Origin of the sequence: Streptomyces sp. NPDC014676 (genome assembly GCF_043084105.1) — a bacterium.
Lineage (GTDB): Bacteria > Actinomycetota > Actinomycetes > Streptomycetales > Streptomycetaceae > Streptomyces.
Map to the genome: position 1 here is coordinate 394,988 of NZ_JBIBZI010000006.1, position 53,829 is coordinate 448,816.

Below are 53,829 nucleotides of genomic sequence, written 5' to 3' on the forward strand. Positions count from 1 at the left end.
CGTTGCACTTGTCCCCGCCGGCGCAGGAGACCGAGATGGTGTTGGAGCCCTTGTTGAGGGTCGGCCAGGCGTAGGTCTGGGTCCAGCCCTTGGAGAAGTCGCCGTCCTTGGCACGGGCGAAGTTGTCCATGTTGAGCTTGGAGCCGAACTCCTTGCCGTTGACGGTGAGCGTCATCGACTGGGGGTCGTCGGTGGTGCTGTAGCGCACGAAGACGGTGTAAGTACCGGCCTCCGGGATGTCGTTGACGGTCCAGGTGACCGAGTTCCCCGGCTGGTTGAGGTTGGCGACGTAGATGCCGCCGTCGGACTGCGCGCCCTCGACGTCCGACGCGAGGGCGGCCGTACCGCCCAGCCGCATCGCCTTCGCGTCGGCGGTGGGCAGCTCCGCCTTCTCTTCCTCGCCCGCGCTCCTGCTCGCCGACGGGGTCGGTTCGCCGCTGTCCTGGGACTGGGTCGGCGTGGAGTCGGCCTGGCTGTCGCCGCCGTCCTCGTCGTCGCCGCCGATCATGGCCACGCTGATGCCGATCACGACCGCGGCGACCACCGCGATCGCGCCGATGAGCAGGCCCTTGGTGTTCGGGCCGCGGCCCCGGCCGCCCCCGCCGTGCGACGGCTGGTGCGACTGGACGGTGGTGGCGCCGCCGGGCAGCGTCTCCGGGGCGGCGTAGTGGGCGTTCGCCTGGCCGTACGCGCCCTGCTGCTGCGGAGCGGGCTGCGCCTGCTGCCCGTACTGGCGGGTCCCGACCGGCCGCACCCGGTTGACCGAGTTCGGGTAGCCGTAGCCCCCGGACGGCGGCTGGGCCCCGTTGGCCTGCCCGTCGGCGTAGAGGTAGCCGAACGGGTCGTCGTCCTCCGGCGTGCTCGCGCCGTTGTTGCCGGCCGTCATCCCTTGGTGCTCCTAGCTGCGGATCGGGTGCGGTACGAGTGTGGAGAGAACGAGCCTACCCGCTTCCCATGGCCCGAACGGGTGACCCGCACCGCATCAACCCACTGACCTGCGCTTCATCCCGCACGTCTGTGCTGTTTGGGACGAGATCGTTTCTCGACGTACATCCGCTCGTCGGCCGACTTCAGCACTTCGTCCGCCGTCATCCCGCACTGCGCCCACCCGATGCCGAAGCTGGCGCCGACCCGCACGGCCCGCCCCTCGGCCCGGATGGGCTGGATGATCTCGTTGCGCAGCCGGACGGCGAGGTCCTGGGCGTCGGCCCGGCCGAGCCCGTCGGCGAGGATCACGAACTCGTCGCCGCCGAGCCGGGCGACGGTGTCGCCGTCGCGCACGCCGTTGCCGAGCCGGCGGGCGACCTCGATGAGCACCGCGTCACCCGCGTTGTGCCCGAACCGGTCGTTGATCGACTTGAAGCCGTCGAGGTCGCAGAAGAGCACCGCGAGCCCCTTGGCGCCGTCGTCGAACTCGGTGGCGGGCGCGACGGTGTGCACGTGGTGGTCGTAGCCGTCGTACGTCTCGGCGCCCGGCGGGAAGTCGAAGTCGTGGCCCCGGTCGAAGGCGGGCGGGCCGTAGGCGGCGTCGAAGGAGTCCGCGGAGTCGAAGGACTCGAAGGGTTCCATGGAGTCGACGGAGGCGGGCAGCACGCCCTGCGGCTGCTGCCGGCACAGCCGGGCGGACAGCCGCGCCCGCAGCTCGGCGGAGTTCGGCAGTCCGGTGAGCGAGTCGTGGGAGGCGCGGTGGGCGAGCTGGAGCTCGCGGCGCTTGCGCTCCTCGATGTCCTCGACGTGGGTGAGCAGGAAGCGGGGGCCGTCGGCGGCGTCGGCGACGACGCTGTTGCGCAGGGACACCCAGACGTACGTGCCGTCACGGCGGCCCAGGCGCAGCTCGGCCCGGCCGCCCTCGGCGGAGGTGCGCAGCAGGGTGCCTATGTCCTCGGGGTGGACGAGGTCGGAGAAGGAGTAGCGGCGCATCGCGGAGGCGGGGCGGCCCAGCAGGCGGCACAGGGCGTCGTTGGTGCGCAGGATGCGGCCGTGCTGGTCGCCGCCCATCTCGGCGATGGCCATGCCGGAGGGGGCGTACTCGAAGGCCTGGCGGAAGCTTTCCTCGCTGGCCCGCAGCGCCTGCTGGTCGCGCTCCAGGCGGACCAGGGCGCGCTGCATGTTGGCACGCAGACGCGCGTTGCTGATCGCGATGGCGGCCTGGAAGGCGTACATCTGGAGCGCCTCGCGGCCCCAGGCGCCGGGCCGGCGGCCGTTGCGCGGGCGGTCCACGGAGAGGACGCCGACCAGTTCCCCGGAGGTGCCGCCGCCCTGCGGGCCGGGGGCGTACATCGGGGCGAAGAGCCGGTCGGAGGGGTGCCACTCGTCCTCGAAGCGGGGCGCGGGCCCGTCGGTGTACCACTGCGGGACGTCGTCGTCGTCGAGGACCCAGCCCTCGGTGTGCGGGATGAAGACCAGATCGCCCCAGCGTTCACCCATGCCGAGGCGGCGGTCCCAGGACTCGCGGGAGCCGGTCCGGCCGGTGATGAGGGCCTCGGCGGCGGAGTTCCCGGCGAGGGCGGCGACCACGAGATCACCGTCGGGGCGTACGAGATTGACGCACGCCAGTTCGTAACCGAGGGCGTCCACGACACCGTCGGCGACCGTCTGCAGCGTGTCCGCCAGACTGCGGGCCGTGTTCATGTCGGCCATGGCCTGGTGGAGTTGCCGCAGCGACGCAAGGCGGACGTAGGGTTCCGACTCGGTCTCCATCCTCGCCCTCCCCCCGAGACCTCGCAGCGAATCAAGGGTTGTCTTCGGCGTATCGTCCCAGCAGCTTCCCCGCCACTGAATCACAGCGCGCTGCCCACTCGGTACACAGGGTCAACAATTATTGCCCCTTGTGACTCAAGTCACAGGCAAACGTGAACAATTGCGTGGGCTTTCCGCGGTTTCCCCTCGCTTTTGACGAACGCAGTTTTTGTGGTGTTTGTGCAGGGACTGTGTCCGACTCGGGCGTTGGTCCTAGGTCCCGGCTCGGGCCGGGGCCCGATGCGGTGCCCGTGGAGCGGAGATTAGCGTTTCCGGCGTGCCGAACACTTCCGCCCCGTCCACGATCACCGCTGCGCCCGCCGCCCTGCATGCTGAGGGGGTGAGCAACGACGAGTTCCGAGCCGCCCTGTCCCGGCTGGCCGCCGGCGTGGTCCTGGTGACCGCGCAGGAGCCGCCCCTGGACCCCGACGACCCCTCGGCGCCGGCCGGCGAGGACGTCGGCATGACGGCCACCGCGTTCCTGTCGGTCTCCCTGGACCCGCCGCTGGTGCTGGTCAGCCTGCGCAACGGCTCCCGCATGGACGAACTCCTCGACGAGCAGCCCCTGTGGGCGGTGTCCGTGCTCTCCGAGAGCCAGCGGCACATCGCGGGCCGCTTCGCGATGAAGGGCCGGGTCAGCGACCGCCTGCTCTTCGCGGACATCCCGTACCTGCGCGGCGAGCACAGCGGGGCGCCCCTGGTGGGCGGCGCGCTGGCGACCCTGGAGTGCCGCACCGAGCAGCGGGTCCCGGCCGGGGACCACACCCTGGTGATCGGCCGCGTCCTGACCGCCCGGGTACCGAGCGCGGAGGGCGGCCCGCTGACGTATTTCCGGGGCCGTTACCGGCAGTTGGGCTGAACGATTTGCCGCCGTCGCCGAAATCCCTTTCACCGGACGGGATTTACCTGATTAGGGTGCCCGGATGACGACGCCCACCACACTCCGCCTCGAAGAGATCACCCCGAAGAACCTCGAGACCGCCCTCGGGATACGGGTCCGCCCCGACCAGGAATTCGCGGTCGCGCCGGTGGTGAAGTCCCTCGCCGAGGCCTACGTGCATCCCGGTAGGGCCTGGCCCCGCCTGATCATGGACGGCGACCGCGCGGTCGGCTTCCTGATGGCCTTCCTCGACATCGACTGGCACGAGGACGGCGGCAGCGCCCTCCGCTCCGGCCTGTGGCGCCTGAACATCGCGGCGGAGGAACAGGGCAAGGGCTACGGCCGCTTCGCCGTCCGGTCAGTGGCCGGGGAACTCCGCCGCCGGGGCACACACGAGCTCTACGTCACCTGGCACCCCGGCGACAACGGCCCCGAGGACTTCTACCTGAACCTGGGCTTCCACAAGACCGGCGAACTCGCCGGGAACGAGATGGTGGGCGTACTGAAGCTGCGCTGACCGGACTGAACGGTGCGCGAGACCCCACATCGGCCACCGGATGGAAACTCGCGGTGGACGCGCCCCAAAGGGGCGCGGGGCTGTACCCGATACGCGACTACCGCCGCACGGGCGCGCCCCGACAGGGGCGCGGGGCTGTACCCGATACGCGACTACCGCCGCACAGGCGCGCCCCAATAGGGGCGCGGGGAAATGCGCGACCAGCCACAACGGACCCGCAGGGACACTGATCCCCGGCCGGGAGGCCACACCTCGGGGGCCGGAGGCCACACCCGGGGGCCGGGGCCACGCCCAAGGGGAACTGGGAGGTCACCCCCAGTCCCGCGAGGAGCGCCCCCTCTTCGTCTCGGCCCGCTGCTTCTTCTCCCGCAACCGCCGCTCATTGATCCCCCGCGGAATACGCGTGGGCCTGCGCGGCTTCGGCGGCGGCGCGCTCGCCTCCGCGAGCAGCGCCGCCAGCCGCACCGCCGCCGTCTCCCGGTTACGCCACTGCGAACGGTGCTCCGAAGCGCGAACGGTGATCACACCACCGGTCAGCCGCCCGGCCAGCCGCTCCAGCGCCCGCTGCTTCCACACCTCGGGCAGCGCCTCGGTACGAGCGAGGTCGAAACGCAGCTCGACCTGGGAGTCACTGGTGTTCACATGCTGCCCACCGGGCCCGGACGACCGCGAGAAACGCCACATGAGCTCCGCCTCGGGCAGGACGACGGAACCGCGGATGAGATAGGGACCGGACATGCCCTACAGGTTCCCGCGCCTGACCGGGCCACGTCACCCGAATATCCGGATCGCGGGACACCGATCCCGGGACACGGGTAAAGAAAGTAAAGAGACCTGGAACCTCTCGCACCCCTCTTCGCGTTCAATGGGGTAGCTGTAGCTTCTAGCCGTACGCAAACGAGGGAAGGGACTCCCAACAATGGCTGTAAGCCTGTCCAAGGGTGGCAACGTCTCGCTCACCAAGGAGGCTCCGGGCCTGACCGCCGTCACCGTGGGCCTCGGCTGGGACGTCCGCACCACCACCGGCACGGACTTCGACCTCGACGCCTCGGCGATCGCGGTCAACACGCAGGGCAAGGTCTACTCCGACGCCCACTTCGTGTTCTTCAACAACAAGCAGACCCCGGACAACACCATCGTCCACACCGGCGACAACCGCACCGGCGAGGGCGCCGGCGACGACGAGGCGATCAACGTCAACCTCGCCGCCCTCCCGGCCGACATCGACAAGATCGTCTTCCCGGTGTCGATCTACGACGCCGAGAACCGCAGCCAGAACTTCGGCCAGGTGCGCAACGCCTACATCCGCATCATCAACCAGGCCGGCGGCACCGAGATCGCCCGCTACGACCTGTCGGAGGACGCCGCCACCGAGACCGCCATGGTCTTCGGCGAGCTGTACCGCAACGGCGCGGAGTGGAAGTTCCGCGCCGTCGGCCAGGGCTACGCCTCGGGCCTCGTGGGCATCGCCCAGGACTTCGGCGTGAACGTCTGACCGACACCCCGCTCACGACGCGGTCCCCGGCCGGGCGGCAACCACCCGGCCGGGGACTCCGGCACACCCTCAGGGCCGCTCCGGCCGCCCCTCCCCGTACAGCCAGTCCTCCCAGATCCCGGTGAAATCCTCGCCCGGGGCCGACCTCTCCACATACGCCGTGAAGTCACCGGTGCCCGCGTTACCGTGACGGTGCTCCCGCGCCCAGCCCCGGAGCAGGGCGAAGAAGGAATCGTCACCGACCGTCTGCCGGATCCTGTGCAGCACCATCGCACCACGCCAGTACACGGAAGTGGCCGAGATGTCCGCCGCGCCCGGCGGCTCGGCCGGCGGGAAGGACCACAACGCCTCGTTCGTCCCCGCGTCCGGGAAATACGAACCGGCATACAGCAGGTCGAAGATCCGCTGCGCGCTGTCACCCCCGTGCTCCTCCTGCCACAGCCACTGCGCGTACGTCGCGAAACCCTCGTTGAGCCACATGTCCCGCCAACTGCGCGGGGACACGGAGTCGCCGTACCACTGATGGGCGATCTCGTGCACCAGCAGCACGATGTCCGGGGCACCGGGAAAGACCGGCCGGTTCTGGGTCTCCAAGGCATACCCGGCGTCCTCGGGACGCTCGACGACCGCACCCGCGGAGGAGAAGGGATACGGCCCGAAGGTCCGCTCCGCCCACTCCAGCACCTCGGGAATCCGCGCCAGAACCGCGCGGCCCGCCCCCGCCTGCTCCGGATCGACAGCCGTGTACACGGGCAGCCCGCCGGCCGTCACCGTGCGACGGACCTCAAACCTCCCGATGGCCAGCATCGCGAGATAGCTCGCCATCGGCTCACCGGTACGCCACCGGTACGTCGTACGGCTCCCCTTCCTCTCCTCACCGGCCGGCTCCCCGTTGGACACCACCCGCAACCCGCTCGGCACCGTCACCGCGACGGCATACGTCGCCTTGTCGGAAGGATGGTGACTGCCCGGGAACCACGCCATCGACCCCACCGGCTCCCCCAACGCCAACGCACCGTCGGCGGTACGCAGCCAGCCCTCCTGCGAACCGTCCGGGTCCGTGACGGTCACCGGGGCGCCGGCATAGCGGACGGCCACCCGGAAGGTGCCCTCCACCGCCTCGCGCGGCCGGACGGTCAGCTCCCGCCCCGCCCGGCTCCAGCGGGCGGCCACACCGTCCACGGTGACCTCCTCGACCTCCAGACCCTCGAGGTCGAGGGTCAGCGCGGAGAGATCCTCCCTCGCACGGGCGGTGATCGTCGCAGTGCCGCTGAGGCGGTGCGCACGCGGGTCGTAGGCGAGGTCGAGGGCGTAGTGGCCGACGTCGTAACCACTGTTACCGGCCTCCGGAAAGTACGGATCACCCACACCGGAACCGCCGGCGGAAGCCCCGGAACCACCCCCACAAGCCACCACGGACACCATGAGCAGGGCGGCGACGACACTGCGGGAACCGGAGCCGTGAAAGCGCACCCCGGGATCCTATGAGGGCCGCCCCACCACGACGTGACACCATCACCCCCGTGCTCGACATCGGCTACGCCCTCTCCAACCGCTTCCCCGACCCCCCACAGACCGACTACCGCCGCGCGGACGTCCACACCCTGCGGCACGATCTGTTCTGCGGAGACGTCTACCTCGCCGACACCAGGACGGACCGCGAGCTCTCCACAGCCTGGGGATGGGTACCGGTACTCGACTTCGCATGGGCCCTGTGCGACATCGTCGAACACATCGACCGGGACCCGGCCGGCTCCCGCGCCTCCCGCCCCCAGCACGCGGAACTGGACTTCACCGAATCCACCGACCGCCTGCTCTTCGAACGCCGCTTCGGCTGGGTGGACATCGAAGCGGAATGGCTGCCCGCCTCCGAACCCCCACTGACCTTCTCCCACACCGAACTCCGCCGCGAAGCCCGCGACTTCCTCCACGACCTCCTCGCCGACCTGACCGACCTCCACGAAGACCTCGGCGAAAACCCGGCCATCTGGACCCTTCAGGCCCGCTTCCCGAGAATCCCCTGACCACTGCCGATCACCACGATGAGAACATCACCCCGACGGCGGCAGCGCGGCGGAGAGGGAGACGAGTGGCGCAGGAACGCGTGACCTACACGCTGGACCACAGGGTGTTCCCACCGGCCGTCGTCCGTGACGGAACACCGGACATCCTCGGCCCGGCCGTCCGGCTCTCCCGCGACATCGACAGCCCCGCCCCCGACCGGCTCCGCTCCCTGCGCGCCTTCCACCTCCTCACCGAGGACCGGACCCCGGCCGCCCGCATCATCACCGAGCAGCCCCTCGGCTCACGGCTGAGCGGACGCCCCGCCGTCTACCAGGTCCTCGACCCGTCCGGCACACCGATCGGACGGATCACCCTGCGACGCCGCCGGGCCTTCCGGCCCGGCCGCCGGCACTGGACCGTGGAACCGGCCACCGGACCCACTCTCCACGGATATCAAGGCCGCCTCATGTGGTGGGCATTGTGGTGGCCCCTAGGACTGCCCATCAGCCTGGTATGGCTGGTCACCACCCTCCTGGGCGAGGGCGACGGCGGATTCCGCCCGCCCCGGCGCATCATCTGGCGGGACAGCTCACGCCGCGCACACCTCGTCTTCCGCGCGGTGGCCGAGGACTACCGGCTCCTGACCGCCGGCATCGATCCGCGCCTCGTCAACGCCCTCATCGCACTGCACCAGTCCTTCGACCCGTCCGAAGGAGCAGGCGCATGGGGCTGGTACGGGGAGTAAGCCCCCTCACCACCGCTCACCCCTCCACCCGGATCCCCAGCTCCCCCGCCAGCACCGGCGCCAGATCCAGCAACTGACCCGCACTGATCACCGCCCCCGACAACCGGTCCACCCCCCGCGCGATCCCCAACGACACGGCACCCCGCAGATCCACGTCCTTCAACGTGGCCCCCGAAAGATCCGCGTCCTTCAGCGCGCAGTCCACGAACTCCACACGCTCCAGCCGCGCCCCACCGAAGTCCGGCTCGACCAGGACACACCCCTCGAAGACGACGTCCTTGAGCCGGGCCGAACGCAGATTCAGGAAGTCGATCTTCCCGCCCCGGACCAGTACCCGCTCCAGCACCGCCCCGTGCAACTGCGTCCCCCCGAGCCGCGCGTCCGCCAGCTCCACATCACGCAGGGTCGCCTCCGCAAGGTCGGTACCCACACCCCGGACACCGGCGAGCACCGAATCCAGCACCCGCACCCGGGACAACCGCGCCCCGTCCAGCGCGCACCCCGTCAGCGCACAGTCCATGAAACGCGCCCCGCCACCGTCCTGCCCGGCGAAGTCCGCCTCCCGGAACTCCAGCCCGTCGTAATCCCCGTCCGGCTCCAGCCCGCCCCCCTCATAACGCTCCAACGCGGGCAGCCGCAGCTCAGGTCGCCTCACCCCCTTCACTCCCGTACCACCCACTGCTCTCCTCGCCATGGCCCCATGCTGCACCCCACCACTGACAATCCACCCGACCTGCGAAAACCCCGCGCATGTCACATTCCCGCGCCCTCACTCCGTCGTACACGCAAAGCCGGAAGGCGACCCCGACCAAGGGAGACCCCCAGCCATGCACCACATCACCGTCATCGGCGGCGGATTCGCCGGACTCACCGCGGCCATCACCGCCGCGGAGGCAGGCGCCAAGGTCACCGTCCACGAAGCCCACCACACCCTCGGCGGCCGGGCCCGCACCGCCGAAGGCCCCTACCGGACCAACGACGGACCCCACGCCCTCTACAACGGCGGCCCCCACTGGACCTGGCTCCGACAGCGCAACCTCATCGGCCCCCTCGCCCCGCTCCCGCCCCTGGAGGCCGCCCGGCTGCGACTCCGCCACCGGGGCACCCTGCGCCGCACCCCACCCTTCGCCCTGCTGAAACTCCTGCGCCGCGGCATCGCACAGGCACCCGTCGACACCGACTTCCTCACCTGGGCCACCACAATCGCCGGCGAGGAAGGCGCACGGGCCGCCGCCCACTACACCGCGGTCGCACTGTTCCACCACGACCCCGGCTCCCTGTCCGCCGCGTTCGTGCAGGAACGCCTGCGCCGCGCCACCAAACTCCCCCCGGAGGCCCACTACCCGCGCGGCGGCTGGGGCGGCCTCATCGACCGGATGGCCGCCCACGCGTGGAACCTCGGCGTGCGCATGGAGACACTGTCCCGCGTCGGCACCCCGCCCACCGACACCCCCGTCGTCGTCGCCACCTCACTCGACTCCGCCCGCCGCCTCCTCGACGACCCCACCCTCACCTGGCCGAGCGGCCGCACCGTCCTGATCGACCTCGCCCTGCGCACCCGACGCGGCGACGCGTTCGCCGTGTCCGACCTCGACGCACCCGGCTGGCTGGAACGCTTCACCGCCCAGGACCGCACCCTCGCCCCCACCGGCGAACAACTCATCCAGGGCCAGATCCCCATCGCCCCCCACGAGACCAAGGCGGACGGCACCGCCCGCGCGGAAGAACTGCTGGACCTCGCCTTCCCCGACTGGCGGGAACGGGTCACCTGGCGGCGGGACGCGATCGCGAACGGCCGCACCGGCGCCGTCGACCCGCCCGGCACCACCTGGCGCGACCGCCCCGCCGTCGACCGCGGCGACGGCGTCTACCTCGCCGGCGACCAGGTCGCCGCACCCGGCGTGCTCTCCGAGGTCTCCTTCAACAGCGCCCTGACGGCCGTCTCCCTCGCCCTCGGCCGGAACACCCTTGACCTCAAGCACGCTTGAGGTCACACCGTGGGAGCCGCAACGGCACACGACCCGACCCCTGAGGGAATCCCCCATGCACGCCATCCGTCTGCACACCTTCGGCCCGGCCGAGAACCTCACCTACGAGGAGGTCGAGGACCCGCTGCCCGGTCCGGGCCAGGTCCGTATCGCCGTCCGCGCGGCCGGTGTCCACCTCCTGGACACAGCCCTGCGAGAGGGCGCCAAAGGCCCCGGCCCGGCCCCCGCCACCCTGCCGACCATCCCCGGCCGCGAGATCGCCGGAGTCGTCGACGCACTCGGCGAAGGCGCCCCCGAAGACCTGCTCGGCCGCCGCGTCGTCGCCCACCTCGGCTTCGCACCCGGCGGCTACGCCGAACTCGCCGTCACCGACACCGACCGGCTCCACGACATCCCCGAACGCCTCGACTTCGCCGAAGCCGTCGCCATGATCGGCACGGGCCGCACGACGATGGGAATCGTGCAGTTCGCCGAACCCGGCCCCGCAGACGTGGTCCTCGTCCCGGCGGCGGCAGGCGGCATCGGCACCCTCCTCGTGCAGTACGCCAAGAACGCCGGCGCCACCGTCATCGGCCTCGCCGGCGGCCCCACGAAAACCGCCCAGGTGACAGCCAACGGCGCCGACCTCGCCATCGACTACACGAACCCCGACTGGCCCGAACAGCTCCACGCCCACCGCGGCAAGATCACCATCGTCTACGACGGCGTGGGCGGCGACACCGCCCGCACGGCAGTCGACCTCCTCGCCCCCGACGGCCGCCACATCGTGTTCGGCTGGTCCTCCCAAGGCATCCACAGCGACAACCCCTACTTCGTCGAAGGCGTCTCCCACAACGTCCTCGGCCCCGGGATGATGCGCAGAGCCGGCGGCCCCGACCCCCTGCGCACCCTCGAACTCCGCGCCCTCGCCCAAGCCGCCGAAGGCAGACTCACCCCCGCCGTACACCGCTTCCCCCTCACCGAAGCCGCCGCCGCCCACCGCGCCCTGGAGAACAGGGAGACAACCGGAAAAGTCGTCCTGGAGCCGTAGCGGACACCATTACCGTGCGAAAGATGATCGACATCCCCGCGGAACTCGCCGCCACGCAGGAGAAGTACAACAAGGAAGCGGGCCGCGCCTTCATCGCCGCCCTCCCCGACCTCACCGCCACCTTCCTGGACCGCTGGGACCTGCGCGTCACCGGAACACCCATGCACGGCGTGAGCGCCCTCGTCCTCCCCGTCATCCGCACCGACGACACACACGCGGTACTCAAACTCCAGATCCGCGACCACGAAACCGACGGCGAACCGATCGCCCTACGCCTCTGGAACGGCGACGGGGCGGTCCGCCTCCTCGACCACGACGAACCCACCGGCACGATGCTCCTGGAACGTCTCGACGCCACCCGCATGCTCGCCCACCAGGAAGACGTCCACGAGGCCGTCCTGGTCATCGCCCACCTCCTCGCCCACCTCCACACCACCCCGGCCCCCGAAGGCATGCGCCACCTCCGCGACATCGCACCCGCCATGCTGGAACGGACCCCCGCCGTCCTGAACCGCATCACGGACCCGGCCGCCCGCCGCCTCGTCGCCGACTGCGCCGCCGCCGTGCGCGAGGTCACCGACGAACCCGGCGACCGCCTCCTCCACTGGGACCTGCACGACGAGAACGTCCTCGCCTCCGACCGCGCCCCCTGGCTCGCCATCGACCCCAAACCCCTGGCCGGCGACCCCGGCTTCGACCTCTGGCCCGCCCTGGCCAACCGCTTCGACCCCGACGACATCGACTGGCGCCTCGACGCCATGACCGACGTCCTCGGCCTGGACCGCGCGCGGGCACGCGCGTGGACGTACGGGCGACTGCTGCAGAACTGCCTGTGGGAGGTCGAGGAGGGCCGTCCGCTGGACGAGGCGGACCTGGAGATCGCGCGCCGGCTGCACGGTCTTACGGCATGAAAAACCCCAGGTCAGGAGTGACCTGGGGTTTCACCGAGCCCCCTGTCGGATTCGAACCGACGACCTACGCATTACAAGTGCGTTGCTCTGGCCAGCTGAGCTAAGGAGGCGCCGCGCGGCGCGCGCGAAGGCTGGTCCACTGTACACAGAGCCGGTTTCGCCGGGCCACGCACTTGTGGGACGAGGTCCCGCCCGTTCACCCCAAGTCGTACTCGAAGGTGTACGCCACCTCCGTCTCCCCGTGCCGGTAGGTGAACCCGCCCGTGCCGCGCAGCCCCGTCAGCTCCTCGGTGCCCGAACCCTCGACGACCTCGAAGGTGCAGTGGACGGTGCCGTCGGGCTCGAAGCGGCCGCGCTCCTCCAGGACGAAGGTGCCGGCCCGGCCGTCGACCCGGCCGCCGACGAGCTCCATGCCCGTGAAGGTGCCCGTTCCGCCGGTCAGGTAGGTGATCGCGTAGTCGCAGGCCGTGGCCTCGGTCTCGATGCCACCCGAGAATGCGTTGGTGACCGTGGCGTGCGCGAGGCGGGGGAGACTGCCCTCCTCGGTGACGGGGCTCTCCTTCCAGTCGGCGAAGGTGAAGTGACCGGTGGTCTCGGTGGTGGGCATGGGCGTTTCCTTCCGGGGTGGACGACGGTGTGCCCCACCCTTCCCGCCGTACCTGACATCCTCTGTCAGGTACGGCGGGACAATGGCTCCCATGCGCGCCGACCGGCTCCTCTCCCTGCTCCTGCTGCTGCAGAACCGCGGCCGGATGACCGCCCCCGAACTGGCGGCCGAGCTGGAGGTGTCGGTGCGCACCGTGTACCGGGACATCGAGGCGCTCGGCGCCTCCGGGGTGCCGGTGCGGGCCGAACGCGGGCCGGAGGGCGGCTACCGCCTGATGGAGGGCTACCGCACGCGGCTCACCGGGCTGACGGACGCGGAGGCCGGTTCGCTGGTCCTCGCGGGACTGCCGGGACCGGCCCGGGACCTGGGTCTGGGTGCCGTACTGGCGAGCGCCCAGCTGAAGGTGGAGGCCTCCCTGCCGGGCGAACTGGCGGACCAGGCGCGGCGGGTGCGCGAGCGGTTCCACCTGGACGCGCCGGCCTGGTTCCGGGACGCCGACCCCGTGCCGTACCTCGAACCCGTCGCGCGGGCGGTCTGGGGGCGCAGGGTGCTGGAGACCCGCTACCGGCGCTGGCGTGGCGAGGTGCACCGGGAGGTGCGTCCGCTGGGACTCGTGCTGAAGGGCGGCATCTGGTATCTGGTGGCGCTGGCGGACGACGCGGTGCGCACCTACCGGGTGTCGCGGTTCCAGGCGGTGGCGGAGACGGGCGAGGAGTTCATCCGGCCCACGGGCTTCGACCTGGCCGCGTACTGGACGGAGTCGTCCCGGCGGATGGAGGCGGCGATGCGGCAGGGCACGGCCCGGGTGCGGCTCTCACCGCGCGGACAGAAGCTGCTGCCGATGCAGTTCGGGGCGACGGGGGCGCGGGCGCTCGCGAACGCGGGGCCGGCGGACGGGCGGGGCTGGGTGGAGGTGGAGCTGATCGTCGAGTCGGAGGCGGTCGCGACCGGCGACCTGCTGCGGCTCGGCGTCGAGGCGGAGGTGCTCGGCCCGGCGGGGCTGCGGGAGGCGGTCACGAGGGCGGTGGGGGTGCTGGCGGACCGCTACGCGAGCGAGCGGTGATCACGTACGAAACGTGACAGTCACCCCCGTGGTCGAAAGTTTCCGTGAAATTCACAGCCCTGGAACTACTGACAACCAGGTGAACGCCGGGTACCGTCCTGTGCCAGTTCACTCGTGTGGACCACACCACAGCGGAGTATCCGTCGTGGCATCACCTTCCTACTCGGATCGTCCGGCACGTTCCTGCCGGTAGAAGGGGACCATTCACCATGGCCACTGTCACGTTCGACAAGGCGACCCGGATCTACCCCGGTTCCACCAAGCCCGCCGTCGACGCGCTGGAGATCGACATCGCGGACGGCGAGTTCCTCGTCCTGGTCGGTCCGTCCGGTTGCGGCAAGTCCACCTCGCTCCGCATGCTCGCGGGGCTCGAGGACGTCAACGGCGGTGCGATCCGCATCGGTGACCGTGATGTCACGCATCTGCCGCCGAAGGACCGGGACATCGCCATGGTGTTCCAGAACTACGCGCTCTACCCGCACATGACGGTCGCGGACAACATGGGCTTCGCGCTCAAGATCGCGGGTGTCAACAAGGCGGAGATCCGGCAGAAGGTCGAGGAGGCGGCGAAGATCCTCGACCTGACCGAGTACCTGGACCGCAAGCCGAAGGCGCTCTCGGGTGGTCAGCGTCAGCGCGTCGCGATGGGCCGTGCGATCGTGCGTGAGCCGCAGGTGTTCCTCATGGACGAGCCGCTGTCCAACCTGGACGCCAAGCTCCGTGTGTCCACCCGTACGCAGATCGCGTCGCTGCAGCGCCGCCTGGGCATCACCACGGTCTACGTCACGCACGACCAGGTCGAGGCCCTCACCATGGGTGACCGTGTCGCGGTTCTCAAGGACGGCCTGCTGCAGCAGGTGGACACCCCGCGGAACATGTACGACAAGCCCGCGAACCTGTTCGTCGCCGGCTTCATCGGTTCGCCGGCCATGAACCTGGTCGAGGTTCCGATCGCCGACGGTGGTGTGAAGTTCGGCAACTCGGTGGTGCCGGTGCAGCGTGACGCGCTCTCCGCGACCAGCGACAAGACCGTCACCGTGGGTGTGCGTCCCGAGCACTTCGACGTGGCCGGTGCCGACGCCGACAAGGGTCTCGCGGTCACCGTGAACGTCGTCGAGGAGCTGGGCTCCGACGCGTTCGTGTACGGCACGGCGCAGGTGGGTGGCGAGGCCAAGGACATCGTGGTCCGTGTCGGTGGCCGTGAGGTTCCGGAGAAGGGCAGCGAGCTGCACGTCGTGCCGCGCGCGGGTGAGACCCACGTGTTCTCGACGTCGACCGGTGCGCGCCTGTCCGACTGACGTCATCGCGTGGAAGGGCCCCGCGGCTTGCTGCGGGGCCCTTCGCGTTGTCGACAAATACCCCGGCATACCGGTCATTTCGACCTCGTACGTCAACACGCCGCACTGAGTACGGAGTTCCGTGTCCCCCGTAACGGTGACGGAATGTTTTCTTGTCGCTACCGGGCGCTACCCTCACACGCGTGAAGCACTCCACTAACCGTCAGACGCGTCGCGGCCGGGGCCCCGCCCGCCGGATCGGCCGCTCCCTCGCCCTCGTCCTGCCCGTCGTCCTGGTGCTCTCCGGGACTTTCGCGGTCGCGCGGGTCAATTGGTCGGGGGCTTCCTCGAGCCCTGTGCTCGCGGCCGCCTCCGGTGCCTCCTCCGGTGCCGGCGCCCAGGCGCCGCAGCACGCGCTGCGGGACAAGCTGCTGGTCGAGTTGCAGGAGGAGAACCCGGGTGTGGCGCTCACCCACCTCCAGCAGGCCGTGAACGACCGCCCGTCGCTGGCGAAGCACTGTGCGTCCATCGCGCGTGCCCTCGGCAAGGCGGCGGTCCGTGTCTACGGTCCCACCAAGGCCCAGTCCTACGCCCGCCCGGTCTGCGACACCTCCTTCGCCTCGGGCGTCACCACAGCCAACCGCTGACACGGCTGCCCCGCTCCCGCGGGCAGCCGCATACCGCGTTTCCGCGGGCAGTCGTGCCTCCCTCAGTGCCTCAAGGGCCTGGGAGGTACCCCCAGCGGCACGGGTGGGCGCGACGGCACCCCCGCAAACGCCGGACTGCGTGACCACTCCCCCGGCCCACACCGACACGGGGCACCCCGCAAAGCACCGGCACCAGCACAGGGCACCTGTAAAACCCCGAACGCCGCGCCGCGTAAAGTGCGGGCATGACCGATCCGCGAGCCGTCGCCCGCCCCGTACAAGCCGTAGTCCTGGCCGGAGGCCAGGGATCCCGGCTCCGGCCGTACACCGACGACCGCCCCAAGCCGATGGTCGAGATCCCGGGCACGGGAACCCCGATCATCGGCCACCAGCTCTCCTGGCTCGCCGAGGAGGGTGTGACGGACGTGGTGGTCTCCTGCGGTCACCTCGCCGAGGTCCTGCAGAAGTGGCTGGACACCGCCGACCTGCCCCTCTCCGTCACCACCGTCGTGGAGACGGAACCCCTCGGCCGCGGCGGCGGCCTGAAGTACGCCGCCGCCCGCCTCCCGCACCCGGACCGGCCCTGGTACGCCACCAACGGCGACATCTGGACCCGTTTCTCGCTGCGCGACATGGCCGACTTCCACACCGAGCGCGACGCCGTCGCGACCCTGGCCCTGGCCCGTCCGCGTATCCCGTGGGGCGCGGTGCGCACGGACGGCTTCGGGCACATCACCGACTTCATCGAGGCGCCGCCGTCGACCTTCGAGATCAACGCGGGTGTGTACGTCTTCTCCCCGGAGTTCGCCGGTCTGCTCCCGGAGCGCGGTGACCACGAGCGCACCACGTTCCCGCATCTGGCGCGTGAGCGCCGTCTGGCCGGTTTCCCCATCCCCCAGGGCTCCTACTGGCGGGCGATCGACACCGCGAAGGACCTGACGGAGGCGGCGAAGGAGCTCTCGGCGCAGGGTCGCTGAAGTCTTTTCCCTTCCGCCCGTCACACCGTGGGGCCGGCGTCGTGTGCGTGAGGTCGGCCGTAGCCACCGCTTCCCTACGGCAGTGGGGTCCCGCACGTCGTCCGTGCGGGACCCCACTGCCGTGTGCGGGCTATCCCAGAAGGCCGCCCACGAGTCCCGGCCTCCCGGAGGAACCGCCACTGCCGCCGCTCGGTACGCCGTTGCCGCCGGAGGTGCCGGTGCCGCCCGAGGTGGGGCCGGAGCTGGTGCTGGGTGCCTGGCCGGCCGGGGAGGACTGCTGGGGCGGGGCCTGGCCGGCGCTGCCCTGGGTCTGGCTGGGGGTGCCGGTGGCCGCGCCGGCGCCCTGGGTCGCGCCCGGGGTGGTGGTACCGGCGGACGGGCTCGCCGCGTCCGAGGTGGCGTCCCGGGTGGGTGAGGTGGAGGTGGCCGGGGTCCGTTCCTTCTTCCGGTGTTGGCCGGACTCCTCCGGCAGCGGGGAGCCGGGCAGTTCGTTGCGCGGGGCTTCGCCGGGCCCGGGGACGACCACCCGGTCGGCGTCCCGCACGGCGCCGCCGAGCAGTGAGCCGACGAGCATGCTGAACCCGCAGACCACGAAGGTGACCAGGGCGCCCCGGCGCAGTACGTACCGGCGCAGGTCCCAGATGTCGGCGCGGGGACCGAGCCGGCGCCAGGCCCGGCTCGCGAGGCGGCCGTCGACGGAGTAGACGGGGGCACCCGCGATGATCAGCGGTGACCAGGCGGCGAGGTAGATGATGTCGGGGGTCTCGTAGGCGGGGACGCTCTTCCAGCTGACGGTGACCAGCAGGGCCGCCGAGAGCGCCGCCCCGACGACGGCGGCCAGGCGCTGCCAGCAGCCGAGGGCGGTCAGGACGCCGACGACGATCTGTGCGAAGGCGATGGCGAGCCCGGAGCCGATGGGGTGTTCGAGGGCGAACTGGCGCAGTGGCTCGGCGACTTCCCAGGGGTGCAGGGTGTGCAGCCACTTGACCATGGAGCCGCGCTTGCCGCCCTCGAAGTAGAGGGGGTCGCACAGCTTGCTCATCCCGGCGTAGACGGAGATGCCGCCGAGGAAGACGCGCAGCGGGAGCAGGACGACGCCGAGGTTCATCCGGCGGCCGGGGTAGTAGGCGTGCCGGGCCGGGTCGTCGCCGTGCCGCCTGGTGCGGCGGCCGGTGTCCTCATACCCGTCGTCGTGGGCGGGTTCGTCGTAGGCGGGTTCGTCGTAGGCGGGTTCGTCGTAGGCGCTGCCGACCGTGCGCATCGGGGGCAGCAGGGGCCTGTCGGCCGGGCGGCGCTGGGCGCCGACGAACGGGGTTTCGAGGGTCTGGGTGACCGGGTCGTCGGCGTGGTCGTACCCGGTGCCGGTGTGCGGGATGACCTGGGTGGCGCCGGCGTGGGTGAGCGGCTCGTCGGTGTGGCGGACGCCTTCGTGCCGTACGGCCTGGAGCAGTCGGTGGGCGCCGGTGTCGTCGGGTGCGGACCGGCCGCTCCAGACGACGGGCCGGCGGCGGGTGCCGGTCTGGCCCGGTGTGCCCACGGTGGTGACGACGGGGATGCGGGCGGTGTCCTCGGCGGCGCTCACGTGCCGTGCGATCCGCGGCGACTGGGCGCGTCGCGCCGAGCCGCCCAGCTGCACGCGGAAGCTGGCGTGATTGACGATGACCTGCGCCGGATCGCTCGGCACCTTCACCATGCTCAGCGCGGGAGCGTCGTCGAGTCCCGACGAGCGGTCCCCCGTGGGTGTGCGGGGTGTTCTCGTGTCCACACTCATCTAACCGAGTGACACGGCGTTAGGACACTGCCTTGACCCGCCGGAAGTGTCCGGACCGCGTCAAGCCTGCCCGGACCGCCCGGAACACCCCGCATGGGCGACCCAGCCGAACATCCGTCCAGCCCCGCCCGCTGCACTCGTCCGGCCGCGAAGGCCCCCGGCCGGCGGCCTTCGCCGCCCTCCGGAATCAGCCCCGCCGACGCGCCGCCTCGTACAGCACGATCCCCGCCGCCACACCGGCGTTGAGCGACTCCGCGCCGCCCGGCATCGGGATCCGGACCCGGAAGTCGCAGGTCTCGCCGACCAGTCGGGAGAGGCCCTTGCCCTCGCTGCCGACGACGATGACGACCGGTCCGTCCAGCGCGGCGAGGTCTCCGAGCTCGGCCTCGCCGTCGGCGGCCAGGCCGACGACCGCGATGCCGGCCTTCTTGTAGGCCTCCAGCGCGCGCGTCAGGTTGGTGGCGCGGGCGACGGGCGTACGGGCGGCCGTACCGGCGGACGTCTTCCAGGCGCCGGCGGTCATGCCGGCGGCGCGCCGCTCGGGCACGACGACGCCGTGGCCGCCGAACGCGGAGACGGACCGGACGACCGCGCCGAGGTTGCGCGGGTCGGTGACCCCGTCGAGGGCGACGATCAGCGGGTCCTGCCCCTCGTCGTGGGCGTTCGCGACGAGATCCTCGGGGTGTGCGTACTCGTACGGCGGGACCTGGAGCACCAGGCCCTGGTGGTTCAGGCCGTTGGTCATGCGGTCGAGCTCGGGACGCGGCGCCTCCATGAGGTTGATGCCGCCGCGCTCGGCCGCGAGCTGGAGCGCCTCACGCACCCGCTCGTCGTTGTCGATGAACTGCTGGACGTAGAGCGTGGACGCGGGCACGCCCTCGCGCAGCGCCTCGACGACCGGGTTGCGGCCGACGACGAGTTCGGAGGCCGAGCGGCCCCCGCCGCGCCGCTGCTGCGGGCGGCCGCCCTGGGCGCGGCGGACCTTCGCCTGGGCGGCGCGCTGCTTGGCGTGCCCCTTGCGCATCTCGGCGGGCGGCGTGGGTCCCTTGCCTTCCAGGCCCCGGCGCCGCTGGCCGCCGCTGCCGACCTGCGCGCCCTTCTTGCCGGACATGCGGCGGTTGTTCGCGGCCATGAGGTATCCGTCTCCGTGAAGTCGTGGGTGGTACTGCTTGTGTGCGTACGTCTGTGACGTGTGCCTATGAAGTGTGCCGCCCGGAGGCCCGGACGGCACAGTCGATCTTCGGATGCCGAGGTCGGAGCCGGTCGGGGCCCGGCTCCTCAGCGCGGGCCGAGGCTCCAGCGCGGCCCCTGCGGGCTGTCCTCGATCACCAGGCCGGACTGGCCCAGCTGGTCGCGGATGGCGTCCGCGGTGGGCCAGTCCTTGCGGGCGCGGGCGGCCTCGCGCTGGTCGAGGACCATGCGGACGAGGGTGTCGACCACGCCGTGGAGGTCCTCGCCGCGGCCGGTCTCGCCGGCCCAGTGCGGGTCGAGCGGGTCGAGGCCGAGCACGCCGAGCATGGCGCGGACCTCGGCGAGGCGGGCGACGGCCTCCTCCTTGTCGTCGGCGGCCAGCGCGCTGTTGCCCTGCCGGACGGTGGTGTGCACGACGGCGAGCGCCTGCGGGACGCCCAGGTCGTCGTCCATCGCCTCGGCGAACGCGGGCGGCACCTCGGTGGCGGGTTCGACGACGCCCCCGGCCTTCTCCACCACGCGCTGGACGAAGCCCTCGATCCGCGCGAACGCGGACTCGGCCTCGCGCAGGGCCTCCTCGCTGTACTCGATCATGGACCGGTAGTGCGGGGTGCCGAGGTAGTAGCGCAGCACGATGGGCCGCCAGCGCTTGACCATCTCGGAGACCAGGACGCTGTTGCCGAGCGATTTCGACATCTTCTCGCCGCTCATGGTGACCCAGGCGTTGTGCACCCAGTAGCGGGCGAACTCGTCGCCGTAGGCCTTGGCCTGGGCGATCTCGTTCTCGTGGTGCGGGAAGATCAGGTCGAGGCCGCCGCCGTGGATGTCGAAGGCGCTGCCGAGGTACTTGTGCGCCATCGCCGAGCACTCCAGGTGCCAGCCGGGGCGCCCACGGCCCCACGGGGTCTCCCAGCTCGGCTCGCCGGGCTTGGCCGCCTTCCACATCGCGAAGTCGCGCGGGTCCCGCTTGCCGGTCTCGCCCTCGGCGGACGGCTGGAGCAGGTTGTCGAGCTCCTGGTTGGACAGCCTCAGGTACTCGGGGAACGAGGCGACGGCGAAGTACACGTTGCCGTCGGCCTCGTAGGCGTGTCCGCGCTCGATGAGGCCGCGCATCATCTCGACCATCTCGGTGATGTGGCCGGTGGCGCGCGGTTCGTAGGTCGGCGGCAGGCAGCCGAGGGCCCGGTAGCCGTCGGTGAAGGCGCGCTCGTTGCCGTAGCCGATGGACCACCAGGGGCGGCCCTGCTCGGCGGACTTGGCGATGATCTTGTCGTCGATGTCGGTGACGTTGCGGATGAACGTCACCGACAGGCCGCGGTACTCGAACCAGCGGCGCATGATGTCGAAGTTCAGGCCCGAGCGGATGTGCCCGATGTGGGGTGCCGCCTGCACGGTGGCACCACACAGGTAGATCGAGACGCAACCCGGCTGGAGCGGGGTGAAGTCACGGATCTGCCGGGCGCTGGTGTCGTACAGGCGAATAGTCACGAGACCAGGGTAGTAGGCGCGGACGTGTGCGCGGTGCGCCTCGCTGTTTCGGGGACGTTTGTCATGGGCGGGCCCGGTGGGGGGTGTCGCGCCCGCATACCGGCGCAGCCCCGCGTCCCCCGGGCCGGACGGCTCACCCTTCTTTGACGACCAGTGCCGTCGCCACCGCCATGAGGCCCTCGTCCCTGCCGGGGAAGCCCAGGCCGTCGGTCGTGGCGCCCGAGACCGAGACCGGGGCGCCCGCCGCCTCCGAGAGGAGTTCCTGGGCTTCCTGCCTGCGTTTGCCGATCTTCGGGCGGGGGCCGATCACCTGGACGGCGATGTTGCCGATGCGGAAGCCGGCCTCGCGGACGATGCGGGCGGCCTCCGTCAGCAGGGTGGTGCCGGACGCGCCGGACCATTCGGGGCGTCCGGTGCCGAAGTGCTGTCCGAGGTCGCCGAGACCGGCGGCAGAGAACAGGGCGTTGCAGGCGGCGTGCGCGACGACGTCCGCGTCGGAGTGTCCCGCGAGCCCGGGACCCTCCCCCTCCCACTTCAGGCCGGCGCACCACAGTTCGCGGCCGTCCTCGAAGGCGTGGATGTCGGTGCCGATGCCGACCTGTGGCAGGGGGCACGGCTGTTCAGAAGCCATCGTTGAGCCTCCTGCGGGCGAGGACCGCCTCGGCGAGGACCAGGTCGAGGGGGCGGGTGACCTTGAAGGCCTCTTCGTGGCCGGGGACGGTGACGACGGTGAGGCCGAGTTGTTCGACCATGCTCGCGTCGTCGGTGACGTCGTCCTTCACGGTCTCGTGGGCGTGCACGAGGGTGGCCCGGTCGAAGCCCTGCGGGGTCTGTACGGCCCGCAGCAGTGACCGGTCCGGGGTGGCGGTCACGGGTTCGGGTTCGCCGGGGGCGGCGGGCTCGACCTGCTTGACCGTGTCGGCGAGCGGCAGTGCGGGGACGACGGCCGGCGCGCCGTCGCGTACGGCCTCGATGACGGTGTCGACGGTGTCCACGGGGACGAGCGGGCGGGCGGCGTCGTGCACGAGGACGATGTCGTAGCCGGGCGGCAGCGCGTCCAGGCCGAGTTTCACGGACTCCTGGCGGCTCTCGCCACCGGGGACGACGAGGAAGTCGGTGCGGTCGGGCAGTGCGTGTGCGTCGAGCAGCGACTTGACCTCGGGGGCGCCGTCGGGCGGGGCCACGACGACGACCAGGGAGACGGCGCGGGAGGCGGCCATCGCGCGGACGGCGTGGATGAGCATGGGGGTGCCGCCCAGCGCGCGGAGCGCCTTGGGGGCGCCCGGTCCGAGGCGTACACCACGGCCGGCGGCCGGGATCACGGCCGCCGTGCGGACGGTCGTACGGCCTGGTGCGGGGCTCGGCGACGGCGGGGGGAGCGGATCGTCAGACATCGGTTCCTGTCAGGTTTGTGTGCTCGGCCCAGGTGGGTATGGCCTGGGCGTACCCCCTGCTCCCGGAGCGGGGGGAGTGCCGGGCGTCCCGCCTTGACCAGGCCCTTCCGTGATTCTGGTCGAGTCGACCGCCCGGGCCCGGCACGCCAGGGATGGGGACGTGAGTCATGACACATTCCCCGGCGCGACGCAAGTGCAGCGTATGTACGCTGTCCGGGTACGAACATGCCGCAGCGCCCGGCGACGTCCATGACGTCATCGGGCACCGCGGCATTTCGAAGTGCTGAGTGTTGAGAGTGAGCCGCGGGCTGCGGCCTGCTCAGAAATCTCAGGAGGCGAGGACCTCGTCGAGCAGGGCCTCGGCCTTGTCCTCGTTGGTGTTCTCCGCGAGGGCGAGCTCGCTGACCAGGATCTGACGCGCCTTGGCGAGCATGCGCTTCTCACCGGCGGAGAGTCCGCGCTCGCGCTCACGACGCCACAGGTCACGTACGACTTCCGCGACCTTGATGACATCGCCCGAGGCGAGCTTCTCGAGATTTGCCTTGTAGCGACGGGACCAGTTCGTGGGCTCCTCCGCATACGGTGCGCGCAGCACCTCGAAGACCCGGTCCAGCCCGTCCTGACCGACCACATCACGTACGCCGACGAACTCCGCATTGTCCGCTGGCACACGTACCGTCAGGTCACCCTGGGCGACCTTCAGCACCAAGTAGGTCTTGTCCACGCCTTTGATCTGGCGAGTTTCGATAGCCTCGATCAGCGCGGCCCCGTGATGGGGATAGACCACGGTGTCGCCAACCTTGAACGTCATGTGACAGGTACCCCTTCCGTGGCTATCCAGGGTAACACGGATACGGCGTCTTCTGAATGGCGTTTTCGCAGGTCAGGGCCATTCTCGGGGCTTGACAACAGCAACAGGAACGTGCTGCGGACACCTAGCGGAAGCAGGTATTCGCAGGTCGGAGCGGCTCTCCGGCGCAAGCGAAACGCGCACGTTACACGCATCGGGAGCCCCGCACGAGCGGTCGAACATCCCCATATGTCCGGTTCCAAGTGCTCGAGTTCCGCTACTCCGTTCGGTGTGCCGGGCCGGGTTCCGGCCGAATCCGGAATTGATCACACGGTGCGAGGATGAGCGGCCGGTGATCAATTCCGGAGCCCTCCGCTCATTCCCTCACGAGAAATGCGCGATCACTATGGGAATGGCGCGGGAGTACGACGTGAAAGCGACCCAAGTGACTGGTGAGTCACTTGTGACTCAAGAGGCGGGGAGCGCCCGCTCCCGACCGCCGACGGGTGATGACGGAGGTTCCGGACACGCCTCACCGGGCCGACACGGGACGTCTCGGGAGGGTCGGGTGCGGTCGCGCGGGGACGGCTCGGTAACCTGAGGCCGCTGACAGACACTTAGGCGGCTTCACCCGGTCGCCGAACGACTCGAGTCAAGGAGTTGCCGCCGCCGTGAGCAGCAGCCTTCGACGCGGCGCTCTCGCCGCCGCCGCCATCGCGTTCTCGATCGCCTCGCTCTCCGCGTGCGCGGCCGGCCACAACGCCCAGACCCTGGAGATCCAGCCGGACAACGCGGCGACGACCGTCGGCGACATCAAGGTCCAGAACGCCACGGTCATCACCCAGCCCGATCTGGAGTCGACGGGCCCGGCGGTCGTCTCCGCCACCCTGTTCAACGAGGGCCGCACCGACCAGACGCTGGAGTCGGTCACCATCCCCGGCACCGGCAAGACCGCCGAACTGTCCCCCGCCGAGGGCGGCAGCCTCACCGTCCCGGCCGGCGGCTCGCTGATCCTCGGCGGCGAGGGCAACGCGTCCGCCGTTCTGCCCAGCAGCCGTGAGGCCGTCCAGGACGGCAACGCCCAGAAGGTCACCTTCACCTTCAGCAAGACCGGTGACGTGAGCCTGCGCGCGCTCGTCTTCCCGGCCGAGCACTTCTTCGAGAGCTGGGGCCCGACCGAGGAGGCCGCCGCGCCGGGCGCCTCGACGGAGCCGTCCGCGGAGTCCTCCGGCGAGCCGGCCGCCGGCGCCGGCACCACGGACGAGGCCACCGGCGCCCCGGAGGGCACGGAGAACGCCGGGAACGGCGGGTCGACGGAGACCGACGCCCCCTCGGACACCCCGACCGACGCGGCCTCCGCAAGCGCGCAGACCGGCCACTGATCACTCGCACGACGCGGAAGGGCGGGACCCCTGTTCGGGGTCCCGCCCTTCACTGCGTGCGTCACTGCGGGCAATCGTGCCTCCCCCAGTGCCTCAAGGGCCTGGGAGGTACCCCCAGGGCGGCACGGGTGGGCGGCGGGGGTCCCCCCGCTCGAGCGGAGCCGAGGGTGGGGGAGGCACCCCGCGAACGCCGGGCCGCGCAACACCCCCCGCCCCGCCACAGCCCTGCCACAGCACCGGCACCGGCGAACGCCGCGCCGCAGGCCTACGGCTCGAACTTGTACCCCAGCCCCCGCACCGTCACCAGGTACCGCGGCGCCCCCGGATCCGGCTCGATCTTCGCCCGCAGCCGCTTCACGTGAACGTCGAGCGTCTTGGTGTCGCCGACGTAGTCGGCCCCCCACACCCGGTCGATGAGCTGCATCCGCGTCAGCACCCGCCCCGCGTTCCGCAGCAGCATCTCCAGCAGATCGAACTCCTTCAGCGGCAGGTCGACCTTCGCACCGCCCACCGTCACCACGTGCCGGTCGACGTCCATCCGTACCGGCCCGGCCTCCAGCGCCGCCGGAGCGACCTCCTCCGGCTCCCCGCGCCGCCGCAGCACCGCGCGGATGCGGGCCACCAACTCCCGCGAGGAGAACGGCTTGGTGACGTAGTCGTCGGCCCCTATCTCCAGCCCGACAACCTTGTCGATCTCGCTGTCCTTGGCGGTCACCATGATGACGGGGACGTTGGAACGGCCGCGCAGCTGGCGGCAGACCTCGGTGCCCGGCAGGCCGGGCAGCATCAGGTCGAGAAGAACGAGGTCGGCGCCGTTGCGCTCGAACTCGTCGAGTCCGTCGGGCCCGGTGGTCGCGACGGCGACCTCGAAGCCCTCCTTGCGGAGCATGTACGACAGGGCGTCGGAGAAGGACTCCTCGTCCTCGACGACGAGCACACGGGTCACGGAAGGACCTCCGGGGAGGGAAGCGTTTCGTACGCGGATGAATCGGAAGAGTGGGGGGATGAGCGGGACACCCGCCGGGCCTCACCGTCGAGGCCGTGGGTGTCGCCGTCCTGAGGGGACGTGTCGTCCCGGTGGGACATCTGGTGGGCGCGGTCGCGGGCCGCACGGGCCTCCGGCAGCCGCAGGGTGAAGGTGGAACCCTGGCCCTCGGCGCTCCACACCGTGACCTCCCCGCCGTGCGAGGCGGCCACGTGTTTCACGATCGCGAGGCCGAGCCCCGTACCGCCGGTGGCGCGGGAACGGGCCGGGTCGACCCGGTAGAAGCGCTCGAAGATGCGCTCCTTGTCCTTCTCCGAGATGCCGATGCCCTGGTCGGTCACCGCTATCTCGATCAGGGCCCCGCCGGGCTGCGCGACCGTACGGGCCGCGATGCCCACGCGGGTGCGGGCGGGTGAGTAGTTGACCGCGTTCTCGACGAGGTTGCCGAGCGCGGCGGCGAGCTGGCCGCGGTTGCCCCATACGTGCAGGTCGGCGGTGCCGCCCGCGGCCATGGTGATTTCCTTGGCGCCGGCCTGGTGCCGGCAGCGGTCGATGGCCTCGGCGACGAGTTCGTCGACGCGGACGGATTCGGCGTCCTCCAGCGGATCGTCGTTCTGCACCCGGGACAGGTCGATGAGCTCCTGCACCAGGTTGGTCAGCCGGGTCGCCTCGATCTGCATCCGCCCGGCGAACCGTTCCACCGCCTCCGGGTCGTCGGCGGCGTCCATCACCGCCTCGGAGAGCAGCGAGAGCGCTCCGACCGGGGTCTTGAGCTCGTGGCTGACGTTGGCGACGAAGTCGCGTCGTACGGCCTCGATGCGGCGGGCCTCGGTGAGGTCCTCGACGAGCAGCAGGACGAGCCGGGAGCCGAGCGGCGCCACCCGCGCGGACACCGCGAGGGCCTCGCCGCGTCCGGTCCCCCGGCGGGGCAGGTCCAGTTCGACCTGGCGTATCTCGCCGTCGCGCCGGGTGTCGCGGGCCATCTGCAGCATGGGCTCCACGGCGAGCTTGCCGCCGCGGACCAGCCCGAGGGCGTACGCGGCGGAGCTGGCCTTGACGACGCCGTCGGCCTCGTCGAGGACGACGGCGGACGAGCGCAGCACGGACAGCACGGTGTCCACTCCCGGCGGAAGCACCGGGTCCGTGTGCAGGGAGGTGCGCGTGGGGCGCCTCTGTTCGCGCTCGCTGAAGCGGAACGCCAGCATGGCGATGACGCCGGTGAGCACACCGGCGATCGCTGCCACTGCGGCGACCGCCGCGTTCACGTCCATGTCTCCAGGTTAGGCATGGCGCGGGTGGTGCCCACAGCCGTCGGAGTGCGAGCTCGAACACTCGTCGCCCAGAGTTCACCTTGGAGCCAGGGGTGGTTCATGTGAGGTGGCTGAATCGGACGCGTAGAGGACACAACGTGGGAGCGTGGGGAGGAGAGCAGGCCCCTGAAGTCCGGATGAAGAAGTACGAGAGGAACCCTGATGCGGGACGCGTACCACGAGGAACTGGATTCGATCGGCGACGGTCTGGTGGAGATGGCCCGGCTGGTCGGGTCGGCGATCGGACGCGCCACGACGGCCATCCTCGACGCCGATCTGAAGCTGGCGGAGAGCGTGATCGAGGCCGACCAGAAGGTCGACGAGCTCCAGCACGACCTGGAGGCGCGGGCCATCGCCCTGCTGGCCCGCCAGCAGCCGGTGGCGACCGACCTGCGCATAGTCGTCACCTCGCTGCGGATGTCGGCCGACCTCGAGCGTTCGGGCGACCTGGCCCAGCACGTGGCCAAGCTGGCCCGGCTGCGCTACCCGGAGCGGGGGGTGCCGCGTGATCTGCACGCCACGATCCTGGAGATGGGCCAGCTCGCGCAGCGCCTGATGGCGAAGGCGGCCGAGGTGATCATCACCAAGGACGTCGACCTGGCGCTCCAGCTGGAGCAGGACGACGACGCGATGGACCTCCTGCACCGCACGCTCTTCCAGCACCTGATGGACGACCGCTGGAAGCACGGCATCGAGACGGCCGTCGACGTCACGCTGCTGGGCCGGTACTACGAGCGTTTCGCCGATCACGCGGTCTCGGTCGCCAAGCGGGTGGTGTACCTGGTCACCGGCGAACACGCGGACGAGATCCAGTCGGACCTGCAGCCGGTGCCGGGGGTCGAGGGGGCCTGACGGCCGGCGTGACCCCGCGCGACGGGGTCTGACGGCGGTCGTGACCCCGCGCGCGGGGGCCGGCCGGGATCCGTACGAGCTCCAATGCGCCGTTGCTGCGCCCGGCGGAGCGGGCGTCCAATGGGGGCAGGTGTGCACAGGCGCCAGCCCTGAGGAGGGACCCATGGCCGAATCCCCCAGCACGACACCCGACCCCGCGCGGGAGCGCGAGACCGAGCAGCCCGCCGAGATCAGGAACCTCACCCTGATCGCCGCCTGCGGCTGCGGTTCGGGCTGCGGCTGCGGCTGCCAGTCGGGCAGTCCCTGCCAGTGCGGCTGACGCCGTACGCATCCGGCCCGTCATCGCCCGAGGACCCCGGCGCCCGTCATCGGCGCCGGGGTCCTCGGCGTGCCGGTGGGTGCGGCGGGGCGCAGGATGGGAGATGGGCGGCAGTGACGCAACCCGAAAGCCCGGAAGTTCGGAAGTTCGGAAGGAGGTGCGGAGCCATGACCCAGTTCATGGACGTCCACCACGGCATGGAGGGCATCACGGAGGAGAAGCTGCGGCAGGCCCACGAGTCCGACCTCGCGATCCAGCAGGAGGAAGGAGTCCACTTCCGGCAGGCGTGGGCGGACCCGGAGTCCGGCACGATCTACTGCCTCTCCGAGGCCCCCTCCGCCGAAGCCGTCCAGCGCATCCACGAACGCACCGGCCACAAGGCCGACGAGATCCACGCGGTGACGCTGTCGGTCTGACCGGCATGTTCGCACCCCCGCGGAGGCCGGCCCCTCTCAGGAGGCACTGACCTCCGCGGCCTTCTCCACCACGACCGCTTCCTTCTGCGGAAGCTCCTCCTCCGGAAGCCGCCGCATCAGCAGTCCGTATCCGAGGCCGGCCACCGTCCCGACGACGGCGCACATCCCCCACAGCCACTCGGCGCCCCAGTGGTCGATGACGAACCCGGACATCAGCGGGGCGACGAGTGAGGCGACCGCCCAGGACATGGTGTACATGCCCTGGTAGCGCCCGCGTCCGTGCACCGGGGAGAGGCGGACTACCAGCCCGGTCTGGGTCGGCGCGTTGACGATCTCGGCCAGCGTCCACACGCACACGGTGAGGGCGAAGACGCCGACCGACCCGGCGAAGGCGGTGAGCCCGAAGCCGTATCCGGCGAGCAGCGAGGAGACCACCAGCAGCCGTCCGGGGTCCCGGTGCTCGATGAACCGGGTGACGGGAAGCTGCAGGACGACGATCAGTACGCCGTTGACGGCGATGGCCATCCCGAAGTCCGCGGGCGTGAACCCGGCCTCCCCCATGGCGACCGGAAGTCCCAGGTATCCCTGCTGGAAGACGAGGGCGATGAGGAAGGACAGTCCGACGACCCCCATGTACCGCCCGTCGCGCAGCACGGTCAGGAGGGAGACGGAGCCGCTCTCCCCGGAGCCGCCCGGGGAGTCCTTGCCCTCCGGCCGGGACTCGGGCAGCTTCACGAAGACGAGCACGGCGCAGACCAGCGTCATGCCCGCCTCGATCAGGAACCCGGCGAGGTAGCTGTACTCGGCGATGAACCCGGCCCCCGCGGAGGAGATCGCGAAGCCGAGGTTGATGGCCCAGTAGTTGAGCGAGAAGGCCCGGATACGGTCCTCCGGCCGCACGATGTCGGCCATCATCGCCTGTACGGCGGGCCGGGAGGCGTTGGAGGCCATGCCCACGAGGAACGCGACGGCCGCGATGGCGACCGGGTCCCGCATGAAGCCGAGCAGCGCCACGGACAGGGCGGTGGCGGTCTGCGCGACGAGCAGCGTGGGCCGCCGCCCCAGCCGGTCGGTCATCACCCCGGCGCCCAGCGACGAGATCACCCCGCCGAGGCCGTGCAGCGCGGCGACGAGCCCGGCGTAGGAGGCGGAGTACCCCCGGTCGAGCGTGAGGTACAACGCCATGAAGGTGGCGACGAACGCCCCGAGCCGGTTGACGAGGGTGCTGGTCCACAGCCACCAGAACTCGCGGGGAAGCCCGGAGACCGACTCACGCACGGCACGTCTCAGTCCGTCGACCGACATGGAACCCCCGTAGAAGATGTAAGCGTCTGAAGCGGCATGCACAACTTACGAAGCGGAGGGCCGGGGTAACCACTCAATTAACAGATCCCGTCAACCGTCCGCCAAGCGGGCAGGGCGCGCGGCCCGTACGGGGTGTCGATTACGCTCGGGCACATGGCCGACGCACCGTACAAGCTGATCCTCCTCCGCCACGGCGAGAGCGAGTGGAACGAGAAGAACCTGTTCACCGGCTGGGTGGACGTCAACCTCACCCCGAAGGGCGAGAAGGAGGCGACGCGCGGCGGCGAGCTGCTCAAGGACGCCGGCCTGCTGCCCGACGTGCTCCACACCTCCCTCCAGAAGCGCGCGATCCGCACCGCGCAGCTCGCGCTGGAGGCCGCCGACCGCCTGTGGATCCCGGTGAACCGCAGCTGGCGCCTGAACGAGCGTCACTACGGCGCCCTGCAGGGCAAGGACAAGGCGCAGACCCTCGCGGAGTTCGGCGAGGAGCAGTTCATGCTGTGGCGCCGCTCCTACGACACCCCGCCGCCGGCGCTGGACCGGGACGCCGAGTACTCCCAGTTCTCCGACCCGCGCTACGCGACCCTCCCGCCGGAGCTGCGCCCGCGGACGGAGTGCCTGAAGGACGTCGTCGTCCGGATGCTCCCGTACTGGTTCGACGCGATCGTCCCCGACCTCCTGGCCGACCGCACGGTCCTGGTCGCCGCCCACGGCAACAGCCTGCGCGCCCTGGTCAAGCACCTCGACGGCATCTCGGACGCCGACATCGCGGGCCTGAACATCCCGACGGGCATCCCGCTGTACTACGAGCTCGACTCGGACTTCAAGCCGGTCACCCCCGGCGGCAAGTACCTCGACCCGGAGGCGGCCGCCGCCGCCATCGAGGCGGTCAAGAACCAGGGCAAGAAGAAGTAGCCCGAACGCTTTAAGCCCCCTACCTGCGACTTTTTCGCGAGTAGGGGGCTTATGGCTGTCCTGGGGCCGTCTTTGGACCGTCAGGAGTGGAGGTCACGTCGCCACTCGTACGCACCGGGTGACGTCTCGGCCACCTCACGGGGGTAGGCCTCGCGCACCCGGGTGAGAAGGCCGCGCTGTTCGGCGGCCCATGCCGGCGGTGGCACGAACAACGGGATGGTGACCGTGATTCCGGTCGACGGCCCGTCGTGCACGGACACCAGGAGCCCGCCGCTCCCCTCGGGCTCGAACCTCATGGAGGGAGTCCGCCCGGAGTCGGGCCATGTGGCGAACCGTCGGTTCTCCAGCCGCGTCAAAGCCTCCTCCCAGTCCTCCAGGTCCTCAGGGAAGAGGGTCACCACGAAGGAGGCGCTGAGGGACTCCTCAGCCGCTATGACGATCTCGCAATCGAGGAGGTCGTGGCCGGTCAGGATTCCGGGCTGAGAGCGACCCAGGACGCGCACGGAGACACTGTGGCCACTGGTGCCGGGCCTGTCGGCCAGATGGATCAGATCGATGACCCCATCCGCGGAGTGCACGGGTTCCCTCCTGTGGCCGATCGGGGCGTGGTCAGGGCTCGAGGAAGCCCGGCTCCGGCTGTCGCCTCACCCTGGCCTGCGCTCCCACATCGCGGAGAGCCGCGACGGCCGCCTCGGCGTCTTCTTGCGACACGTCGGCGAGGATCACGGCGGGTACCCGAGTGGCCAGGACTTTGCTGCGCCAGAGGCTCAACCCCGTGAGCCGCCGTACGACATGGGCGACGCTCAGCGGGCGAGTGCCGGGGGCAGTGAGCACCACGGCATGAGGCACATCGTCGCACACCAGCGGGAAGTACTCGTCAGCCATGGCCCCTCATCCGTCTCCGGTCCCGGAGCATACGAACCCTCAGCCGTCATCGCACCTCGATCGGATGGCCCGGGTACGGGGGGAGGGCCCTGATGTTCTCCCCCGCGTACGGGCGGCTCACCCGCCCCCCGCCTCGCACCGTCCGCGAAAGCCGGACGCCAACGTGAGATCACCGACGGAGTCGAACGCCTCCACTTCCTGCCGCGCCGCGACGGGAACACCGGCCGATGGTGAGGTGGCGCAGGCCGGGCATGCCTCAGTAGAGGATGACTCTCCACAGTTCGACCCACAGCATCCGGCCACTGTCCGTGTCGCGCACCTGGACCCGGTCGTCCTCCACCTGCCGGACGGTGCCGTAGATCGTGGCGTCCGGGAGGTCCACCCTGACGGTGTCGTACACGTCCAGGTCGTCCTCCACCGGGCGGAACCACGTGTGCCTGCAGCGGTCGCAGCGGTAGCTGACGGCATCCCGTCCTCGGGCAGAGGACGGGATGCCGATGCGGACCTCCTCGACGCGGCACCTGGGGCATGGATCGGCGGTATGCGCGCCTATTGAGCGGGACATCGTCCTATCCTCCGGCTGAGCAGCGGAGCTCAGCAACTGCCGGGGGGCGACAACGACGGTTCAGCCGCCCCTGCGCGCGGACGATCCACGATCCACGCGCAGGAGTGCCGTACCGGCTCATGGAGCCGCGGGCGCGGTCGGCCCGCGCGGCGCTCAGAGGTCGGAAAGTCCCGTCAGGGCGGCCATCTGCTGGATCGTCACCGGGTCCGCGACGCCGGAGTAGGCGCGCACCTCGTCCACCCTGCCCGCGAAGTACTCCCCCCGTCTCGCCCGAGCCAGGCGTCAGCCGGCTCGAAGGAGACGCCGTTCCTCCGAAGCGGCTCGACCCGTGCGACCCACTCATCGTCGACCGGGTAAGAGTGGACGGCGTTGTCGGGGTCGCTCGACAGGCCCTCTGTGTCTCCTCCGCCGGGTTAGCCTCGTGCCAGCCCGTCTGCGGAGGATGTGTTCATGCCCAGTTACGACAGTTCCCGTTCACGGCTGCGGCTGGCCGACCGTCATGTGCGGGTGCTCGCCCGCCTTGCGGAAGGAAAGACGCCGAGCGCGGAGCTCTTCCCCTCGCTCGGGGAGCTCCAGGCGCTCGGGCTGGTCGGCGAGGAGGGACAGCTCTCGCCTCTCCTGCGGGAGTTGACGGAAGCGCTCGGAGCTCCCGTGCTCACCATCAGTGTCGAGATCACCGGAGAGGCCGGTCCCGTGCACCACGGTGCCGTCGTCGGGCCGAACTCGGTGATCGCCCACGAAGGGTGGCCGGGCGAGGAGGAGTCGGAGTACATCCCGGTCGAGCCGAGCACCCTCGTCTTCGAGCTCGCCCGCATGGTTCACCTGCGTCGTGGTGCCGACGAGCAGCCGGCCGCGCCCCGGGTCGTATCGACCATGAGGGCTCTGGACGGCGCCTTCGCCGTGATCACGGCTCCGTCCGGGGAGGCCGAGGAGGACCGGGACGCCGTGCACAAGGCCGTCACCGACGCCGGCACCCCCGGGGAGATGGCGGGCCCGCTGACCGAGCTGGTCCTCGCCCTGAACTCGTACTGGCGTGTCACCGTCGCCTGGGACGGGGAGCACGACGGTGCGCACGCCCCGATGCTGCGCAGTCTCGCCGTCTGGGACTGCGGCCCGCGGGGGTACTGGATCCGTGAGCAGCCGAAGGAGCCGATCCTGCCCGGTCAGGTCACACCGGAGAGCCCTCTGGAGCTGGTGCGTTCGGACGCCGGGGAGATCTGGCGCCGGTTGACCGGCCTGCTGCCGGAGAAGGAGGAGTTGGGGCCGCGGCCCTGAGCGGGACGGCCCACTACTCCGCCCGGTCCGAGAAGCGCTGCATCAGGGCGAAGGGGGAGGACAGTGCGGCACCGGTCAGGGTGAGGACGTCGGTGTCCACCTCTTCCAGCACGATGGCGAGGGCGAGGTCCACGGCGTCCACCGGGCCGGTCGCCGTACCCGCGCCGGCGATGTCGGCGGGTGGGATGTGCCGGCCGAGTCCGATCGAGACCCGGACCCCCTCTCTCCGCAGGACCTTCGCCTTTCCCAGGCCCTCCGAGGAGTACACGTACTCCCGGCCGTCGTAGGCGATGCGCAGCACCCGGTCCTCACGCTTCAGGGCCTTGGCGTTGAACCGCAGCTCCGCGTGCCGGCCGTCGAGGGTGAGCTCGGCCTTGAACAGCGACGGCCGCCCCGACCGGCGCTTCCCCCGGAAAACCGTCTCCGGGAAGGCGGGGCCACTCAACCGAGCAGTGTCCATTCCCTTCTCGAGTGGCTGGTACAGCGGGCAGCGCTCCACGACAACCGGGCCGAAGGGTCCCACGTCGCCCTCGACCCCTGCCTTGGGCCGCTCCCGCTTCGTCGCCTCGGTCCTGTACGGCAGCAGCTCGAACTCGAAGGACTCACTACTCGTTCCCATGGCGACAAAGGCTCTCATCTCTCGCGTCTGATCAGTCGAACGGGTTGAGCGCGCTGCCCAGCTTCTTGGCGCCGTCGGCGATCCCGTCGCCGAGGTCACCCACCTTGTCGCCCACCCACTCGGCGGCTTTCTCGGCGCCTTCCGTGATGTCGTCCCAGTGTTCTACGACCTTCAGTCCCCCGTAGACGAGGCCGGTGCCCACGGCCAGGCCGATCGTGAGCGGGGTGGGGGCCACCATCGCCGCGGTCAGGGAGGCGTTGAAGCCGGCCTCGGCGTAGTTGGCCAGATAGCCGGCCTTGCTCTTCTCCCACTCCTTGGCGTGGTCCATGGTGGCGATGTTGGCCACGGAGAACGCCGTCGCGCCCGCCGAGCCGACGATGCCCGCCCCGCGCCACAGCCCGGCGGTCTTCGCCGCCGCACTGAACCCGCCGGCCCTGCCGACCGTGATCAGGTTGGCCTGTCCCGCGCGGGTGACCGCCTGACCGGAGTGGGTCAGCCCGCCGTACATACGGGCCATGTCGTCCGACCCGGCGAAGAAGTTGATGGCCTGGTTGGGGGTGAAGCCCAGCAACTTGGCGTTCATGAAGCCGCGTTGACGCAGCGCGTCGAATCCGCCGCCCCAGCGGTCGCCCAGGAAACCGGAGCTGAAGGGCACGTTCGCGACCCTCTGGTACGTCTGGCTCCTCGACGCCATGTTGCCGAGCTGGCCGGGAAGCCAGCTTCCGGGCGCCGACAGCGAGCGGATCGGCGGGTTGTAGCTGCCGAGCCTGCTGCCCGCCCAGCGGAGGATGGGGTTGCTGCCCGCCGCCGTCCAGCGTGCGGCCAGGGCGTCCTTCATCGACCCGAGCTTCCCGGTCTTCACCGCGTTACCCAGCAGAACCTTGGTGCCCGAGAAGCCGCTCACCACCGAGACCTGGGCCGCGGCCGCCACGTTGAACGCGTCGCTGCCGAATTTGATCATCTCGGTGAGGGTCTCTTCGTGCGGCTCCAGACCCGGGATCGTCGAGAGGGCGTGCGCCTCCAGCCGTGCGACGTAGTCGCCGAGTTTCTCCCCCGGCCGCCGTCTCAGGCTTTCGGCGTTCGGGTCGTCGCTCGCCGCTACCGAGTTGACCAGCAGGAACGTCTCCGGCGTGATCCCCTCACCCTGGTACTTCTCCAGGTCCTGCGCCGTGAATCCGGCCCACAGCAGCCCGGCCGTCGGGTCGCCGTTCTCCAGACGGAGCAGGGTCGCGCGTCTGCGCAGGTCCTTGGCCTCGTCACGGGTCCAGGACCGCATCGGTCCCAGGGGCGCCAGCTGCCCGCTCACCCCCAGACGGGCAGCGCGGGTGAAGGCCTCGTCGAGGCGGTCCTCGACACCACCTCGGCCGTCCAGGAGCTTCGCCAACTGCTCCAGGTCCTCGGGATCCGCCCCCCGAAACGCCATCGCTCGCCCCGTCCCTCGATCGCCTGCCCGGCCCTCGCGGCTCGCGGCTCAGGATAGGACGCCGGACGGGGAACGGATGTCATGGCCGCATCAAGGACATCGTTGTGAGCGGTTCGCCGGGCTGCACCGGGACGCCAAGGGCTCTGACCGGATCCGCCGCGGCCGGACGGCCGACGGAGACGGGCGGCCGTCTGGGGAGGAGGCGCATCCGGGGCCCCGGCCCCCACCACGGCCCCACGGACCGCGGCGGGGGCGGGACGGGCCGATTCGCGGTCGGCGGGTTTGCCGGGTCGGCAAACCCGCTCGGGTCTTCGAGGTGGTCTTCCGCATGATCGAGGCACGGCAGACCGCCGATCCCGGAGGAGGGCGCATGAGCAGGAAAGCCACGGAGATCACGCACCGGCTGGTTCCCTCGCCCGGGGGCCGGATCCATCTCGCGGAGCAGGGAAGCGGGCCGCTGGTGCTGCTCGTGCACGGGTTCCCGGAGTCCTGGTACTCCTGGCGCCACCAGTTGCCGGCCCTCGCGGCGGCGGGGTACCGCGCGATCGCCGTCGACGTGCGCGGGTACGGGCGCTCCTCCAGGCCGGCCGCGGCGGAGGCGTACCGGATGACGGCCCTGGTGGAGGACAACGTCGCGGTGGTGCGCGCCCTGGGCGAGGAGTCGGCGGTGGTGGTCGGCCACGACTGGGGCGCGAACATCGCCGCGAACTCCGCGCTGCTCGCGCCGGGGGTGTTCCGCGCGGTGGGGTTGCTGAGCGTGCCCTACGCCCCGCGCGGCGGGCCCCGGCCCCGTGACGTCTTCGCCGGGATGGGGGGCGACGAGGAGTTCTACCTTTGATCTTGCGCAGTGCTCCCCCGTTCACGGGGGAGGTGAAGCGCATCTCAATACTGCTCTGACCTTGGTTTTGGGAACGGATCTGCGCTGTTGGCCTCAGCCGGGTCACACGGGGCGCTGCTGGTTCTCGATTGTTAAACGACGTGACGGCCAGTCCGTACATCGGGATTCGGATTCCACCGCGGTGACATAAGCCAAACGGTATCGTGATCGAGTGACTACGGAGCGTGCATGGGAGAAGAGGCGGTTCGGGCATCGTGCCCGACTCGCGCTGACCTCTGCGCACATCCGGCTCATGGACGACCAGGCGCACGCGGCCCGCACCCTGTGGAACCTGCTGCACGACTGGTGGACGATGCTGCCCGAGGACAAGCGTTCCCTGGCCGCAGCGGACACGGCGATCCGCCAGGCCCGAGGCGAGATCGACTGGCTCGCCGTCCTCCCCGCCCAGGCCGCGCAAGCGGTACTGAAGACTTACTTCCAGGCATGGAAGAACTGCTGGGACGGCCGCGCCGGGGCGCCGAACTTCAAGGCCCGCATCCGCACGGTGATGTCCGTGGACATCCCGCAGGGCCGGGATCTGAACATCACCCGCGTGCACCGCCGCTGGGGCATGGTCAACATCCCCAAGGTCGGACGGGTCCGGTTCCGCTGGACCAGGGACCTTCCCGTGGGCAAGCGTGCCGACAAGGAGAACCGGATCACCGGGGCACGCCTGGTCAAGGACGCGCTCGGCTGGCACATCGCCTTCCGCGTCCAGAGCCTCGAAGCCAGGCCCGAGCCTCACCAGGGACCCGAGGTCGGCATCGATGCCGGGGTGAACCTGCCCCTCGCCCTCTCCGACGGCAACCACCAAGATCACGGACGCCCGCCCCGCCTTTTCGACGGGACGGCCGACCGGGACAAGTGGCTGAACCCGCGGGAGCAGGCCAAACTGCTCGGCCTGGAACAACGCGCCGCCCAGCGCAAGCAGCACCGGGGGCGTGGGGAGAAGACCTCCCGCCGCCTGCGGCACACCTACGACCAGATCAAGCAGCTCCGCGCAACAGCCACGCGCCGCGCCGTTGACTGGCAGCACAAGACCACTACCGACATTGCCAAGCGGTACGGCACCGTCGTGGTCGAACAGCTCAACATCAAGAACATGGTCAAGTCCGCCAGAGGCACCATCGAGGAACCCGGCAGGAACGTCGCGCAGAAATCCGGCCTGAACCGCTCCATCAGCCAGGAGGCATGGGGCCGCACCGTGACGATGCTGACGTACAAGACCGCCCGCCACGGCGGCACCCTGCACAAAGTTCCCGCCCCCAACACCTCCCTGCGCTGCTCAGCCTGTGGTTTCACCACACCGGGCAGCCGGGAGGACCAGGCCACGTTCGTGTGCAAAAACCCCGGCTGCGGATGGTCCGGCAACGCCGACTGGAACGCAGCCCGGAACATCCTGCACCTGTACCGGACGGGCCACGCGCTCATCCCGGCTGCCGGGAGGGCAGTCGTCAGGCGTCCCCGTGGCGTCAAGCCCGCCACCGCAAGGTAGGCAGGAATCTCCCTCGTTCACAAGGGAGAGCACTTCAAGTCTCGTACTTCCAGGAGCCGGGCCGCGCCGAGGCGGAGATCGAGCCCGACGTACGGGGCTGGCTCGCGGGTTTCTACGCGGCGCTGTCCGCCGACACCATGCCCGCGCCCGGCGCTCCCGACCCGCACTTCGTCGGCGGGGGCGGGACGCTGCGCGACCGGTTCCCCGCGGACCGGCTGCCCGGCTGGCTGAGCGAGCGGGATCTCGACGTCTACGCCGGGGAGTTCGAGCGCACCGGGATGACCGGCGCGCTCAACCGCTACCGCAACATGGACCGCGACTGGGAGGACCTGGCCGCCTACGACGGCGCGCCGGTCAGTCAGCCGTCGCTGTTCGCCGGCGGCGGCCTGGACGCCTCCACGACGTGGCTGGCCGACGCGATCGAGGCGTTCCCGGTGACGCTGCCGGGCCTGGTCTCCTCGCACGTGCTCGACGGCTGCGGCCACTGGATCCAGCAGGAGCGCCCCGATGACGTCAACCGGCTCCTGACCGAGTGGCTGGCCGCCCTTTCGTGACGGCTTCGTCCCCCGTGGCCGGCGGAGGGTTCACCTCCGCCGGGTATCCACCTGACCGGACGCGCCCGCGTCGTGGGCCGGTCGTCACGAGGGGATGTCATGAGAAGACCGCACGGGACCACCGTACTCACGGCGTCGGCGCTGCTGTGCGCGCTGCTGCTCGCGGGCTGTGCCGAGCCCGACCGGACGGAGATCGTCACGTGGACCGACGAACACGGCCGGGCCTGCACGGGCGTGGCGGTGATCGACTCCGAGGACGACGACCGCGAGGTGACCGGCATCGACTGCGACTACCCGCCGGAAGGCAGGCAGCCGGGCCGCGAGACCTCCGGGCTGCTGCCGGACTGAGGCACTCACGGCGCGACGGTCAGGTCCAGGTCGCGGCCCGGACCCTACGGACACGGGCTGTGCGCGCCGACGCCGAGGCAGTGGAGCGTGGGCGCACCACTCATGCGGCCGGCGCGTCTCACGGGTGCATCCTGGCCCCCTTCAGGACCTTGTCCACCGCGTTCCTCGGGCCGTGGACCGACAGGCCCACCAGGTCCAGGTCCGCCGTGCCCACGGCGCGGACCGCCGCGCGGTTGGCCTCGTCGTGGCCCGTGGCGAACAGGTCGGAGGTGAAGACCGCGCGGGGCAGGGCGCGGGTCAGGGCGCGTGCGTGGGCCGCCTTCAGCACTTCCTTCGTGCCCTGGAAGACCAGGACCGGCTGGCGGAACATCGGCAGGTACGGCACGCCGTCCGCGTCCTCGTAGGGTGCGCCGATCAGCTCGGGGAGCCGGGTGCCCAGGCCGCTGACCAGGAAGGCGGTGACGTTGAGGCGCTGCCAGGGCTCCAGGTCCTCGCGCAGCAGTACGGCGATCTTCGTGTCGAAGCGAGTGCTCATGCCCTGAGACTGCCGATCGGGGCCGGCCCGCGTCTTGTACGTTGTTTGCATGTCCTCCCGGGCGAGCGTGTCCGCCTGGCGGCCCCGTGTCCCGGGCGTCGTCGAGGTGTTCCACGCCCGCTTCACCGAGTACGCCTACCCGATGCACGTCCACGACGCCTGGACGCTGCTCATCGTCGACGACGGCGCCGTACGGTACGACCTCGACCGGCACGAGCACGGCACCCCGGACGACACCGTGTCCCTGCTGCCGCCGCATGTTCCCCACAACGGGGCCCCCGCCACCCCCGACGGCTTCCGGAAACGGGTGCTCTACCTCGACACCGGTCATCTCCCCGAGGGTCTCATCGGGGCCGCCGTCGACCGGCCCGATCTGCGTGATCCCCTGCTGCGGCGGCGCGTGGGGCAGGTGCACTCCGCGCTCGTGCGGCCCGGGGACGAGCTGGAGGCCGAGAGCAGGCTGACGCTGGTCGGGGAGCGGCTGCGGGAGCATCTGCGGTCCCGGGAGGTCCTCGGCGCGCCCCGGCGGGATCCCGTGCTCGCGCGGCGGCTGCGGGAGCTGCTCGACGAACGGGTCGTGGACGGCGTGAGCCTGGCGGAGGCCGGCGGGACGCTGTCCGCCCATCCCGCGCACCTCGTACGGGCGTTCAGCGGGGCGTACGGCATCGCGCCGCACCAGTATCTGATGTCCCGCCGGGTCGGCCGCGCCCGGCGGCTGCTCCTGGAGGGGCGGTCACCGGGCGAGGTCGCCGTCGCCACCGGGTTCTACGACCAGGCGCATCTCACCCGGCACTTCCGCAAGCTGGTGGGGGTCACGCCGGGGCGTTACCGGGCGACGGGCGCTCCAGCAGGTGGGTGAACGCGTCCAGGTTGCGGGTGGACTCGCCGCGTGACACGCGCCAGTCGTACTCCTTGCGGATCGCCGAGGCGAAGCCGAGTTCCAGGAGGGTGTTGAAGCTGCCGTCGGCGGCCTGGAGGACCTGGCCGAGGAGGCGGTCGAGTTCCTCCGCGGTGACGGCGGCCAGGGGCAGGCGGCCGGTGACGTAGATGTCGCCGAGCGGGTCGACGGCGTAACTCACGCCGAAGAGCTTGAGGTTGCGCTCCAGGAGCCAGCGGTGGACGGCTGCCTCGTTCTCGTCGGGGTGGCGGATGACGAAGGCGTTCAGGGAGAGCGTGTGCCGGCCGGCGATCAGGGACACGGTGGTGGAGAGCTTGCGGGTGCCGGGGAGTGTCACCACGTAGCTGCCGGGCGCGGGGCTCTCCCACTCCAGCTCGGCGTCCTTCAGGACGCCCTCGATGACCCGCGCTGCCTCCGTCGCCTTGTCAGCCATGGTGCGAGCGTACGCGACGGCGGTGGGCCTGGGTCGCGGCCGTGTAGACGTCGGCGGTGGCCGCGGCGGAGGTGTCCCAGCCGAAGGAGCGGGCGTGCCGGGCGGCGGCCTCGCCCATGCGGTCGGCGAGGTGCGGGTGGTCGGCGAAGTCGCGCAGCACGCGCGCGTAGGCGTCGGGGTCGTGGCCCTGGACGAGGAAGCCGGTGTGCCCGTCCCGTACGGCCACCGGGAGTCCGCCGACCGCCGCCGCGAGCACCGGGGTGCCGGCGGCCTGCGCCTCTATGGCGACCAGTCCGAAGGACTCGCTGTAGGAGGGCATGACGAGCACGGACGCCGCGCGGAACCAGTCCGCGAGCTGTTCCTGTCCGACGGGCGGGTGGAAGCGGACGACGTCGGCGATGCCGAGCCGCGCGGCGAGCTTCTGGAGCCCCTCCGGCCTGGCGAGGCCGCTGCCGCTGGGGCCGCCGACGACGGGGACGCAGATGCGTGAGCGCAGTTCGGGGCGTTCGCCGAGCAGGGCGGCCACCGCGCGCAGGAGCACGTCGGGGGCCTTGAGCGGCTGGATGCGGCCCGCGAAGAGGGGGATCAGGGCGTCCCCGGGGAGGCCGAGGCGGGCCCGCGCGGCGGCGCGGCCGTCGGCCGGGCGGAAGCGGGAGAGGTTGACGCCGGGGTGGACGACGGCGACCTTGCCGGGGTCGGCGGCGTAGTGCCGTACGAGTTCGCCGGCCTCCTCGGCGGTGTTGGCGATGAGCCGGTCGGCGGCGGCGACGATCTGGGTCTCGCCGATGACGCGGGCGGCGGGCTCGGGGGTGTCGCCGTCGGCCAGGTTGGCGTTCTTGACCTTGGCCATGGTGTGCATGGCGTGCACGAGGGGGACGCCCCAGCGCTGGGCGGCGAGCCAGCCGACGTGGCCGGAGAGCCAGTAGTGGGAGTGGACCAGGTCGTAGTGGCCGGGGCGGTGGTGGGCCCAGGCCTGCATGACGCCGTGGGTGAAGGCGCAGAGCTGGGCCGGGAGCTCTTCCTTGGCGAGGCCCTCGTAGGGGCCCGCGTCGACGTGCCGGACGAGGACGCCGGGGGCGAGTTCGACGGTGGGCGGGAGGGCGGCGGTGGTCGCGCGGGTGAAGATCTCGACCTCGATGTTGATCGCGGCGAGGCGCTGCGCGAGCTCCACGATGTAGACGTTCATGCCGCCCGCGTCGCCGGTGCCCGGCTGGTGGAGCGGGGAGGTGTGCACGGAGAGCATCGCCACGCGGCGGGGCCTGCGGTGCAGCCGCAGCCGCGGCGGTGCGGCGGGGGAACGCCGTCCGAGCCTCGCGATGTACTGGCTCACGTGGCGTTCCTCCTCGCTGCGGGCATGGCTGGCGGAGGGTGTGGGGCCCCTCGGCGAGGTCAACGTCCGAAAACCGCGTCCTCATTTCCGGACGACGTCTCCGGTTCAGGTTTTTGCCGAATCATTACCGAAGGTCGCTCAACCGTTCGAGAGTGACCTGCGTCACCCCATCGGTGCCGTCTCCGGGTACCCGCATACTCGTCCGTATGACAGCCCGCGCCACCTCTTCCCGCCCCGTAGGAACGGTGACGCGCGGGACCACCAACCCCAACCGCCTGCGCCGCATGGACCGCTGGATCGCGGCCACGCACGGCGCGGAACTGCGCCGCGCGGCCGATCCCGTCGCCGTCGACCTCGGCTACGGCGCCGCCCCCTGGACGGCGGTCGAACTGCTGCACCGGCTGCGCACCGCGGCGCCCCGCGCACGCGTGACGGGCGTCGAGATCGAACCGGCCCGGGTCTCGGCGGCACGGCCGTACGAGCGCGAGGGGCTGGCCTTCCTCCGCGGCGGCTTCGAGGTCCCGGTCCCCGGGCGGCCGGTGCTGGTCCGCGCGGCGAACGTGCTGCGCCAGTACGACGAGGCCGAGGTCGCCGCCGTGTGGCGGCGGCTGTGCGCGCGGCTCGCCCCCGCCGACCCGGCCACCGGCTCGCGCGGCGGGCTGCTGGTCGAGGGGACCTGCGACGAGATCGGGCGCCGGCACGTCTGGGTCGCCCTCGGCCCCGAAGGGCCGCGCACGGTCACCTTCGCGACCCGCCTCGGCTCCCTGGAGCGCCCCTCCGACCTGGCGGAACGCCTGCCGAAGGCGCTCATCCACCGCAATGTGCCGGGCGAACCGGTGCACGCCTTCCTGCGCGACTTCGACCGCGCCTGGGCCGCCGCCGCGCCCTACGCCTCGTACGGCGCGCGGCAGCGCTGGATCCGGGCGGTGCGGGACCTCACGGCCGACTGGCCGGTGGCAGACGGGCCGGCGCGTTGGCGGCAGGGGGAAGTGACGGTGCGGTGGGAGGCGCTGGCGCCGCGGGGGTGACTCCGCGGCGCCCGCGGAGCGGGAACGATCCGCGTGAGCCGTTCGTCACACGGGCGGGACGATCACTGCGCCGGAGATGCCGGGGAGCGGGAGACGGGATGGACTCCCTCTGTCGTTTCGCGCGCCGGCATGACAGCATCCACCGGGCGGCCATATGTTACTGACGGTTAATCAACGGGGGTGCGCGTCATGGAGACGGCCAAGCGCGGGTTGCTCACGGCGGCTGTGACCGTGGTCTGCGCGGTCACCGTACTGGCCCTGCCCGGTACGGCGTTCGCGGCTCCCGCTCCCCCGCCGTCCCCGGGCACGACCGCGAGCGTCACCGTGGTCCCCGACCAGGACGAGGAACTCGAGGCCGTACGCGAGAAGCTCGACAAGCTCTACCGCGAGGCGGCCGTCGCCACCGAGGAGTACAACGCCGCCGAGGAGAAGGCGCGGCAGCAGTCCGCCCAGATCGTCCGGCTGGCGAAGAAGATCGTCGAGGGCCGGGAGAGACTGGCCGAGCTGAGGACCCGCGCGGGCGCCGCGGCCGCCGCCCAGTACCGCGGCGGCGGACTTCCGCCCGAGGCCCACCTGATGCTGAGCGACGACCCGCAGGAGTTCCTCGACGGCGCGGGCCGGGTGCGCCAGGGCGAGCACGCGACCAAGGGCCTGCTCGGGGAGATGACCCGCACCCAGCAGGACCTGGAGCAGTACGCGCGGGACGCCGAAGCGCAGATGACGAAGCTGGAGGCGGGCCGCAAGGCCAAGGCCGAGGCGCAGAAGAAGATCGAGGAGCGGATCAAGGCGGCCGAGAAGGTCGAGTCCGAGCTGGAGCAGGTGGAGAAGGAGCGCCTGGCCCTGCTGGAGAAGCGGGCCGCCGCCGAGGCGCAGGCCTCGTGGCTGAGCTCCGGCATCCTCGACGAGATCAAGGGCAAGGCGACGGAGCAGGGCGCGAAGGCCGTCGCGTACGCCACCGCGCAGATCGGCAAGCCCTACCAGTGGGGCGCCGAGGGGCCGAACACGTACGACTGCTCCGGGCTGACCTCACAGGCCTGGATCTCGGCCGGGCGGGCCATGCCGCGCACCTCGCAGGCGCAGTGGGAGCAGCTCGAGCGCGTCGACATCGAGGACATGCGCCCCGGTGACCTCGTCATCTACTTCGACGACGCCAGCCACGTGGGGATGTACGTCGGGGACGGCATGGTCGTGCACGCCCCGCGCCCGGGGCGGACGGTGACGCTCGCGGGGGCCGGATCGATGCCGATCCTCGGGGTGGTACGGCCGGACGCGGACGCGAACTGAGCGGTTCGCGCCCTCCCGGCCGGCCGCTCAACACCCCGGTGACATGGGCCACGTGACCCAGTGCACGTCGATCTTCCCGCCAACCCCCTGCGGACGTGACGTTCGTCATTCCCGTGACGGCTCCGGGCTGTCCAAGTGCGTTAGCAAACGCGGCATATGACGGGGGCCGATGGCGGAGCGGCGTGGTTCACACCATTCCGCTGCGGCGCCGTCAGCCGCTATGGTCCCCGTTCGAAGGGGGCATCCCCGCTCGCACCCGGAGGTGGGAGCAGGACACAGGCCTACGGCCGAAGCCCCCACCGTGCCCTCGGGGGGAGGGAAGGAACCCGCAACAATGCCCGCACCCGTACCGCGGCAGAGAGCGATCCCGGCCGCGGAAGGTGGCCAGGCGCCGACCGCCGCACCGAACGGCGGCCCCGCCCAGGACTCCCCGGAGGCCAGGGTGACGGCCCCGCGCGCGGCGGCCCCGTCCGAGCACACCGCGGCCCGGCCCGGCACCGTGCCGGACCGGGCCGAGACGGCCGCCCCCACCCACCTCACCCTGCTGCTGATCGAGGACGACCCCGGCGGATCGCCGATCGTGCCGGGACTGCTCGACCAGTCCGGCAAGCCGGTCCGTGTCCGCACCGCCCGCAACCTCACCGAGGCCGAGCGGCTGCTGACCGACGACGTCCACTGCATCCTGCTGGACCTCGCGCTGCCCGCGCCCGGCCGGGCGGACGACGCCGACGAGCTCGCCGTGCTCAAGCACGTCCTGGAGCTCGCGCCCCGGCACGCCGTCCTCGCGCTCACCGGCGCCGACGACACCGAGCGCGGCGCCGAGGCCGTGCGGGTGGGCGCCCAGGACTACCTCGTCCGCGACGAGCTGGACGGCCGGCTGCTGAGCCGGGCGATCCGGTACGCGGTGGAGCGCAAGCGGTCCGACTCCGCCGAGCGGCGGCTGGCCGAGGGCCGCGTACGCGCCCAGGAGAACCGCCGGCTGGAACGCGGCCTGCTGCCCACCCCGCTGCTGGACGGCTCCCCGCTGCGGTTCGCCGCCCGCTACCGCCCCGGCCGCTCCCGCGCCCTGCTCGGCGGGGACTTCTACGACGTCGTCCGCACCCCGGACGGCACCGTGCACGCCATGATCGGCGACGTCTGCGGGCACGGCCCGGACGAGGCCGCGCTCGGTGTGGAGCTGCGCATCGCCTGGCGCGCGCTGACCCTGGCGGGACTGTGCGGGGACCAGTTGCTGGGCACGCTGCAGCAGGTGCTGGAGCACGAGCGGCCGGACGACGAGATCTTCGCGACCCTGTGCACGGTGGACATCGCGCCGGACGGCCGCCGGGCGGGCCTGTGCCTGGCCGGCCACCCGTCACCGCTGCTCGCCCGCCCCGGCCACCCCGCGCGCCTGCTGCCGTACGACAACAACGGTCCGGCGCTCGGTCTGCTGCCGGGTGCCCGCTGGCCGCGGATGCAGGTGGAGCTGGGCGCCGAGTGGAGCCTGATGCTCTACACCGACGGCCTGATCGAGGGCAAGGTCGGCGACACCGGGGAGCGGCTCGGCCAGGACGGCATGGTGGAGATGATCCGCCGCCAGCTCTCCGAGGGGCTGCGCGGGGAGGAGCTGCTGCGGACCGCCGTCAACGAGGTCCGGGACCTCAACGGGGGCGAGCTGACGGACGACGTGGCGGTGCTGCTGCTGGACCGGGCGGGGTGAGCGGAGGACCGCCGTCCGGGGTGGGCCGCAGGGCGGACGCCGGTCCGTCGCGGCCGGTCACGCCCGTGCGGCGGTGACCGCGCGTCGTAGCGGGCCGCACCCGTGCGCCGATGGCCGCGCGTCGTGGCCGGTCGCACCCGTGCGCCGGTGGCCGCGCGTCGCTACGGTCCCGCGCCCCTCCCAGGGCACGGGGCCCTTCTCCGGATCAGCGACCGCCGTTGTACGGCCCGTAGGGGCCGTCGCTGCTGGAGCCCCTGCGGGAGCGTCCGCCGCCGGAGAGGCCGCGGAGGGCGGGGCGGACGTCGACCATGTACACGATGGTCGCGATCAGTCCGATGATCGGCAGGAACGACAGGATGTTGAAGATCAGGTTCACCACGAAGGCGAGGGCGAGGATGATCAGCCAGAACGGCTTGGTCTTCTTGTCGGCCGCGCGGTAGGCGTCCTCACGGCGCGTGGCGGCGTCGATCAGCGCGAAGCCGCTGAACACGATCAGGGCCATGCTCAGCAGCCACATGAACCCCGCGAAGCCCTGCATCAGCACAACGTCCACCACCAGACTCGGCTCGTCCTCTACGCCGTCACCGTACCCGCAACCACCGGCCGGCTATCCGGACAACGGGCCGGGCACCGCGAGAGTGCCCGGCCCGTCCGGTTCCGTCCCGTCTACTTCGCGGGCGGAGTCGTCTTCTTCGCCGTGGTCCTGCGCACCGGGGCCTTCTTGGCGGCGGCGGGCTTCTTCACCGCGGCGGACTCGGCGGCGGGCGTGTCGTCCTTGACCTCGACCGGCTCGACCGGCTCCGGCCCGGACGCGGTCTTCGGCTCGGCCGCCGACGGCTCGACGGCGACGGCGATGTCCTCGATGCCCTCGGCGGCTTCGCCGCGCCAGGTCCTCACGGCCTGCTCGCCGTGCTCGGCGACCTTCTCGTAGGCCTCCCGGGCCTTGACGGCGTACTCGGCGGCGATGCCGACCCCGCGCAGCGCGAGGTCCTGGGCGTTCTCACCGAGCTTCTTCAGGTCGGTGTCGAGCGAGCCGAAGAGCTCGCCGACCTTGCTCTGGAGGTTCTCCTGGGTCTCCCGGACCCGGACGGTCGCCCGCTCCTGGACGGCCTTGGGGTCGGTGTTGCGCACGGCCTCGATACGGGCCGGGGCCTCGGCGCGCAACTGCTCCACCAGGGCCGGCACCTTCTTGGCCTGCTGCAACGCGAGGTCGGCGGTGCCGGCGGCGAAGTAGAGCGGGGTCGGGTCGCTGAAGGTCTTGCGCAGGTCGTCGGTGATGGCCATGGTGGTGGTCCTCCCGGATTCTTTTTCGGCTGAGGGTTTCATGTGGTCCGCGGCGGGCGGCCGGTGCCCTGGTCCGGCTCAGCCGGCCGTCCGCCGCGGACCGCTGTCGCTGTCGCCGGCCGTGCCGCCCGCGGGGGCGTCGACGGCCTCGGATTCCCCGGGCGTCGCCTCACCGTCCTCGGCGCTCCCAAACCCGTTCTCCTTGCGGAACGACTCGTAGATCTGGAGCAGCACCTGCTTCTGACGCCCGGTCAGCGTGGGATCGGCGAGGACGGCGGCCCGCGTCTCGACCTCGGACCGGTCCCGCTCGGCGTCGAGGATGCCGGCCCGGACGTACAGCGTCTCGGCGGAGATCCGCAGCGCCTTGGCGACCTGCTGCAGCACCTCCGCGCTCGGCTTGCGCAGCCCGCGCTCGATCTGGCTGAGATACGGATTGGACACCCCGGCGGCGTCGGCGAGCTGCCGCAGCGACAACTGCGCACTGCGCCGCTGCTCGCGCAGGTACTCACCGAGATTGCCGACGTTGAGCGATGCCATACCCCCACCGTGCCCCACCTCGCTAACTATTGCAAGCACCTGCTTGCAAGAGTGCGCCACGGCACAGGCGGTCCCTGAAAAACCCCGAAGCCGTACCGGACGGGGCACTGGCGTGGGGCCCATGATCGTATGGATCAACGGCACTCATGGCGTGGGCAAGACGACGACCGGCGCCCTCGTGCAGCGGCTGCTCCCGGACTCACGGGTGTTCGACGCCGAGAAGGTCGGCGAGACACTCATGGACATCACGCCGGGGCTGCCCTGGACGGGCAACTTCCAGCACTGGCCGCCGTGGCGGCCGCTCGTGGTCGAGACCGCCCGCCACGTACTCGACTACACCGGCGGCACCCTGGTGATGCCCATGACGGTCCTGGTCGAGGAGTACTGGCGCGAGATCAGCGCGGGCCTCGCGCGCCATGCCGTCCCGGTACGCCACTTCGTCCTCCACGCCGACCAGGACACCCTCCGCGGGCGCATCGCGGGGGACACGGTCCTCGGCCCGGACTCCCCCTTCCGTCTCAGCCACCTGGAGCCCTACGCCGAGGCGGCCCGCACCTGGCTGCACCGCGAGGCCGAGGTCGTCGACACCACGCACCTCACGCCCGCCGAGGCCGCTCTGCGGATCGCGGAGGCCGTCAAGGGCTGAGCCGCCCGTTGTCAGTGGCATCGGCGAGGATCCCGGACATGACTGCGACCGCCGCCGACACACGGAACCTCCTGGACGACGTACACACCAGCGCCACCTGGATCGCCCGCGCGCTCAACAGCTCCGGGTACCGGGCGGACTTCACGCCCACGAGCCTGCGGGACGTCGAGCGCTTCATGGCCGAGCACAGCGACCACGGGATCGCGGTGGCCGACGGCCTCCTCGCGACGGACCCGGGGGCACGTCTGTTCGCCCTCGGCGCCTACCTGGGTGAGACGGTCCGGCGCAGCACCGGCGGGGCCTGGGAAGCCGACGACGAGGACCCGCACAGCGAGGTGGACCTCAGGCTCCGCCTCCCCGACGGCTCCGTCATCTGGCCCGTCCAGCGCGTGATCAAACGCTTCCAGCACGGTCACGAGGACAGCATCGTCGGCTACGCGGTGGGCCTGGACCTGCACCTGTCTGCACCGGCCCGGCGGCGTCATCGCCCCGGCACCGCCGGCCGGACGGCCGCGCCGGAGCCGGGGCCGGGGAAGACCGGTCAGGAATCGAGAAGCCTCCGGAGGCGGAGGGCTCCTAGCGTGGAGGGCATGACATTCATCGACAGTGTGACGCTCGACGTGGCCGACACCGCGGCCGCACGCCGGTTCCAGTCCGCCGCCTTCGGGCTGGACTCGCGGATAGGGCTGCGCGCCTCTCAGGAGGCCACGAGCGGGTTCCGCGGGTTCACCCTGGGGCTCACGGTGTCCCAGCCGGGTGACGTCGACAGCCTCATCGGCACCGCCGTGGAGGCCGGTGCCGTACCGCTGAAGCCGGCCGCGAAGTCGCTCTGGGGGTACGGCGGCGTCGTCCAGGACCCGGACGGGACGATCTGGAAGGTCGCGACCTCGGCGAAGAAGGACCGCGGCCCCGCGACCCGGCGGATCGACGAGATCGTGCTGCTGCTCGGCGTCGCGGACGTGGCCGCGAGCAAGCGGTTCTACGTCGAGCGGGGCCTCACCGTGGCGAAGGGCTTCGGCCGTACGTACGTCGAGTTCGCCGGCGGGGAGTCGAGTCCCGTCAAGCTGGCGCTGTACCGGCGCCGTGCCCTCGCCAAGGACCTCGGCGTCTCCGCGGAGGGGAGCGGATCGCACCGGCTGGTGATCGGCGGCGGTGCGGGTGCCTTCACGGACCCGGACGGGTTCGCCTGGCAGGCCGCGTCACCGGCCGCCCTCGCCTCCTGACGCACGCCGCACGCCGTGTGCCGTGTACCGGGGAGGAACGGGACGCCCGGGCGCGCCCTCGGGCGCGGAGGCCGCCGGTCCGGTGGGCCGCGTACGGCAGACTGCCCCGTATGACCGCCACAGCCGATACCGCCGTGTCCGATCTCCGCCGCTATCTCCAGGAAGCCCGCGACGCCCTGCTGTGGAAGCTCGAGGGTCTCTCCGAGTACGACGTCCGCCGCCCGATGACACCGACCGGCACCAACCTCCTGGGCCTGGTGAAGCACGCGGCCGGTGTGGAACTGGGCTATCTCGGTGACACCTTCGGCCGCCCGTCCGGCGAGCCGCTGCCCTGGCTCGCGGACGCGGCGGAGACCAACGGGGACATGTGGGCCACCGCCGAGGAGTCGCGCGAGGACATCACCGGCCTGTACCGCCGGGCGTGGGCGCACGCGGACGCGACGATCGAGGCACTGCCGCTGGACACGGCCGGCAGGGTGCCGTGGTGGCCGGACGGCAGGGACGGACTGACGCTGCACCACGCCGTGGTCCGGGTGATCGCCGACACCCACCGGCACGCCGGCCACGCCGACATCCTCCGCGAACTCCTGGACGGCGCCGTGGGGGAGAGCGCGACCGGCACCAGCCTGCCGTCGGACGACCCGGCCTGGTGGGAGGCCTACCGGGGCCGTCTGGAGCGCGTGGCCCGGGAGGCCGGCCACGGGGCCTGACCAGCGCCCCTCACCGTGCCGCGCGGGCCCACTCGCCGAGGACGGGGACGCATTTCTCGGCGAAGTACTCGTAGTCCTCGGCCGTGTTGTGGACGTGCGCGGAAAGCCTCAGGTAGCCGACTCCGCCGAAGCTGGTGAACGCCGCCTCGACGCCCAGCTCCGCGGGGGCCCGGTCGCGCAGCGCGTCGGCCGCGAGGCGGCTGCCGGCGAGCCCGTCGGGCAGCCGCACCAGCCGCATGCCGGGCACGGGCATGCCGACGTCGACGGACGCGTCCGCGCCGGTCAGCTCGGTGAGCGCGGCACCCACGACCCGTGCGCCGTAACCGGCCAGCTCGTCCATGTACCGGCGGGCGGCGGGCCAGCCCCAGGTACGGCCGACGAAGTCGAGGGCGGCCGGGGCCGCCAGCGGGCCGGTGGCGTCGAGGGTGCCCTGGTGGTCGAAGCGGTCGGGGTACGGGTCGGCGGCGCCCCACGAATCGATCAGCGGGTACAGCCCGTCCCGCAGCGGACCGCGCGCCACCAGGGCCGCGGTGCCGCGCGGGGCGCAGCCCCATTTGTGCAGGTTGCCCGTCCAGAAGTCGCCGTCCCACCCGTCGAGCGGGGCGGCGATCAGCCCGGGCGCGTGCGCGCCGTCCACGAGCAGCGGGACCCCGCGCCGCCGCAACTCCGCGCCGATCCGCTCCACCGGCAGCCGGCGGGCGGTCGCCGAGGTGACCTGGTCGATGACGACGAGCCCGGTCGCCTCGCCCACCTCGGCCATCACCGCCTCGCACGCCCGCTCCTCACCGGCGTCCAGCGGCACCCGGGCGGTGCGCACCCGGCCGCCCCAGCGGCGGGCCAGCCGTTCGGCGCCCATCGTCACGGCGCCGTAGCCGTGGTCGGTGACGACGATCTCCCCGCCGCCCCGGCGCTCCAGGTTCGCGTACACGACACTCGCGCCGGCGCTCGCGTTCGGCACCAGGGCGAGGTCGCCGGGGTCCGCGCCGAGGAAGGCGGCGAGCTCGGCCCGGACCGCCGCGAGCCGCTCCGGCAGCCCGGAGAACCACACCACCGGGGCGCTCTCCATCCGCGCCCGCAACTCCCGCTGCCGTTCCTGGGCGGCCAGCGGTACGGCGCCGAACGAACCGTGGTTGAGATGGCGCAGGGCGGGATCCAGCGACCAGGCCCGCGCCGCCGGCCGGCCGTCGGCCAGCAGCAGGGGCCGGGGTGCGGTGGTGGCCTCGGTCTCGTTCACCTGACTCCCCTCCGTCGGCTCCCCGCCGTGAGGAACACCGGATCCTAACGCGGCGCCACGAGGTGTCCCGGCGGCGGGCATACGCACTTTTTTGTGCGTACTTGGCAGCGCGGCGGCGTGCGGCGAACCTGGTTGCGGGGCGCCGGACAGGAAGGGAGCGGAAACGGCCGGCGGTCAGGAGGCAGGGGCCTCGGCCAGCCCCTCCAGCCGGCGGTGCCCCCAGTCGGACAGCGGGGCCAGCGCCTCGGCGAGCTCACGGCCGAACGCGGTCAGGGAGTAGACCGTCTTCGGCGGCAGCACGTCGTGCACCTCCCGGTGCACCAGCCCGTCCGCCTCCATCTCGCGCAGCGCCTGGGTCAGCACCTTCTCGGTGAGGCCCGGCACCTTCCGGCGCAGTGCGGCCGGCCGGTGCGGGCCGGACTCCAGCAGCCACAGCAGCGTGGTCTTCCACTTGCCCTCGATCACGGCGATCGCGGCGGTCACCCCGCAGACGTCCGGATCGTGGCGCCGGTGCACCATGCCGTGCCCCTTTCTTCAGTAATTGCGATGAATACTAAGGGAGTTCCTTCATGTCTGAACACACCGTCCGGCCCTCCGTCACCGTCCTCGGGCTCGGCCCGATGGGCCGCGCGCTGGCCGGCGCGTTCCTGGACGCGGGGGTGCGCACCACCGTCTGGAACCGCACGCCCGGCCGGGACGCCGGGCTGACCGACCGGGGCGCGGTCGCGGCGCCGTCGCCCGAGGAGGCGGTCGCCGCCGCCCCGCTCACCGTCGTCTGCGTGGTGAACTACGACGCCTCGGACGCCGTACTGCGCCAGGACGCCGTCACCGCCGCCCTCAAGGGCCGTACGGTGGTGAACCTGAGCGCCGACACCCCCGGCCGCGCCCGGGACACGGCCGAGTGGGCCGGCCGGCACGGCATCCGCTACCTGGACGGGGCGATCATGACCCCGGCCCCGACCATCGGCACGGACGACGCGGTCTTCCTGCACAGCGGCCCCGAGGAGCTGTACCGGGAGCACCGGCCCGTCCTGGCGGCGCTCGGCGGCAGCCACACCCACCTCGGGGAGGAGACCGGCCGGGCGGCGGCGTACGACATCGCGCTGCTCGACGTCTTCTGGACGGCGATGGCCGGCTACACGCACGCCCTCGCCGTGGCCCGCGCGGAGGGCGTCACCGCGACGGAGCTCGCCCCCTTCGCCCAGGGGATCGCCGCGATCCTGCCCCCGCTGTTCACCGAGTTCGCGGCCGACACCGACGCCGGCACGTACTCGGGCGAGCTGAACCCGATCACCTCGGCCGTGTCGACCATGGCCCACATCGTGCACGCCTCCGAGGCGCACGGCATCGACGCGAGCGTGATGCGGGTGATCGAGGGCCAGGCCCGCCGGGTCATCGCACGGGGACACGGCGGGGACGGCTTCACCCGGGTCGCCGAGGTGATCGCCGGCCGCTGACGGCGGGTCAGAAGGGCAGTTCCCGCGCCCGCACCACCTCCAGCCGGGACACCGCCCGGGTCAGCACCACGTACAGCCGGTGCAGCCCCCGCTCCTCCGCCTCCGCGATCGCCGCGGGTTCGACGGCCACCACATGGTCGTACTCCAGGCCCTTGACGACACTCGCCGGCACCACGGCCACGCGTGCGCCCAGCGCCTCCGGACCCGACGCCTCCACCCCCGCCCCGGCCAGCGCCCGCCGCAGCCGGGGCACGTCCGCGTCCGCCGCCACGACGCCGACGGAGCCCTCCCGCTCCAGCGCGTCCCGTACGGCGGCCACGACCGCGTCCGGCACCTCACCCGGCGCGGCGACCCGCCGGGTGCGCAACTCGCCGTCGCCGCGCAGGGAGCGGGCCGCCGGGACGTCGACGTCCAGCCGTTCCAGGAGCCGGTTGGCGAGCGTGACCACCGCCCGCGGCACCCGGAAGCCGGTGGTCAGCGGGACCACGGCCG

57 protein-coding genes, 1 tRNA gene and 2 pseudogenes (2 of these 60 only partly in view) are annotated in these 53,829 nt (G+C 71.6%); 30 read left to right on the forward strand and 30 right to left on the reverse strand.

What is annotated here, in order from left to right:
• Together ACF1DX_RS19910 and cdgB are read right to left on the reverse strand one after the other, a co-directional pair.
• Positions 1–886, reverse strand: the 5' portion of a protein-coding gene (locus ACF1DX_RS19910; RefSeq protein ID WP_391792480.1) for a carbohydrate-binding protein. Its footprint begins 47 nt before the window's first position; 886 of the gene's 933 nt are visible here — the first part of the coding sequence; it begins with the start codon at positions 884–886; its stop codon lies beyond the left edge, outside the window.
• A 116-nt stretch (positions 887–1,002) separates the two neighbouring features.
• On the reverse strand, positions 1,003–2,700 hold the full coding sequence (gene cdgB, locus ACF1DX_RS19915; protein ID WP_391792481.1) for a diguanylate cyclase CdgB: 1,698 nt from the start codon (positions 2,698–2,700) through the stop codon (positions 1,003–1,005).
• Between the two features lie 316 nt (positions 2,701–3,016).
• Here cdgB and ACF1DX_RS19920 point away from each other — a divergent pair, with 316 nt between their 5' ends.
• Positions 3,017–3,598: a flavin reductase family protein gene (locus ACF1DX_RS19920; protein WP_391792482.1), complete on the forward strand. Its 582-nt coding sequence runs from the start codon at positions 3,017–3,019 to the stop codon at positions 3,596–3,598.
• 64 nt (positions 3,599–3,662) lie between these two features.
• The gene (locus ACF1DX_RS19925; RefSeq protein ID WP_391792483.1) at positions 3,663–4,136 is read left to right on the forward strand and encodes a GNAT family N-acetyltransferase; all 474 of its coding nucleotides are present in this window, start codon (positions 3,663–3,665) and stop codon (positions 4,134–4,136) included.
• A 309-nt stretch (positions 4,137–4,445) separates the two neighbouring features.
• On the opposite strand, the gene arfB is transcribed toward ACF1DX_RS19925, so the two are convergent.
• Positions 4,446–4,874: an alternative ribosome rescue aminoacyl-tRNA hydrolase ArfB gene (gene arfB, locus ACF1DX_RS19930; RefSeq protein WP_391792484.1), complete on the reverse strand. Its 429-nt coding sequence runs from the start codon at positions 4,872–4,874 to the stop codon at positions 4,446–4,448.
• A 181-nt stretch (positions 4,875–5,055) separates the two neighbouring features.
• Between arfB and ACF1DX_RS19935 the strand changes: the two genes are divergently transcribed.
• Positions 5,056–5,631: a TerD family protein gene (locus tag ACF1DX_RS19935; RefSeq protein ID WP_073934377.1), complete on the forward strand. Its 576-nt coding sequence runs from the start codon at positions 5,056–5,058 to the stop codon at positions 5,629–5,631.
• 69 nt (positions 5,632–5,700) lie between these two features.
• On the opposite strand, the gene ACF1DX_RS19940 is transcribed toward ACF1DX_RS19935, so the two are convergent.
• Positions 5,701–7,056 carry a M1 family metallopeptidase gene (locus ACF1DX_RS19940; RefSeq protein WP_391792591.1) on the reverse strand — a complete coding sequence of 452 codons (1,356 nt, stop codon included), beginning with the start codon at positions 7,054–7,056 and terminating at the stop codon, positions 5,701–5,703.
• A 98-nt stretch (positions 7,057–7,154) separates the two neighbouring features.
• On the opposite strand from ACF1DX_RS19940, the gene ACF1DX_RS19945 reads away from it, so the two are divergent.
• On the forward strand, positions 7,155–7,655 hold the full coding sequence (locus ACF1DX_RS19945) for a hypothetical protein (protein WP_391792485.1): 501 nt from the start codon (positions 7,155–7,157) through the stop codon (positions 7,653–7,655).
• A 65-nt stretch (positions 7,656–7,720) separates the two neighbouring features.
• Positions 7,721–8,380, forward strand: a complete 660-nt coding sequence (locus ACF1DX_RS19950; RefSeq protein WP_391792486.1) for a hypothetical protein — start codon at positions 7,721–7,723, stop codon at positions 8,378–8,380.
• Positions 8,381–8,396: 16 nt separating this feature from the next.
• Here the strand turns inward: ACF1DX_RS19950 and ACF1DX_RS19955 are convergent, their stop codons facing one another.
• Positions 8,397–9,074, reverse strand: a complete 678-nt coding sequence (locus tag ACF1DX_RS19955; RefSeq protein ID WP_391792487.1) for a pentapeptide repeat-containing protein — start codon at positions 9,072–9,074, stop codon at positions 8,397–8,399.
• Between the two features lie 133 nt (positions 9,075–9,207).
• Here ACF1DX_RS19955 and ACF1DX_RS19960 point away from each other — a divergent pair, with 133 nt between their 5' ends.
• From ACF1DX_RS19960 to ACF1DX_RS19970, 3 genes are read left to right on the forward strand one after another with little or no spacing between them, the layout of a single operon-like run.
• On the forward strand, positions 9,208–10,368 hold the full coding sequence (locus tag ACF1DX_RS19960; protein ID WP_391792488.1) for an FAD-dependent oxidoreductase: 1,161 nt from the start codon (positions 9,208–9,210) through the stop codon (positions 10,366–10,368).
• A 55-nt stretch (positions 10,369–10,423) separates the two neighbouring features.
• On the forward strand, positions 10,424–11,398 hold the full coding sequence (locus ACF1DX_RS19965) for a zinc-binding dehydrogenase (protein ID WP_391792489.1): 975 nt from the start codon (positions 10,424–10,426) through the stop codon (positions 11,396–11,398).
• 8 nt (positions 11,399–11,406) lie between these two features.
• Positions 11,407–12,309, forward strand: coding sequence for an aminoglycoside phosphotransferase family protein (locus tag ACF1DX_RS19970; RefSeq protein WP_391792592.1), 903 nt, complete (start codon positions 11,407–11,409; stop codon positions 12,307–12,309).
• A 36-nt stretch (positions 12,310–12,345) separates the two neighbouring features.
• Here ACF1DX_RS19970 and ACF1DX_RS19975 read toward each other — a convergent pair.
• Positions 12,346–12,419, reverse strand: a tRNA-Thr gene (locus ACF1DX_RS19975).
• A gap of 86 nt (positions 12,420–12,505) precedes the next feature.
• Entirely contained in the window at positions 12,506–12,916 is a 411-nt protein-coding gene (locus tag ACF1DX_RS19980; RefSeq protein WP_391792490.1) for a DUF3224 domain-containing protein, read from the reverse strand.
• A 91-nt stretch (positions 12,917–13,007) separates the two neighbouring features.
• Between ACF1DX_RS19980 and ACF1DX_RS19985 the strand changes: the two genes are divergently transcribed.
• The 4 genes from ACF1DX_RS19985 (at position 13,008) to ACF1DX_RS20000 (ending at position 16,880) form a co-directional block, all read left to right on the forward strand.
• A complete protein-coding gene (locus tag ACF1DX_RS19985; protein ID WP_391792491.1) occupies positions 13,008–13,979 on the forward strand; it encodes a helix-turn-helix transcriptional regulator in 972 nt (323 codons plus the stop codon).
• Between the two features lie 209 nt (positions 13,980–14,188).
• The gene (locus ACF1DX_RS19990) at positions 14,189–15,277 is read left to right on the forward strand and encodes an ABC transporter ATP-binding protein (protein ID WP_391792492.1); all 1,089 of its coding nucleotides are present in this window, start codon (positions 14,189–14,191) and stop codon (positions 15,275–15,277) included.
• A gap of 182 nt (positions 15,278–15,459) precedes the next feature.
• Complete coding sequence (locus ACF1DX_RS19995) at positions 15,460–15,903, forward strand: hypothetical protein (protein ID WP_391792493.1); 444 nt, start codon at positions 15,460–15,462, stop codon at positions 15,901–15,903.
• Between the two features lie 245 nt (positions 15,904–16,148).
• A complete protein-coding gene (locus tag ACF1DX_RS20000; protein WP_085572515.1) occupies positions 16,149–16,880 on the forward strand; it encodes a nucleotidyltransferase family protein in 732 nt (243 codons plus the stop codon).
• Positions 16,881–17,010: 130 nt separating this feature from the next.
• Here ACF1DX_RS20000 and ACF1DX_RS20005 read toward each other — a convergent pair whose 3' ends face one another.
• From ACF1DX_RS20005 to ACF1DX_RS20030, 6 genes are all read right to left on the reverse strand, one after another.
• The gene (locus tag ACF1DX_RS20005; RefSeq protein WP_391792494.1) at positions 17,011–18,651 is read right to left on the reverse strand and encodes a DoxX family protein; all 1,641 of its coding nucleotides are present in this window, start codon (positions 18,649–18,651) and stop codon (positions 17,011–17,013) included.
• A 187-nt stretch (positions 18,652–18,838) separates the two neighbouring features.
• Positions 18,839–19,783: a 23S rRNA (guanosine(2251)-2'-O)-methyltransferase RlmB gene (rlmB, locus tag ACF1DX_RS20010; protein WP_391792495.1), complete on the reverse strand. Its 945-nt coding sequence runs from the start codon at positions 19,781–19,783 to the stop codon at positions 18,839–18,841.
• 146 nt (positions 19,784–19,929) lie between these two features.
• Positions 19,930–21,330, reverse strand: a complete 1,401-nt coding sequence (gene cysS, locus ACF1DX_RS20015) for a cysteine--tRNA ligase (RefSeq protein WP_391792496.1) — start codon at positions 21,328–21,330, stop codon at positions 19,930–19,932.
• Positions 21,331–21,463: 133 nt separating this feature from the next.
• Positions 21,464–21,961: a 2-C-methyl-D-erythritol 2,4-cyclodiphosphate synthase gene (gene ispF / locus ACF1DX_RS20020; RefSeq protein WP_391792497.1), complete on the reverse strand. Its 498-nt coding sequence runs from the start codon at positions 21,959–21,961 to the stop codon at positions 21,464–21,466.
• On the reverse strand, positions 21,951–22,724 hold the full coding sequence (gene ispD / locus ACF1DX_RS20025) for a 2-C-methyl-D-erythritol 4-phosphate cytidylyltransferase (RefSeq protein ID WP_391792498.1): 774 nt from the start codon (positions 22,722–22,724) through the stop codon (positions 21,951–21,953). The genes ispF and ispD overlap by 11 nt, the downstream gene beginning before the upstream one ends.
• A 328-nt stretch (positions 22,725–23,052) precedes the next feature.
• Entirely contained in the window at positions 23,053–23,535 is a 483-nt protein-coding gene (locus tag ACF1DX_RS20030; protein WP_003953493.1) for a CarD family transcriptional regulator, read from the reverse strand.
• 650 nt (positions 23,536–24,185) lie between these two features.
• On the opposite strand from ACF1DX_RS20030, the gene ACF1DX_RS20035 reads away from it, so the two are divergent.
• Positions 24,186–24,896 (forward strand): DUF461 domain-containing protein, encoded by a 711-nt coding sequence (locus tag ACF1DX_RS20035; protein WP_391792499.1) that lies wholly within the window; start codon positions 24,186–24,188, stop codon positions 24,894–24,896.
• A gap of 265 nt (positions 24,897–25,161) precedes the next feature.
• On the opposite strand, the gene ACF1DX_RS20040 is transcribed toward ACF1DX_RS20035, so the two are convergent.
• Positions 25,162–25,842, reverse strand: a complete 681-nt coding sequence (locus ACF1DX_RS20040) for a response regulator transcription factor (protein ID WP_161223910.1) — start codon at positions 25,840–25,842, stop codon at positions 25,162–25,164.
• Positions 25,839–27,152, reverse strand: a complete 1,314-nt coding sequence (locus tag ACF1DX_RS20045) for a sensor histidine kinase (RefSeq protein WP_391792500.1) — start codon at positions 27,150–27,152, stop codon at positions 25,839–25,841. The genes ACF1DX_RS20040 and ACF1DX_RS20045 overlap by 4 nt, the downstream gene beginning before the upstream one ends.
• A 201-nt stretch (positions 27,153–27,353) precedes the next feature.
• On the opposite strand from ACF1DX_RS20045, the gene phoU reads away from it, so the two are divergent.
• The 3 genes from phoU to ACF1DX_RS20060 all read left to right on the forward strand — a co-directional run bounded on the left by phoU (position 27,354) and on the right by ACF1DX_RS20060 (position 28,778).
• Positions 27,354–28,043 (forward strand): phosphate signaling complex protein PhoU, encoded by a 690-nt coding sequence (gene phoU / locus ACF1DX_RS20050; protein WP_073934358.1) that lies wholly within the window; start codon positions 27,354–27,356, stop codon positions 28,041–28,043.
• A gap of 163 nt (positions 28,044–28,206) precedes the next feature.
• Positions 28,207–28,362 carry a hypothetical protein gene (locus ACF1DX_RS20055; protein ID WP_199822113.1) on the forward strand — a complete coding sequence of 52 codons (156 nt, stop codon included), beginning with the start codon at positions 28,207–28,209 and terminating at the stop codon, positions 28,360–28,362.
• A gap of 167 nt (positions 28,363–28,529) precedes the next feature.
• Positions 28,530–28,778, forward strand: a complete 249-nt coding sequence (locus ACF1DX_RS20060) for an SCO4226 family nickel-binding protein (protein WP_391792501.1) — start codon at positions 28,530–28,532, stop codon at positions 28,776–28,778.
• A gap of 36 nt (positions 28,779–28,814) precedes the next feature.
• Here the strand turns inward: ACF1DX_RS20060 and ACF1DX_RS20065 are convergent, their stop codons facing one another.
• Positions 28,815–30,083 (reverse strand): MDR family MFS transporter, encoded by a 1,269-nt coding sequence (locus ACF1DX_RS20065; protein ID WP_391792502.1) that lies wholly within the window; start codon positions 30,081–30,083, stop codon positions 28,815–28,817.
• A gap of 153 nt (positions 30,084–30,236) precedes the next feature.
• On the opposite strand from ACF1DX_RS20065, the gene ACF1DX_RS20070 reads away from it, so the two are divergent.
• Entirely contained in the window at positions 30,237–30,998 is a 762-nt protein-coding gene (locus tag ACF1DX_RS20070; RefSeq protein WP_391792503.1) for a phosphoglyceromutase, read from the forward strand.
• An 80-nt stretch (positions 30,999–31,078) separates the two neighbouring features.
• On the opposite strand, the gene ACF1DX_RS20075 is transcribed toward ACF1DX_RS20070, so the two are convergent.
• The 3 genes from ACF1DX_RS20075 to ACF1DX_RS20085 all read right to left on the reverse strand — a co-directional run bounded on the left by ACF1DX_RS20075 (position 31,079) and on the right by ACF1DX_RS20085 (position 32,301).
• Positions 31,079–31,576: a DUF5959 family protein gene (locus ACF1DX_RS20075; RefSeq protein WP_391792504.1), complete on the reverse strand. Its 498-nt coding sequence runs from the start codon at positions 31,574–31,576 to the stop codon at positions 31,079–31,081.
• Between the two features lie 31 nt (positions 31,577–31,607).
• Positions 31,608–31,883: a ribosomal protein L7/L12 gene (locus ACF1DX_RS20080; RefSeq protein WP_391792505.1), complete on the reverse strand. Its 276-nt coding sequence runs from the start codon at positions 31,881–31,883 to the stop codon at positions 31,608–31,610.
• 256 nt (positions 31,884–32,139) lie between these two features.
• Positions 32,140–32,301: a hypothetical protein gene (locus ACF1DX_RS20085; RefSeq protein WP_391792506.1), complete on the reverse strand. Its 162-nt coding sequence runs from the start codon at positions 32,299–32,301 to the stop codon at positions 32,140–32,142.
• 597 nt (positions 32,302–32,898) lie between these two features.
• Between ACF1DX_RS20085 and ACF1DX_RS20090 the strand changes: the two genes are divergently transcribed.
• The gene (locus ACF1DX_RS20090) at positions 32,899–33,723 is read left to right on the forward strand and encodes a hypothetical protein (RefSeq protein WP_391792507.1); all 825 of its coding nucleotides are present in this window, start codon (positions 32,899–32,901) and stop codon (positions 33,721–33,723) included.
• Between the two features lie 13 nt (positions 33,724–33,736).
• On the opposite strand, the gene ACF1DX_RS20095 is transcribed toward ACF1DX_RS20090, so the two are convergent.
• Together ACF1DX_RS20095 and ACF1DX_RS20100 are read right to left on the reverse strand one after the other, a co-directional pair.
• Positions 33,737–34,342: a hypothetical protein gene (locus ACF1DX_RS20095; RefSeq protein WP_391792508.1), complete on the reverse strand. Its 606-nt coding sequence runs from the start codon at positions 34,340–34,342 to the stop codon at positions 33,737–33,739.
• 31 nt (positions 34,343–34,373) lie between these two features.
• On the reverse strand, positions 34,374–35,765 hold the full coding sequence (locus tag ACF1DX_RS20100; protein ID WP_391792509.1) for a PE-PGRS family protein: 1,392 nt from the start codon (positions 35,763–35,765) through the stop codon (positions 34,374–34,376).
• Between the two features lie 370 nt (positions 35,766–36,135).
• Here ACF1DX_RS20100 and ACF1DX_RS20105 point away from each other — a divergent pair.
• The 4 genes and pseudogenes from ACF1DX_RS20105 to ACF1DX_RS20120 form a co-directional block, all read left to right on the forward strand.
• Positions 36,136–36,600 (forward strand): annotated as a pseudogene (locus ACF1DX_RS20105) (alpha/beta fold hydrolase); the annotation flags it as partial.
• Positions 36,601–36,814: 214 nt separating this feature from the next.
• Positions 36,815–38,137 carry an RNA-guided endonuclease InsQ/TnpB family protein gene (locus ACF1DX_RS20110; protein ID WP_391792510.1) on the forward strand — a complete coding sequence of 441 codons (1,323 nt, stop codon included), beginning with the start codon at positions 36,815–36,817 and terminating at the stop codon, positions 38,135–38,137.
• A 38-nt stretch (positions 38,138–38,175) separates the two neighbouring features.
• A pseudogene (locus ACF1DX_RS20115) lies at positions 38,176–38,691 on the forward strand (alpha/beta fold hydrolase); the annotation flags it as partial.
• A gap of 99 nt (positions 38,692–38,790) precedes the next feature.
• Positions 38,791–39,039, forward strand: a complete 249-nt coding sequence (locus ACF1DX_RS20120) for a hypothetical protein (RefSeq protein ID WP_391792511.1) — start codon at positions 38,791–38,793, stop codon at positions 39,037–39,039.
• Between the two features lie 118 nt (positions 39,040–39,157).
• Here the strand turns inward: ACF1DX_RS20120 and ACF1DX_RS20125 are convergent, their stop codons facing one another.
• Positions 39,158–39,625, reverse strand: a complete 468-nt coding sequence (locus tag ACF1DX_RS20125) for a DUF2000 family protein (protein ID WP_391792512.1) — start codon at positions 39,623–39,625, stop codon at positions 39,158–39,160.
• On the opposite strand from ACF1DX_RS20125, the gene ACF1DX_RS20130 reads away from it, so the two are divergent.
• Complete coding sequence (locus tag ACF1DX_RS20130; protein WP_391792513.1) at positions 39,624–40,433, forward strand: helix-turn-helix domain-containing protein; 810 nt, start codon at positions 39,624–39,626, stop codon at positions 40,431–40,433. The two genes, ACF1DX_RS20125 and ACF1DX_RS20130, sit on opposite strands and share 2 nt — an antisense overlap.
• On the opposite strand, the gene ACF1DX_RS20135 is transcribed toward ACF1DX_RS20130, so the two are convergent.
• Positions 40,387–40,905: a YbjN domain-containing protein gene (locus tag ACF1DX_RS20135; protein WP_391792514.1), complete on the reverse strand. Its 519-nt coding sequence runs from the start codon at positions 40,903–40,905 to the stop codon at positions 40,387–40,389. The two genes, ACF1DX_RS20130 and ACF1DX_RS20135, sit on opposite strands and share 47 nt — an antisense overlap.
• Positions 40,898–42,235: a D-inositol-3-phosphate glycosyltransferase gene (gene mshA / locus ACF1DX_RS20140; RefSeq protein ID WP_391792515.1), complete on the reverse strand. Its 1,338-nt coding sequence runs from the start codon at positions 42,233–42,235 to the stop codon at positions 40,898–40,900. The genes ACF1DX_RS20135 and mshA overlap by 8 nt, the downstream gene beginning before the upstream one ends.
• Positions 42,236–42,441: 206 nt before the next feature.
• On the opposite strand from mshA, the gene ACF1DX_RS20145 reads away from it, so the two are divergent.
• The 3 genes from ACF1DX_RS20145 to ACF1DX_RS20155 all read left to right on the forward strand — a co-directional run bounded on the left by ACF1DX_RS20145 (position 42,442) and on the right by ACF1DX_RS20155 (position 46,246).
• Positions 42,442–43,263 carry a class I SAM-dependent methyltransferase gene (locus tag ACF1DX_RS20145; protein WP_391792516.1) on the forward strand — a complete coding sequence of 274 codons (822 nt, stop codon included), beginning with the start codon at positions 42,442–42,444 and terminating at the stop codon, positions 43,261–43,263.
• 189 nt (positions 43,264–43,452) lie between these two features.
• Positions 43,453–44,547 (forward strand): NlpC/P60 family protein, encoded by a 1,095-nt coding sequence (locus ACF1DX_RS20150; RefSeq protein ID WP_391792517.1) that lies wholly within the window; start codon positions 43,453–43,455, stop codon positions 44,545–44,547.
• Between the two features lie 334 nt (positions 44,548–44,881).
• Positions 44,882–46,246 (forward strand): SpoIIE family protein phosphatase, encoded by a 1,365-nt coding sequence (locus ACF1DX_RS20155; RefSeq protein ID WP_391792518.1) that lies wholly within the window; start codon positions 44,882–44,884, stop codon positions 46,244–46,246.
• A 205-nt stretch (positions 46,247–46,451) separates the two neighbouring features.
• On the opposite strand, the gene ACF1DX_RS20160 is transcribed toward ACF1DX_RS20155, so the two are convergent.
• The 3 genes from ACF1DX_RS20160 to ACF1DX_RS20170 all read right to left on the reverse strand — a co-directional run bounded on the left by ACF1DX_RS20160 (position 46,452) and on the right by ACF1DX_RS20170 (position 48,067).
• The gene (locus tag ACF1DX_RS20160; protein ID WP_079194921.1) at positions 46,452–46,784 is read right to left on the reverse strand and encodes a DUF2516 family protein; all 333 of its coding nucleotides are present in this window, start codon (positions 46,782–46,784) and stop codon (positions 46,452–46,454) included.
• 128 nt (positions 46,785–46,912) lie between these two features.
• Positions 46,913–47,530 carry a hypothetical protein gene (locus ACF1DX_RS20165; protein ID WP_391792519.1) on the reverse strand — a complete coding sequence of 206 codons (618 nt, stop codon included), beginning with the start codon at positions 47,528–47,530 and terminating at the stop codon, positions 46,913–46,915.
• A 78-nt stretch (positions 47,531–47,608) separates the two neighbouring features.
• Complete coding sequence (locus tag ACF1DX_RS20170; protein WP_391792520.1) at positions 47,609–48,067, reverse strand: helix-turn-helix domain-containing protein; 459 nt, start codon at positions 48,065–48,067, stop codon at positions 47,609–47,611.
• Positions 48,068–48,188: 121 nt separating this feature from the next.
• Here ACF1DX_RS20170 and ACF1DX_RS20175 point away from each other — a divergent pair, with 121 nt between their 5' ends.
• The 3 genes from ACF1DX_RS20175 to ACF1DX_RS20185 all read left to right on the forward strand — a co-directional run bounded on the left by ACF1DX_RS20175 (position 48,189) and on the right by ACF1DX_RS20185 (position 50,646).
• Positions 48,189–48,713: an ATP-binding protein gene (locus ACF1DX_RS20175; protein ID WP_391792521.1), complete on the forward strand. Its 525-nt coding sequence runs from the start codon at positions 48,189–48,191 to the stop codon at positions 48,711–48,713.
• Between the two features lie 590 nt (positions 48,714–49,303).
• Positions 49,304–49,936: a glyoxalase gene (locus tag ACF1DX_RS20180; RefSeq protein ID WP_391792593.1), complete on the forward strand. Its 633-nt coding sequence runs from the start codon at positions 49,304–49,306 to the stop codon at positions 49,934–49,936.
• Between the two features lie 110 nt (positions 49,937–50,046).
• Positions 50,047–50,646, forward strand: a complete 600-nt coding sequence (locus ACF1DX_RS20185) for a DinB family protein (protein ID WP_391792522.1) — start codon at positions 50,047–50,049, stop codon at positions 50,644–50,646.
• Positions 50,647–50,656: 10 nt separating this feature from the next.
• On the opposite strand, the gene ACF1DX_RS20190 is transcribed toward ACF1DX_RS20185, so the two are convergent.
• Both ACF1DX_RS20190 and ACF1DX_RS20195 read right to left on the reverse strand, forming a co-directional pair.
• On the reverse strand, positions 50,657–51,880 hold the full coding sequence (locus tag ACF1DX_RS20190; protein WP_391792523.1) for an aminotransferase class V-fold PLP-dependent enzyme: 1,224 nt from the start codon (positions 51,878–51,880) through the stop codon (positions 50,657–50,659).
• Between the two features lie 174 nt (positions 51,881–52,054).
• Positions 52,055–52,399 (reverse strand): helix-turn-helix domain-containing protein, encoded by a 345-nt coding sequence (locus ACF1DX_RS20195; protein ID WP_030864236.1) that lies wholly within the window; start codon positions 52,397–52,399, stop codon positions 52,055–52,057.
• A 50-nt stretch (positions 52,400–52,449) separates the two neighbouring features.
• Between ACF1DX_RS20195 and ACF1DX_RS20200 the strand changes: the two genes are divergently transcribed.
• Positions 52,450–53,337 (forward strand): NAD(P)-dependent oxidoreductase, encoded by an 888-nt coding sequence (locus ACF1DX_RS20200; RefSeq protein ID WP_391792524.1) that lies wholly within the window; start codon positions 52,450–52,452, stop codon positions 53,335–53,337.
• A 7-nt stretch (positions 53,338–53,344) separates the two neighbouring features.
• Here ACF1DX_RS20200 and ACF1DX_RS20205 read toward each other — a convergent pair whose 3' ends face one another.
• Positions 53,345–53,829: the end of a HelD family protein gene (locus tag ACF1DX_RS20205; protein WP_391792525.1), read on the reverse strand. The gene runs 1,543 nt beyond the window's last position; 485 of the gene's 2,028 nt are visible here — the last part of the coding sequence; its start codon lies beyond the right edge, outside the window; its stop codon occupies positions 53,345–53,347.

Excerpts from the sequence above, each read along its gene's own strand:
- cdgB (WP_391792481.1), bottom strand. The coding sequence starts at position 2,700 with ATGGAGACCGAGTCGGAACCCTACGTCCGCCTTGCGTCGCTGCGGCAA.
- ACF1DX_RS19925 (WP_391792483.1), top strand. The coding sequence starts at position 3,663 with ATGACGACGCCCACCACACTCCGCCTCGAAGAGATCACCCCGAAGAAC.
- arfB (WP_391792484.1), bottom strand. The coding sequence starts at position 4,874 with ATGTCCGGTCCCTATCTCATCCGCGGTTCCGTCGTCCTGCCCGAGGCG.
- ACF1DX_RS19935 (WP_073934377.1), top strand. The coding sequence starts at position 5,056 with ATGGCTGTAAGCCTGTCCAAGGGTGGCAACGTCTCGCTCACCAAGGAG.
- ACF1DX_RS19940 (WP_391792591.1), bottom strand. The coding sequence starts at position 7,056 with ATGGTGTCCGTGGTGGCTTGTGGGGGTGGTTCCGGGGCTTCCGCCGGC.
- ACF1DX_RS19955 (WP_391792487.1), bottom strand. The coding sequence starts at position 9,074 with ATGGCGAGGAGAGCAGTGGGTGGTACGGGAGTGAAGGGGGTGAGGCGA.
- ACF1DX_RS19960 (WP_391792488.1), top strand. The coding sequence starts at position 9,208 with ATGCACCACATCACCGTCATCGGCGGCGGATTCGCCGGACTCACCGCG.
- ACF1DX_RS19965 (WP_391792489.1), top strand. The coding sequence starts at position 10,424 with ATGCACGCCATCCGTCTGCACACCTTCGGCCCGGCCGAGAACCTCACC.
- ACF1DX_RS19980 (WP_391792490.1), bottom strand. The coding sequence starts at position 12,916 with ATGCCCACCACCGAGACCACCGGTCACTTCACCTTCGCCGACTGGAAG.
- ACF1DX_RS19985 (WP_391792491.1), top strand. The coding sequence starts at position 13,008 with ATGCGCGCCGACCGGCTCCTCTCCCTGCTCCTGCTGCTGCAGAACCGC.
- ACF1DX_RS19990 (WP_391792492.1), top strand. The coding sequence starts at position 14,189 with ATGGCCACTGTCACGTTCGACAAGGCGACCCGGATCTACCCCGGTTCC.
- ACF1DX_RS20000 (WP_085572515.1), top strand. The coding sequence starts at position 16,149 with ATGACCGATCCGCGAGCCGTCGCCCGCCCCGTACAAGCCGTAGTCCTG.
- ACF1DX_RS20005 (WP_391792494.1), bottom strand. The coding sequence starts at position 18,651 with ATGAGTGTGGACACGAGAACACCCCGCACACCCACGGGGGACCGCTCG.
- rlmB (WP_391792495.1), bottom strand. The coding sequence starts at position 19,783 with ATGGCCGCGAACAACCGCCGCATGTCCGGCAAGAAGGGCGCGCAGGTC.
- ispF (WP_391792497.1), bottom strand. The coding sequence starts at position 21,961 with ATGGCTTCTGAACAGCCGTGCCCCCTGCCACAGGTCGGCATCGGCACC.
- ispD (WP_391792498.1), bottom strand. The coding sequence starts at position 22,724 with ATGTCTGACGATCCGCTCCCCCCGCCGTCGCCGAGCCCCGCACCAGGC.
- ACF1DX_RS20030 (WP_003953493.1), bottom strand. The coding sequence starts at position 23,535 with ATGACGTTCAAGGTTGGCGACACCGTGGTCTATCCCCATCACGGGGCC.
- ACF1DX_RS20045 (WP_391792500.1), bottom strand. The coding sequence starts at position 27,152 with ATGGACGTGAACGCGGCGGTCGCCGCAGTGGCAGCGATCGCCGGTGTG.
- phoU (WP_073934358.1), top strand. The coding sequence starts at position 27,354 with ATGCGGGACGCGTACCACGAGGAACTGGATTCGATCGGCGACGGTCTG.
- ACF1DX_RS20055 (WP_199822113.1), top strand. The coding sequence starts at position 28,207 with ATGGCCGAATCCCCCAGCACGACACCCGACCCCGCGCGGGAGCGCGAG.
- ACF1DX_RS20060 (WP_391792501.1), top strand. The coding sequence starts at position 28,530 with ATGACCCAGTTCATGGACGTCCACCACGGCATGGAGGGCATCACGGAG.
- ACF1DX_RS20065 (WP_391792502.1), bottom strand. The coding sequence starts at position 30,083 with ATGTCGGTCGACGGACTGAGACGTGCCGTGCGTGAGTCGGTCTCCGGG.
- ACF1DX_RS20070 (WP_391792503.1), top strand. The coding sequence starts at position 30,237 with ATGGCCGACGCACCGTACAAGCTGATCCTCCTCCGCCACGGCGAGAGC.
- ACF1DX_RS20080 (WP_391792505.1), bottom strand. The coding sequence starts at position 31,883 with ATGGCTGACGAGTACTTCCCGCTGGTGTGCGACGATGTGCCTCATGCC.
- ACF1DX_RS20090 (WP_391792507.1), top strand. The coding sequence starts at position 32,899 with ATGCCCAGTTACGACAGTTCCCGTTCACGGCTGCGGCTGGCCGACCGT.
- ACF1DX_RS20095 (WP_391792508.1), bottom strand. The coding sequence starts at position 34,342 with ATGGGAACGAGTAGTGAGTCCTTCGAGTTCGAGCTGCTGCCGTACAGG.
- ACF1DX_RS20100 (WP_391792509.1), bottom strand. The coding sequence starts at position 35,765 with ATGGCGTTTCGGGGGGCGGATCCCGAGGACCTGGAGCAGTTGGCGAAG.
- ACF1DX_RS20120 (WP_391792511.1), top strand. The coding sequence starts at position 38,791 with ATGAGAAGACCGCACGGGACCACCGTACTCACGGCGTCGGCGCTGCTG.
- ACF1DX_RS20130 (WP_391792513.1), top strand. The coding sequence starts at position 39,624 with ATGTCCTCCCGGGCGAGCGTGTCCGCCTGGCGGCCCCGTGTCCCGGGC.
- ACF1DX_RS20125 (WP_391792512.1), bottom strand. The coding sequence starts at position 39,625 with ATGCAAACAACGTACAAGACGCGGGCCGGCCCCGATCGGCAGTCTCAG.
- ACF1DX_RS20135 (WP_391792514.1), bottom strand. The coding sequence starts at position 40,905 with ATGGCTGACAAGGCGACGGAGGCAGCGCGGGTCATCGAGGGCGTCCTG.
- ACF1DX_RS20145 (WP_391792516.1), top strand. The coding sequence starts at position 42,442 with ATGACAGCCCGCGCCACCTCTTCCCGCCCCGTAGGAACGGTGACGCGC.
- ACF1DX_RS20150 (WP_391792517.1), top strand. The coding sequence starts at position 43,453 with ATGGAGACGGCCAAGCGCGGGTTGCTCACGGCGGCTGTGACCGTGGTC.
- ACF1DX_RS20155 (WP_391792518.1), top strand. The coding sequence starts at position 44,882 with ATGCCCGCACCCGTACCGCGGCAGAGAGCGATCCCGGCCGCGGAAGGT.
- ACF1DX_RS20160 (WP_079194921.1), bottom strand. The coding sequence starts at position 46,784 with ATGCAGGGCTTCGCGGGGTTCATGTGGCTGCTGAGCATGGCCCTGATC.
- ACF1DX_RS20165 (WP_391792519.1), bottom strand. The coding sequence starts at position 47,530 with ATGGCCATCACCGACGACCTGCGCAAGACCTTCAGCGACCCGACCCCG.
- ACF1DX_RS20170 (WP_391792520.1), bottom strand. The coding sequence starts at position 48,067 with ATGGCATCGCTCAACGTCGGCAATCTCGGTGAGTACCTGCGCGAGCAG.
- ACF1DX_RS20175 (WP_391792521.1), top strand. The coding sequence starts at position 48,189 with ATGATCGTATGGATCAACGGCACTCATGGCGTGGGCAAGACGACGACC.
- ACF1DX_RS20180 (WP_391792593.1), top strand. The coding sequence starts at position 49,304 with ATGACATTCATCGACAGTGTGACGCTCGACGTGGCCGACACCGCGGCC.
- ACF1DX_RS20185 (WP_391792522.1), top strand. The coding sequence starts at position 50,047 with ATGACCGCCACAGCCGATACCGCCGTGTCCGATCTCCGCCGCTATCTC.
- ACF1DX_RS20195 (WP_030864236.1), bottom strand. The coding sequence starts at position 52,399 with ATGGTGCACCGGCGCCACGATCCGGACGTCTGCGGGGTGACCGCCGCG.
- ACF1DX_RS20200 (WP_391792524.1), top strand. The coding sequence starts at position 52,450 with ATGTCTGAACACACCGTCCGGCCCTCCGTCACCGTCCTCGGGCTCGGC.